Raw genomic sequence first — 54,061 nt, 5'->3', positions numbered from 1 at the left:
GACAATCGCAGCAAACGCCGCTTTTTCGTTCACTGCCAGATCAGCCAGAACCTTACGGTCGATCTCGATGGACGCTTTTTTCAGGCCAGCGATGAAACGGCTGTAGGACAGACCGTTAACACGAGCACCAGCGTTGATACGAGCGATCCACAGAGCGCGGAACTGACGTTTTTTCTGACGACGGTCACGGTAGGCGTATTGGCCTGCCTTGATTACCGCTTGCTTGGCAACACGGAATACGCGTGAGCGTGCGCCGTAGTAGCCTTTAGCAAGTTTCAGAATTTTTTTGTGACGTTTACGGGCAATGACGCCACGCTTTACACGAGCCATGAGTTACTTCCTCTATTCTTGATCCAAAAATTAACGAAGGCGCAGCATGCGCTCGACTTTTGCCACGTCAGACGGATGCAGCAAGCTGCTACCGCGCAGTTGACGCTTACGCTTGGTCGACATTTTGGTCAGGATGTGGCTCTTGAAAGCGTGCTTGTGCTTGATACCGTTAGCAGTTTTCAGAAACCGCTTAGCAGCACCACTTTTAGTCTTCATCTTTGGCATGTTCGGATACTCCGCATTCAGTTGATAAACATAATCAGAAGGCCTGCCGTGCCCTGTTGATTACTTCTTCTTTTTCGGGGCGATGACCATGATCAGCTGGCGTCCTTCCATCTTAGGATGCTGTTCGACCGAACCGTACTCGAGCAGGTCAGCTTCAACCCGCTTGAGGAGTTCCATCCCCAGCTCCTGGTGGGCCATCTCACGGCCGCGGAATCGCAAGGATACCTTGGCCCTGTCCCCATCACTCAGGAAACGTACCAGGTTGCGCAGTTTTACCTGGTAATCCCCTTCCTCCGTCCCTGGACGAAACTTGATTTCTTTTACTTGAATCTGCTTCTGGTTTTTCTTCGCCGCAGCAATCTGCTTCTTCTTCTCGAAGATCGACTTGCCGTAGTCCATCACCCGGCAAACAGGCGGGACTGCGTCGGCGGAGATTTCCACCAGGTCCAATTTGGACTCTTCAGCGATACGAAGCGCTTCATCAATCGAGACGATGCCAATCTGCTCGCCGTCAGCGCCAATTAACCGAACCTCGCGTGCCGAGATATTCTCGTTGATCGGGGCTTTCGGTGCAGCTCGTTTATCTTGTCTCATTTCACGCTTAATAATAATTACTCCGAATCTGGGCGACCACGCCGGGAAACCGCTTGCGCGAGGAACTCAGCGAACTGGGCGACGGGCATCGAGCCCAGGTCAGCACCTTCACGAGTACGCACAGCGACAGTCTGCATCTCGACTTCCCGATCTCCGATAACCAAAAGATAGGGAACCTTGAGCAAAGTATGCTCGCGGATTTTAAAGCCGATCTTTTCATTTCTCAAGTCGGACTTGGCACGAAATCCGCTTTCGTTGAGAGTTTTTTCAACTTCAGCGGCAAAATCGGCCTGTTTATCAGTGATATTCATGATCACTGCCTGGGTCGGAGCCAGCCACGCAGGGAATGCACCCTCGTAGTGCTCGATCAGGATCCCGACGAACCGTTCGAACGAGCCGAGGATCGCCCGGTGCAGCATAACCGGGTGTTTACGGCTGTTGTCTTCGGAGACGTATTCGGCTCCCAGACGGATCGGCAGGTTAAAATCGAGCTGCAAGGTACCACATTGCCAGACACGGCCAAGGCAATCTTTCAGCGAGAACTCGATCTTCGGCCCGTAGAAGGCGCCCTCGCCCGGCTGCAGGTCGTACGCAAGGCCCGCACTGTCTAGCGCTGCGGCCAGGGCAGCTTCGGCGCGATCCCACAGCTCGTCGGAACCGACGCGTTTTTCCGGACGAGTGGACAGCTTCATTTCGACTTCGGTAAAGCCGAAATCGCGATAGACATCCATGGTCAGCTTGATGAACGCGGCGGATTCGGCCTGCATCTGCTCTTCGGTGCAGAAGATATGGGCGTCGTCCTGGGTGAAGCCGCGCACACGCATGATGCCGTGCAGCGCACCCGAGGGCTCGTTACGGTGGCAGGCACCGAACTCGGCCAGGCGCATCGGCAACTCGCGGTAGCTCTTCAGGCCCTGGTTGAACACCTGCACGTGGCACGGGCAGTTCATCGGCTTGATGGCGTAGTCGCGGTTTTCCGACTGGGTGGTGAACATGTTGTCGGCGTAGTTGGCCCAGTGCCCGGATTTCTCCCACAGGCTGCGGTCAACGACTTGTGGAGTCTTGATCTCCAGGTAGCCGTTTTCGCGCTGAACCTTGCGCATGTATTGCTCGAGCACCTGGTACAGGGTCCAGCCGTTCGGGTGCCAGAACACCATGCCCGGCGCTTCTTCCTGGAGGTGGAACAGGTTCAGGCGCTTGCCGATCTTGCGGTGATCGCGTTTTTCAGCTTCTTCGATGCGCTGGATGTAGGCCGCCAGCTGCTTCTTGTCAGCCCAGGCAGTGCCGTAGATCCGCTGCAGTTGCTCGTTCTTCGCGTCGCCGCGCCAGTAGGCACCGGAGAGCTTGGTCAGCTTGAACGACTTGAGGAAGCGTGTATTCGGCACGTGCGGGCCACGGCACATGTCGACATATTCTTCGTGGTAATACAGGCCCATGGCCTGCTCGTCCGGCATGTCTTCCACCAGACGCAGCTTGTAGTCTTCGCCACGGGCGGTGAACACGTCGATCACTTCGGCGCGCGGCGTGACCTTCTTGATCACGTCGTAATCTTTTTCGATCAGCGCGTGCATGCGCTGCTCGATAGCCGCCAGGTCGTCCGGGGTGAAAGGACGCTCGTAGGCGATATCGTAATAGAAGCCTTCTTCGATGACCGGGCCGATCACCATCTTCGCGGTCGGGTACAGCTGCTTGACCGCATGGCCAATCAAGTGCGCGCAAGAGTGGCGAATGATCTCCAGCCCCTCTTGATCCTTGGGCGTGATGATTTGCAGGCTGGCGTCACGGGTGATCAGGTCGCTGGCATCAACCAGCTTGCCGTCGACCTTGCCGGCCACGGTGGCCTTGGCCAGGCCTGCACCAATGGATGCGGCGACCTCGGCTACGGAAACCGAATGATCGAATGAACGTTGACTGCCGTCGGGAAGAGTAATAGTTGGCATGGCGCCTCCTCTCCTAGTGGTGACCCCTACCAAAGGTCACGTGGGTTGGGATGAGCCAGTACAAGATCCAACACCAGGCCGTTCAGTGATGAACGCCTGCCTTACAGCGGCAGGAGCCTTTCGGCCAACCGATAATCGAACCAGAGTGACTGGAGTGAGCTAAAAAGAAACATGGCAAGGCGGCAATTGGCACGCCCGGAATTCGCCAAGCGCAAGATGCTAGCACAGATGAACGGTCATCGCGCCGACGGCATCCTGCGTAAACGCAAATTCCGGCCTTTATAGCTGCAAAAGTGAACTTGAGCTGTACGCCATGCCTCAAACCCACTGAGAATCGCCGTTCGTCCTCGACCCAAAGGAGCATCCCATGATGCGTTTCACCTCTACCCTCGCTCTCGCCGCTACCCTGAGCCTCCTTTCCCTCGGCGCGCAGGCTGCAGCCCCATCCAACTGGCCAGCCGGCGCCCGTGACAGCTTCGTCAAAGACTGCAGCGCAGCCGCCCAACAGAACGTGGACGCCAAAACTGCCAAAGACCATTGCGAATGTGGCGCCGACAAGATCAACGCAGAATTGAGCACTGCCGAGATCAAGGAGCTGATGACCAATCAGAACGCGGATCCTGCGCTCAAGAACAAGGCAGTCGCGGCGATTACGTCGTGCAAAGTCGTGAAGAAAAAGTAACTTCGACCCGAAATCAGACGGTCGTTTTGCTGAAAAAAAGGCCTGAAAACTGCCATTTCGCACAAATTACGCAGCTTTTACGGCTTTTTTTAACAGCTGATATTTCGTGCTAAAGCCCCGTAGATCGGGGCTTTCAGCCAAGCACAGCACCAAACGCAACGCTATTGATTAGCAAACAATGCCTTGGGGGGGCTCCCAAGTCGAACATTTCGACTATGATAGCCCAGTGTGCCCAGTTGGCCTGAGCAGCACAGCACTACTGAAAATATATGTTTCTTGGAGATACACCATGTCTAATCGCCAAACCGGCACCGTTAAATGGTTCAACGATGAAAAAGGCTTCGGCTTCATCACTCCTCAAGGTGGCGGTGACGACCTGTTCGTACACTTCAAAGCTATCGAAAGCGACGGTTTCAAAAGCCTGAAAGAAGGCCAAACCGTTTCCTTCGTGGCTGAGAAAGGCCAAAAGGGTATGCAAGCTGCACAGGTTCGCGGCGAGTAATTCTCCGCTGAGCTAAAAAAAACCCCGTCCATGTGACGGGGTTTTTTATGCGCGCTGCAAAAGCCGGCAGGCTCTCAGCCGCAGTTGACCCGCGTGATCACCAGGTTATCGTCGGTGTTGAGGTTCAAGCGGTCGGAGCGGTATTCCAGGGTGATCATATCGTTGGGCTTGAGGATGCGCGCGTTCTGCGCACCGGCACGGGTACGGGCCTGCTCCAGCAACTGGGGCGAAGCTTTCTGGCCGATCGTGAATTCGGCGGCCTTCGACTCACAGCGGCTATGACCGGCATCGGCCACGGCGGCGTCTTTGGTTGGCTCAGAGGCACCCTGGGTGCTGCAACCCGCCAACGCGAGTGCTGCCAACAAAGTACCGAATGATGCGAGCTTCCAAGGCATGAAGCCTCCTATGATAAAAAATGGACAGAGATCGTGCGACAGCAGTCGCGCGGATTGGTTTCAAGACGTAAACCGCCGCCGGGCAAGTCTGCCTGACTCTGCACCGGCATTCGCCCGGTCAATCGTGACCAGATATGAAAACAATCAGTAGATATCGATGTAGTCAAACGGCGGCTTCGGCCAGTTCTGCTTCAACGCATTGAAAATCTGCGTGACCCATACCTCATCGCTTGCCGCCACATTGCCTACGTAACCAGAGCCTTTGGCCCAGGTTTCCAGGCGAAACAGCAGCCCATCGATGTCCACGCCGCCCACAGCCTTCCCGGAAGAGATGTAGGCAATGCCGCCCTTGGTCACCCGCAACTGGGTATGTTCGTCGTCGCTGGCGCTGGCGATCAGTTGACGCACGGCAGCCAGGGTCAGGTTCTCGGGGTTGTTCAAATCGATCTGCACGCGGTGTTCCCCGGCAATTGGACAGGCCGACAGTGTCGCACAGGGCTGGGCATCTGCCGAAGCGCTTGATGCCTAAGTAGCAGTGTCAAACGCCGCGCAAAATGGTTAACTGCGCCCGTGAGAACCGCGTTCCAGCGCATTGCCCAGTACTTTCAGCCCCGTGAGATTTCCATGACCACCGTAACCCTCCAAGCCGACATCAAAGCCAAGTGGCCCCAAGGACAGAGCTCCTACAGCCCCGGAAGCCCGGAGGAATTGGCGATCATCGGCATCGACCTGCTGGTCAAGGAACTCGGCACTCAGGCGGCGCAAGCCTTCATCGGCCAGATATTCGAGAAATACCCGGCCGACCACATGGGCGCACACGACCCCGAGCGCGAATAAGAACCGGTCGGCGAGCGCCGACCGGCAGCAGCGTTACTTCAGGCGCGCGAGGCGCTCGGTGAGCAGGTCGAAGAAGCCCTGGGCGTCGCCGTTTTCAACCCAGAACGCGTTCTTCGGTTGTTTCAGGCCGTCGTACCAATCGACGATGGTCTGGCCGAAGGTCGGGCCTTCACGGCTGTCCACCACCACATTGACCTCACGGCCGCTGAACAGCGAAGGCTTGAGCAGGTAGGCAACCACGGTAGCGTCATGCACCGGGCCGCCGGGGATGCCGTAGTGCTCCATGTCGCCCTTGACGTATTCATTCAGGATATCGCCGACGATCTTGCTCGCGTTGTTCTTGATATCGGCGATCTGTTTCAGGCGCGCTTCACTGGTCAGGACCTTGTGGGTCACGTCCAGCGGCAGGTAAGTCAGCTTCACCCCGCTCTTGAGCACGATCTCGGCCGCTATCGGGTCCGCGAACAGGTTGAACTCGGCCACAGGCGTGATATTGCCGCCATTGAAGTGCGCACCGCCCATCACCACCACTTCCTTGATGCCCTGGGTGATTTCCGGCGCCTGGGTCAGCGCCAGTGCGAGGTTGGTCTGCGGACCGAGCATGGCGATGGTGATGCTGTGGGGCTTGGCGGTGCTCAGGGTCTTGATCAGGTAGTCGACGGCATTGCCGTCAGCCAGGCCCTTTTTCGGTTCATGCACGGTGACCCCGGAAATCCCCTCCTTGCCATGGATGTTCTCGGCGTAGATCGGCGTGCGCAGCAGTGGCTGTGGCGCACCGGCGTACACCGGAATGTCCTCGCGCCCTGCCCACTCGCGGGCCAGGCGTGCGTTGCGGGAAGTCTTGTCCAGGCGCACGTTGCCGGCGACGGTGGTCAGCGCACGAATGTTCAACTCATCCGGCGAGGCCATGGCGAACAGCAACGCCACCACATCATCGGCGCCAGGATCGGTGTCGATGATCAGGTCGATTTTTTCCGCCGCTTGGGCGCTTGCAGCAGTGAGCGCGGACAAAAGCAGAACACTCCGAAACAGATTTTTCAGGGTTGGGAGACCACGTTGCATAAAACACTCCTTGTCGTTGGGAACTCTAGAAGGTTACGCCGGACACCAGCGCGATATTGCAGTAAGGCTGGCATTCGCCGGTGCGCACCACGGCGCGCGCCTTGCGGCTGAGTTGTTTGAATTCGTCATGGTTGACCAGCCGCCGCTCACCCAGGGCCGCCTGTTCGGTGAGCGTATTGAGCTCGGCCAGCGCCGGCGGCTGCTTGAGCAGGATCTCTTCGGCCAGCACATGGCTTTCCACCTGCATCTCACTGAGCACGATGCGCAAGGTGCTGATGAAATCCGGGATGCCCTGGGTCAACGCCAGGTCGATCAACTCGACGCCGGGCGGTACCGGCAAGCCGGCATCGCCGATCACCAGGATGTCGCCGTGACCCAGGGAGGCGATCACGCGCGACAGGGCGATATTGAGCAAAGGGGTCTTTTTCATGAGGGCACAAAACCTTGTACGTCGTGCAGCGTGGGAATGGAGGGTTGCGCACCGGCACGGGTGACCGACAGCGCTGCCGCGACCTGGCCAAAACGAATGGCCTCGGCTTCGCGCTTGCCATTGGCCAGCGCGGCCGCGAAGCCACCGACAAACGTATCGCCGGCCGCAGTGGTGTCCACTGCCTTGACCTTGGGTGCCGGCAAATGCTCGAACACTTGGCCGTCAGTAAACAGCGCGCCCTCGGCCCCCAGGGTGATGATGACCTTACCGGCGCCCGCCTTGATCAGCTGCGTCGCAGCGACCTTGGCGCTGTCGAGGGAATCAACCGTCACGCCGCTCAGCGCACTGGCTTCGCTTTCGTTGGGGATCAGGTAGTCGATCGAGGCGTACCATTCGGCCGGCAAGGGCGCGCTGGCCGGGGCCGGGTTGAGGATCACCGTCTTGCCCAGTTCGCGACCGCGCTTGAGGGCATAACCCACGGTATCCATCGGCACTTCCAGTTGGCAGACGATCACGTCGGCCGCCTGCAGCACCGCGTCAAACGCCTGCAACGAGGCGGGCGTCAGCTGACCATTGCTGCCGGCGACGATCACGATGGCGTTCTGGCTGTTGTCATCGACCACAATCAGCGCCACGCCGCTGGAGCCATCTACGGTGCTGACGGCCTGGCAATCGATGCCTTCCACCAGCAACGCGTCACGCAGCTGAGTGCCATACGCATCGCTGCCGACGCAGCCGACCATCGCGACCTTCGCCCCGAGCCGCGCCGACGCCACAGCCTGGTTCGCACCCTTACCGCCGGGCACGGTGGAAAACGTCTGGCCAACCAAGGTTTCACCGGCACGCGGCAGCCGGCTGGCACGGGTGACCAGGTCCATGTTCAAGCTGCCTACTACCACTACTTTTGCTGGCATACATCAGTACTCATCAATTCGGTTCAGCGGTATTGCGCAAACGTACCGGCGATAGGCGCCGTCGACTCGCGCAACACGATGCTCGGCGTCACGATCCGTTGATCGATCGGCAGTTGGGGTGTTGCAATTCGTCGCAATAAAAGCTCGGCAGCGGTCTCGCCCAGTTGCACGATCGACTGCCCGACCGTGGTCAACGCCGGGTAGACATAGCGACCCATTTGAATGTCATCGAACCCGATCACCGACAGCTCGCCGGGTACACGGATATTACGCTCGGCAGCGGCGCGCAATACGCCGAAACCGATCATGTCGTTGCTGGCGAAAATCGCACTGGGCGGGTTTTCCGCCAGCAGCTTCACCGCCGCGGCATACCCGCCGGTGCTGGTGAAGTCACTTTCCTGCGCGCGATCAACCGCCACCTCGATGCCCGCCTCGCGCAGTGCGCGGTGATACCCCGCCAGGCGCATCTGCGCGACACGGGTATGGCCCGGGCCGCCGATGCAGGCGATGTCCCGATGGCCCAGCTCGAGCAAATGCCGGGTGGCCAGGTACGCGCCCTGCTCATGGTCGATGCGCACCAGGTCGACATCAATGCCGTCCAGCGCCCGGTCGACGATCACCATCGGCGTGCGCACCGCGCTCAAGCCGGCGGCGAGGCCACTGTCATCGCCGCCCACCGAGGTCACGATCAACCCGTCGACGCGCTTCTCCAGCAACACGCGCAAATAGCTGCGTTGCTTTTCGGCGTTGTCATCGGAGTTGCAGAGGATCACGCAGTAGCCGTTACGCTCGCAATAATCTTCGATGCCGCGCGCCAGTTCGGCAAAGTATGGGTTGAGGCTGTTGGGCACCAACAAACCAATGGTTGCCGTGGTCTTGGCCTTGAGCGAACGCGCGACGGCGCTGGGCACGTAGTCGAGCTGCTTGATCGCCGCTTCGACTTTGATCCGTACCGGCTCGCTGACCGGGCGCGTCTTGTTCACCACGTGGGACACCGTGGTGTAGGAAATGCCTGCAAGCGCTGCCACATCCTTGATCGTTGCCATGGTTCAGCCTCGACGACTGGCGCGCTGGCTGCGGTAGGTGTCGAGCACCACGGCAATCACGATCACGGCCCCGGTGATGATGCGCTTGGTCGGTTCCGTGGCACCGATCTGCGCCAGGCCGGCGGCCAATACCGAAATGATCAACACGCCGAAGAAGGTGCTGATCACCGAACCGCGTCCGCCCATCAGGCTGGTGCCGCCGATCACCACCGCTGCAATCACTTGCAGCTCCAGGCCGGAGCCGGCATTCGGATCCGCCGCTTCCAGGCGTGAAATCTGGAACAGGGCCGCCACACCGGCCAACAGGCCCATGAGGCTGAACACCAGGATTTTATACGGCTTGGGGTTGATCCCCGCCAGGCGCACGGCCTCTTCGTTGGTGCCGATGCCGATCAGGTAACGTCCGAAGACAGTGCGGGTCAACACCAGCTGGGCCGCTATGATCACCAGCAAGGCGATGATGAACGACGGCGAAATGCCAAAGGCAATCGGGTTGGACAGCCAGGCAAACGAGTCGCCGATGTAGGCGGTGCGCGAACCGGTCATCTGGTACGCCACGCCACGGGCCATTTCCAGCACGCCCAGGGACACGATAAACGAGGGGATCCGCCAGGCCACGGTGATCGAACCGGTGATAGTACCGGCCAATGCGGCGCAGCCCATGCCGAGCACGGCCGCCGGCAAGACGCTCCAGCCCCAGCCGAGAATCGCCACGCTGACCGCCGACGCCGCCAGTGCCAGCACAGAGCCCACCGACAGATCGATGCCACCGATGATCAGGATGAAGGTCATGCCGACCGCCAGCACCATCAAGTCTGGAATCTGGTTGGCCAGGGTGCTGAAGGTGTCATAAGACAGGAAGTGGTCGCTGAGCACCGAGAACAGCGCAATCATCGCCAGCAACGCGCCCGCCAGCCCCAGGTAGGTGCCCAGGCCGTAGAAGTTGCCGCCAGTTTTACCGGGGGAAGTTGTTGTTTTCATGGGGTATCCCTAAGCACTGCGTCATTGAGCAGCGCATCACGTTTCTGATAGCCGGCAAAGGCGGCGGCGAGCAATTCGTCCTGGGTCCAGCTGTCGCGCTCGAAGGTCTCGATCAGGCGGCCGGCAGACAGCACGCCGATGCGGTCGCAGATCAGCATGAGTTCGCGCAGGTCACTGGACACCACCACCAGCGCTTTGCCCTGGCGGGTCAATTCGCCGAGCAAGGCATAAATGTCGAACTTGGCACCCACGTCGATGCCACGCGTGGGCTCGTCGAACAGCATCACCGAGCAGTCGCGCTCCAGCCAGCGGCCAATCACGACTTTCTGCTGGTTGCCGCCCGACAGCTCCGACACCAACTGCGCCGGGCTGGAACTGCGGATACGCATGGCGTCGATCTGGCGCTTGGCCAAGGCGGTTTCGTCGCGGCTGTTGACCACGCCGCCGCCGGAGATTTCCGGCATGTTGCCCAAGGCGATATTGGCGCTGATGGACTGGGTCAACAGCAGGCCTTCGCCCTTGCGATCCTCGGTGATCAGCGCAATGCCATGGCCGACCGCGTCCACCGGCGAACGAATACTCACCACTTGGGCCGGCGAACCCAGGGCCACCGTGCCGCTGTCGGCCAGGTCGGCGCCGAAAATCAGGCGCAGCAACTCGGTGCGACCGGCGCCGATCAGGCCGGAGATGCCATAGATCTCGCCGGCACGCACTTCAAAGGAGACGTCGCGGACCTTGTCCGCGCGGGTCAGGCCTTTAACCGTCAAGGCCGGACCGCCGATGCTGCGCGGGCCCAGGTCAATGTGCTCGCCCAGCTCGCGACCGACCATCAAGGTGACCAGTTGCTCGCTGTTGTAGTTGGCCATCGGCTCGACGCACACCAGCTTGCCGTCACGCAGGACCGCAATGCGTTGGGCGACACGGGCGAGTTCTTCAAGCCGGTGTGAAATGTAGATGATCGCCACGCCCCGGGCCTGCAGGCGGGTGATTTGTTCAAACAGCATCTCGACTTCACGGGCAGTCAACATGGCCGTGGGTTCGTCGAGGATCAGTACATGGCAGTCGCCGATCAGGTTGCGGGCGATCTCGACCATTTGCTGGTGGCCGATACCGAGGCTGCCGACCAGGGTGTCCGGGTCGATGGCGTCCAGGCCGACCTGGGCCATGGCTTCGATGGCGGCTTTGCGCAACTGCTTGCGACTGATCCAGCCACAGTGGCTGGGCAGATTATCCAGGAACAGGTTTTCGGCCACGGTCAGCGTCGGCAGCAGGTTGAGCTCCTGCATGACCATGCGCACGCCCAGTTCTTCAGCCTGGGTGCGGCTGCCGGGACGGTAATCCTGGCCGTTGAACTGCATATGCCCGGTCGTCGGCGTGACCAGCCCGCCGATGATTTTCGACAACGTGCTTTTACCGGCGCCGTTCTCACCGGTCAGCGCCAGCACTTCCCCACGATTGAGCGTCAGGGTGATGTCGGACAGAACCGGTTGGGCATAGGTCTTGCCGATACCGCTGACCGAGAGGACAGCGTTCGGGGCGGAAGATGACATAGGAAAATCTCCAGGCGCCCGCTCAGGACGAGCGGGCGCTGTTGGGTGCTGCCAGGATTACTTCTTGAGGACGAGTTCGACCGGGGTTTCGATCACGCCATCTTTGGCATCGACTTTCTCACCCTTGACCAACTTGAGCGCGTTCTGGATACCGAACACAGCTTGCTGGGCAGCGGCCTGGTCAGCGGTCGCCAGGACGCGGCCGTCCTGCAGCATGGGCTTGATGGCTTCGATGTTGTCGTAGCCAACCACCAGGACCTTGCCAGCCTTGCCGGCCGCACGCACGGCGGAAACCGCGCCCAGCGCCATGTTGTCGTTACCGGCCAACAGGGCCTTGAGGTCCGGGTATTCGCTCAGCATGGCCGAGGCGACTTTCTGGCCCTGGTCGATTTCCCAGTTGCCGGATTGGGTCGAGACGATCTTCATGCCGGCAGCGTCCATCGCATCCTTGTAGCCTGCGGTGCGCTGCTGGGCGTTGGTGGTAGTCGGTACGCCTTCGATGATGCCGACCTTGTCACCCGCGGCCAGTTGCTTGGCCAGGTAGTCGCCGACCAGCTTGGAACCTTTGCGGTTGTCCGGGCCTACGAAGGGGATGTCGAGGTTTTTGCTTTTCAGCACGTCCGGGTCCAGGCGGTTGTCGATGTTGACCACCTTGATGCCGGCATCGGAGGCTTTCTTCAACACCGTCACGAGTGCCTTGGAATCGGCGGGCGCAATGACGATGGCGTTGACCTTGGCGAGGATCATCTGGTTGACGATATCGATCTGCGCGCTGGTATCGGTTTCGTTCTTGATACCGTTGGTGATCATGTCGAAATCGGCGGCGTGGTCTTTCTGATAAGCCTTGGCGCCGTCCTGCATGGTCACGAAGAATTCGTTGGCGAGGGATTTCATCACCAGGCCAACCTTGGGTTTGGCGGCGTCATCGGCGAATGCAGAGGAAAGAGGTAAAACGGCGGATGCGGCAGCAAGCACAGCGACAGCAAGAAGACGTCCAGCGAATGGCAGCTTCATGGGTTCACTCCGATCTTATGATTATTGTGAGCAACGCTTGCACCGAAGAGTGCTTCGGCAGCCCTCCCACCCGGGGTGACTGATACGAGCTGTCACGTTACTCCAGGAGTGCGCCGTGAAACATCTCGCAAACGTTTGCGTTAATCAAACTATGAGAACCTTGTCGAGATTTGTCAACGGTAGAAACCGGTCTTTCATCCAAGCCCTCTAGCGCCTGGCCTCGCAGTGTGCAAGGAGCGAGATTAAACATCGCGACCTGCCCTTCGTTCTCTAAAACGACAGGCTTTGCCAGATCATTCGCCACAGCCTTCATGGAACCAGTGCGCCTTTTCGGACAACCGAACGCAATCGCGGCCAATGTTCGGAAAGCCGGACGAAGGGCGTTCGAACGCACTCAAAACAAAAAAATAAGTTGTTTTAAATCAACAGCTTAATTTATATCCGCGAATACAATCGGTCTGGTACAGATCCTGCTCTCATCCTGCACCTCGTGGCATTCAGAACCGCCCGGGTGTTCTAGATGAACCTGCTACAGCACTCATCAAAAACCAGAGAGAAAAATAATGAAATCTGCACTGAAGAACATTGTCCCGGGCGCATTAGCCCTCCTGCTGCTGTTCCCTGTTGCCGCCCAGGCAAAGGAAGCCGAAACCAAGACCAAGCTGTCCAACGTGGTGATTCTCGCCACCGGCGGCACCATTGCCGGCGCCGGCGCCAGCGCGGCCAACAGTGCCACCTACCAGGCGGCGAAAGTCGGTATCGAGCAATTGATCGCTGGTGTTCCTGAGCTTAGCCAGATCGCCAATGTACGCGGCGAACAAGTGATGCAAATTGCATCCGAAAGCATCAACAACGAAAACCTGCTGCAACTGGGCCGTCGCGTCGCCGAACTGGCCGACAGCAAGGACGTGGATGGCATCGTGATCACCCACGGTACCGACACCCTGGAAGAGACCGCCTACTTCCTGAACCTGGTGGAAAAAACCGACAAGCCAATCGTCGTGGTCGGTTCCATGCGCCCAGGCACCGCCATGTCGGCGGACGGCATGCTCAACCTGTACAACGCCGTGGCCGTGGCCGGCAGCAAAGACGCGCGCGGTAAAGGCGTGCTGGTGACCATGAACGACGAGATCCAGTCGGGTCGTGACGTCAGCAAGATGATCAACATCAAGACCGAAGCGTTCAAGAGCCCATGGGGCCCGCTGGGCATGGTGGTTGAAGGCAAATCCTACTGGTTCCGCCTGCCTGCCAAGCGCCACACCATGGATTCGGAATTCGACATCAAGACCATCAAGAGCCTGCCGGACGTGGAAATCGCCTATGGCTATGGCAACGTGAGCGACACAGCGGTCAAGGCCCTGGCCCAGGCTGGCGCCAAAGCCATCATCCATGCCGGCACCGGCAATGGTTCGGTGTCTTCCAAGGTGGTCCCTGCCCTGCAGGAACTGCGCAAGCAGGGCGTACAGATCATCCGCTCTTCCCACGTGAATGCCGGCGGTTTCGTTCTGCGTAATGCTGAACAACCTGACGACAAGTACGACTGGGTCGCCGCACATGACCTGAACCCGCAAAAAGCCCGCATCTTGGCCATGGTCGCCCTGACCAAGACCCAGGACAGCAAAGAGCTGCAACGGATGTTCTGGGAATATTGATTCCTGGCCATACCTTGTAGGAGCTCGCCTCTCCAGGCGCGCTCCTACACATTTCACTCCCCCGCCTTACGCAAAACTACCTGAACAGCTGTCAGACGAACTTCTTGAAATTTAAGCAGTTGCGAAATCGCCCACAGTTAAATACTGTATGTGCGTACAGCTTATTAAGGAATACTCCGTGGCAAAGTCCTCTTCCGCAGCGCCAACCCCGCCTGATGCCTACGAACGCCTGGCCATTCGTGTGCAAAAGATCATCAACTCGACCAACGCCCAAAAAGCCAAGGCAGCCTTGATCTTCCGCCTGCCGGACGAGCCGGAGGATGAGTGGGAGCGGTTGCTGGAAGAAATTGCGGAGAACGACAACGTCACCCTCGCCTATCGGGACGACGGTGGCGTGCAGATTTTCTGGGTTGTACCGAAGGAAGATTGATTCAATGAGTGTCCGTTTTATCGCTGTGTGCTGCCTGTTCTTTGCTGTCGGTGCCCAGGCCCAGGCACCCCGCACCTTCAGCGAAGCCAAGAAAGTCGCCTGGAAACTCTATGCCCCCCAATCCACCGAGTTCTACTGCGGCTGCAAATACACCGGCAATCGCGTAGACCTGAAAGCCTGCGGCTACATCCCGCGCAAAAACGCCAACCGCGCCGCCCGTATCGAGTGGGAGCACATTGTTCCGGCGTGGCAGATCGGGCACCAGCGCCAGTGCTGGCAGAACGGCGGGCGCAAGAACTGCACGCGCCACGATGACGTGTTCAAGCGCGCCGAGGCAGACCTGCACAATCTGGTGCCGAGTATCGGCGAGGTCAACGGTGACCGTAACAACTTCAGCTTTGGCTGGCTGCCGGTGCAAAGCGGGCAGTACGGTTCATGCCTGACCCAGGTCGACTTCAAAGCCAAGAAGGTCATGCCCCGCCCGTCCATCCGCGGAATGATCGCGCGCACCTATTTCTATATGAGCAAGCAGTACGGCTTGCGCCTGTCGAAACAGGATCGCCAGCTCTACGAAGCCTGGAACAAGACCTACCCGGTGCAGACTTGGGAGCGCCAGCGCAACCAGACCGTGGCGTGTGTGATGGGACGTGGCAATGAGTTCGTCGGCCCGGTGAACCTGAAGGCCTGCGGTTGAAACTGGGCGGTACTCCCGCCCATCCAGCCGGTTATTGCGCAGCCGCGTGCTCGATGACTTGCGATTCGGTATCGGTCTTCTTGGCGCGGGCCAGCTTTTCAGTGAGTTGCACCTGCTTGGCCTCGGCTTCAGCCTTGGTGGCGAACGGCCCCAGCAGCACTTCGTCCTTGCCGTCGACCTTCACGATGTAAAAATTGAAACCATGTTCCAGCAACCAGGCCGTGAGGTCGGTGAGCGCCTGTAATTTGTGGTCGGGTGGCCCGACCCATACATCCCATTCCTGAGCGGCAATCGCGCCGGTTTGTGGCTGGCTTTCAGTCACGGCAGGCTTGGCCTTGGGCGCATCGACGCTTTTGCCTTCACCGCAACCGGCCAATGCCAACACCGCAATTGCCATCGCTACTTTACGCACTGCCCTGCTCCTTAAAGGATTAAAGAGGCGACTTTATCATTCACTGTCTATTCTGGCCGTCATAAACGTTGGCTTAAACAATGCGAATGATGTATCGCAGACCTGTATGATGCCGGCATGGGAATTAATGCCGCCTCTATGCGTCCTAAAAGAGGCAGCCACAGGGAAGCGCTTAGCAGTAAGCTACACACATCTGACATCTGCCCTGTCTGAAACACGTGTCCTTAAAAGTAATCAAGGAGAAGTCCATGCTTATACTCACCCGCAAAGTCGGTGAAAGCATAAACATCGGTGATGACATCACGATCACCATCCTGGGCGTCAGCGGCCAGCAAGTACGAATCGGCATCAACGCACCCAAGGATGTTGCCGTGCATCGCGAGGAGATCTACCAGCGCATCCAGGCCGGCCTGAGTGCCCCGGACAAAAACCAGACGCCTTGAAGAACCTTCAGTAGCCAGCCCTTTCGTTCACTGTAACGGCTGGCGAAAACCCCTTCGAACCGCTCTTGTGTCTATTGCGTGATTGACGCCTCCAATGCATTCATCTTCGCGCCAAGATGAAACTGTCTTCACGCTTTGAACTTGTCGTGTCATCCATAGCCGAATCATCTACTGATACCCTGCCATCCGTGTGCGCGAAGGAGCACGTCGATGAGGCTGACCCGTGCGCAACCATTTGCTCTACGAGCCTGGATCATCGCCCTCCTGATAGGGCTGGCATTCGTGGGGCTGGAATATGGCTTGAGGCTTGAAATCGCAGGCACCGACCGCGCCGATCCGCCGTCCTGGCTAGACCTCACACTGGTGCTGGGTGGCTACCTCTTCATGTTCTGCCTCAAGCCCATCCAGAGGGCCGTACAGCTTAAATTGTGTCAACAAACCGCTCAGAAAAATGCACGTTGATGCGCAGTGCTTCGCGATCAGATCGCCGGTATTTACAGCGACGCAGTACGACCTATGCTTTGCTCTGCACGCTCACTGAAAGGTGCTGAAACCGATGGACACTTTGAGCAAATCGCAAATCGAATCCGCGCTGGCCGCCCGTCTGCCGAGCTACACCGTCACCTGCACATTGCACGCCGACGGCACCCTTTCGGCGGTGCTCAGCGGCCCGGAAACCGACCATTTCGCAATTACCGGAATCGTGCGCGCGCATTATCGCGGGGCGGAGGCCATTGCCCGGCTGGCGAATGAAATTCTCAGGGAAATGGTGCTGTCCCGCCAGGCAATGAGAAATGACCGTATGCAGCCTCCCTCTGCCTCACCTGGCTGCGAACAAGGCCGAGACCGGTAACGGCCTCGGCCTTTTTGTATCAGCCCACTTCATTCTGCAAGGACAACAAGCCGTCAGCACCGCGCTGCACGCGCAGGTGGGCATAGCCGTCAATCCTGGCGTGTTCGGTCACCATGGGCTTGAGGTGCGTCGACGTTACGACCATCACGTCCGCCCCTGCCGCTTCTCCCGCACGAATTCCCACCGACGCATCTTCAAACACCAGGCAGTCCTGCACCGGCACGCCCAGGCGCTGCGCCCCCAACAGGTAACAGGCCGGGTCGGGCTTGCCAATGGCGACGTCTTCGGCCGTGACCAGCACCGCCGGCGGCGCAATCCCGGCCGCTCGCAGCCGACGCAACGCCAGCTCACGAGGCGCTGAGGTGACCAGCGCCCATTGATCGTCCGGCAGGCGGTTCAGAAACGCGACCGCGCCGGGGATCGCGACAATGCCTTCGACATCATTGATTTCCGCTTCGGTAATCCACTGCGCCTCGACTTCAGGATCAACTCCCGGCAACGCCTGGCGGGTGATGGTATCGATCGCGCGGGCGCCGTGAATGGTGGTCAGGAACGCCGCCACGTCCAGGCCGTGGCGTTCGGCCCAGGTACTCCACACCCGCTCGGCGGCGGCGATGGAGTTGAGCAGGGTGCCGTCCATATCGAACAGAAAGGCGCGGTAACGGCGGGCAAATACGGCTGAACCTCGGATGGACACTGCGTGGTTTCCTCGTGGGCGGTAACAAATAATCGGCCCGATGCAATCTACGGATCACCTCGGTGCTTGTAAACGCCGCCACCCCCTCGATCGCATTACAGCTTTGTAATGAAGCTGTAAGTCTTGTCAGCACCCTCACTTCATACAGTGGCGGCGTCAGTCACCCACACCGGTTGACGCCACCTTCCCACTGATGAAAAGGGTCACCCCATGAAACCTGCAAGCAAACTCTGCCTGATCGCCGCCAGCCTGCTGATGCTGGGTACCGGCACCGCCCTGGCCGGCACTGTCGCACCGGTCAAAGCCAACAACGTGGTGCTGGTGCACGGTTCCTGGGCAGATGGCTCGAGCTGGTCCGAAGTGATCACCCGCCTCCAGGCCGCCGGCCTGCACGTGACAGCCGTGCAAAACCCACTGACATCGGTGGCCGACGATGTCGCCGCCACCAACCGCGTACTGAATCAACAGGACGGTCCTACCGTGCTAGTCGGCCATTCCTACGCTGGCACCGTGGTAAGCGATGCCGGGATGAACCCCAACGTCAGCGCCCTGGTGTACGTGGCGGCCCGCGCCCCGGATGCCAATGAAGACTTTGTCGCGCTCTCCGCCAAATACCCGACCATGCCGGTGCGAGCCGGTGTGGAAGATCACGACGGCTACCTCACGCTGAGCCAGGACGCGTTTCTCAAGTACTTCGCCGCCGACGTGCCGCACGCCAAGGCCATGGAGCTGTACGCCGTGCAGCAACCCATCACCAAGAGCCTGTTCAGCGGCCGCACCGTGAACGCCGCCTGGCACACCAAGCCGTCCTGGTACGCGGTGTCGACCCAGGACCAGACCATCAACCCGGACCTGGAACGGTTCCTCGCCAAGCGCATGAACGCCAGCACGATCGAGCTGCCCTCGAGCCACTTGTCGCTGGTGTCCCACGCCAAGGAAATCACCGACCTGATCCTCGAAGCCTCCGGCCGCCAGCCTTGAGCCCTTGCATTACAAACTTGTCATGAACCTGTTGGTTGGCTGTTCGGAGCACTTGGTTACCGTGAACCCACTGCCACGCGCTGGCAGCCAACCTATTAAGAGAGAGATCGCCATGAAACTGTTTATCCTCGGCTTTGCCGCTTTGCTTGCCACTGGCACCGTGTTCGCCGCCGAACCCGTCATCCACGACAAGACCGGCTTTTTCGTGCACCTGGATGTCGACAAAGTCTTGTCGAGTACCGATACCTACGGCCAATGCGGCATCGTTCCCGCGCGTCTCGACTACCTGGACCACCAGGGCCGCGAACACGTGCTGGACTACCAGGTACAGGCCATCGGTTGCCCCAGTGACAATTGATCGGACTACACTTGCGCAACGCACAGAAGCAGGGCACTTCCCATGAACATTCTTGTAGTCGAAGACGAACCCAAGGCCGGCAATTACCTGCTTAACGGCCTGCAGGAGCTGGGCTACTCCGTCAGCCTCGCCCGCGACGGCGTGGACGGTTTGCACCAGGCCCTGGAAACCTCGTTCGACGTGATCGTGCTGGATGTGATGATGCCTAAGATGGACGGTTGGGAAGTCCTGCGCCGCTTGCGCAAGGAGGCCGATACACCGGTACTTTTTCTGACGGCCCGCGATGATATCGCCGACCGCATCAAGGGCCTGGAACTCGGCGCCGATGATTACCTGATCAAGCCCTTCTCCTTCGCCGAACTGGTGGCGCGCCTGCGCACCCTGACCCGCCGTGGCCCGAGCCGGGAAGAAGAACAACTGCAGGTCGCCGACCTGCAGATCGATGTGCTGAAACGCCGCGTGACCCGCGCCGGCACACGCATCACCCTGACCAACAAAGAGTTTGCCCTGCTGCATTTGTTTGCCACTCACCAGGATCAGGTGTTGTCGCGCTCGCTGATTGCCTCGCGGGTGTGGGACATGAACTTCGACAGCGACACCAACGTGGTGGACGTGGCCGTGCGGCGCCTGCGCCTGAAAATCGACGACCCGTTCCAGCTCAAGTTGATCCACAGCGTGCGGGGCATCGGCTACCGCTTCGATACCCAACCATGACCCGCCGTCGCCATTATTCACTGACCCTGCGCCTGGCGGTGATTTTCGCCCTGCTGGCCTTCGCGCTGCTGGCCACGCTGGGCGTTGCGCTGTACCGCGAACTGGAGCGTGAGTTGATCAAGCGTGACGACGCTGCGCTGATCTATCGCACCGATCAGTTACGCAACCTGCTCAACGACAGCAATACATTGGATCTGATCAGGACCAAGCCGGAGCTGTTCCAGAACATGCTGGGCAACAGCGAGTCAGTGCTGAGCATCGCGGCGCCGGGGCAGAAGCCCTTGCTGCTGGTCAACCCGGGCAATATCGAGATGCCGGTGGTGCCGGCCGTTGCCAAAGACCACGCGCTGGGCCTTGCCGATGTGCACCATCTGCCTGGGGTCAACGACGTCCCCTTTGCCGCCGTAGCGGCGTCGATCGATTCCGGGGACCTGGGCAGCCTGCAAGTCACCACCGGACGCTTGATGACCGAACGCACCGCCATGCTCGCCAGCTATCGCCTGAGCGTGTTTATCCTGGCGAGCATTGCCGCGATCATCCTTGCCCTGGTCGGGTACTTGCTGGTGCACCGTGGCCTGCTGCCGTTGCGACGCCTGGCCCGGCATGCCCAGGGCATCGGCGTCGGCAACCTGGCCGAGCGCCTCGACAGCCACGGCGCGCCAAAAGAGTTGCTGCCGATGATCGACGCGTTCAACACCATGCTCGAACGCCTGGCCAGAGGCTTTGTGCAACTGGGCCAGGTGTCCACAGACATGGCCCACGAACTGCGTACGCCGATCAACAACCTGCTGGGCGAAACCCAGGTCGCGCTGCAACAGAGTCGCAGCATCGAGAGTTATCAACAGTTGCTGGCGTCCAACGTCGAAGAGCTTGAACGCCTGGCGCGGATGCTCGACAACATGCTGTTTCTCGCCCGCACTGATCCGGCCAGCGCCCTGCGCCAACGCCAGGAACTCAGTGCAGCGGATGAAGTGGAACGTATCGCCGATTACTTCGAAGGCTTGGCCAGTGACGTGGAGGTCAGCATTCATGCCGAAGGTGAAGGCGTGATCTGGGCTGAACCGATGCTACTGCGCCGGGCCCTGGCGAACCTGTGCGCCAACGCGATCAAATATGGCGCGCCGCGTTCCGAGCTGCTGATCCAGGCGGTGCCACAGGCCGAAGGCATCACCCTGAGGGTCAGCAACCAGGGTGAAACCATTGCTGCCGAGCACCTGCCACGGCTGTTCGAGCGCTTTTACCGGGTGGATGAATCGCGCGAACGTTCGGCCCAGTCCAATGGCCTCGGCCTGTCGATTGTGGCGACCATCATGCAGTTGCATAACGGTCGATACAGCGTGAGCAGCGAGGCAGGACTGACGTGTTTTGAGTTGTTTTTTCCGAGGCGGAACGACTGAATCGCACGTCCCAGGCGCCTGGTGTTATTTTGCAAAAATTTGGCTGTCACCCCTGGCCGGAGTTCCCACTATTCTTTCCCCAAAGCGCACGCTCAGTATTGGAAACAGGTGAAGTGCAGTGGAAAGGAAACACTATCGATTCGGCGGGACAAACTCGCTGAACACCCCACCTCAAGGCAGAGGTGGTGGCGGTAACGACGGAGGTTCAGGCATGGAAAAACGATTGGGTCTACTGGAAAAGGGGCTGGCTGAAATGAAAGAAAGGCTGATCACCGTTTCGAGCAGGGCAGACTCCCTGGAAAAGCACTTCGCGACCAAGGCGGACCTCACGACCACCGAGGTGAATCTCATCAAATGGTACGTGGCCACCGCCTTCGCAATGACTGGCCTGGCGTGCGCCATCACCTTCGGGCTCACCCGCCTGTTTGCTACCTGACGATGACCCGCGCAGGTCAGCTAACCTGCCCGCCCGTCTCTGTCACATCCACTGATGTATGCCAAGCGGCCAGCAACGCCACCCGCAGTCCCTCGACCTGCGTCTCCAGTGCCATCGACGCCGCGCCCGAAGCCAACACTTGTTCGGGCAGATATGGCACGTGGATAAACCCACTGCGCACGGCGGTAGCAGCCAGTGCGTGCTGCAATAGGTAAAACACCTGGTTACACACGAAGGTACCGGCCGTGTGCGACACCGTCGCCGCAATCTCCGCTTCGCGCACTGCCTTGACCATCGCCTTGATCGGCAGCGTGGTGAAGTAGGCTGCGGGGCCGTCAGCCACCACGGCGGCATCAATCGGCTGCTCGCCGAGGTTGTCGGGAATACGCGCGTCATTCAGGTTGATCGCCACCCGCTCCATGGAAATAGCACTGCGCCCCGGCCCCAGCCCCGTGGCGATCACCATCGCCGGCTGCAATTGGTCGATCAACTGGATCAGGCACTCACCCGCCGTGGCAAACGCACAGGGCAGCCGACGCGCAACAACCTGCACATCGGCGCCCAGTTGCCAGCCATCCAGCAGGCGCACCACTTCCCAGGACGGGTTTATCGGGTCTTGATCAAAGGGCTCGAAACCCGTCAACAATAGAGTCTGCATCGTGGCCTCACATCAACAGGTAAAGCAGGACAATATTGACCACCAGCATCATCAGCGCGGTCGGCAGTTGAGCCTTGATCACCGCGTTTTTGTCGGGCAACTCCAGCAGTGCTGCCGGCACGATATTGAAGTTGGCCGCCATCGGTGTCATCAACGTACCGCAGTAACCCGAGAACATGCCAATCGCGGCCATCACTGCGGGGTTGCCGCCGTAGATCCCCACCAGCACCGGCACGCCGACGCCGCCGGTCATCACCGGGAATGCCGCGAAGCCGTTCCCCATGATCACCGTGAACAGTGCCATGCCCAGCACATACACCATGACTGCCACCAGCTTGAAATCCAGGTTGATGTAGGTGGTGGTGACATGCGCGACAGCCGTACCGACTCCGGCTTCATTGAACAACAGCCCCAGCATCGCCAGCATTTGCGGCAGCACCATGGCCCAGCCCAGGGCCTCGGTCAGTCGCCGCGATTCGCGCAAGGCCTGCACCGGGGTGTCGCGGGTCAGCCAGCACGCCAGGCCGAGGGCGATCAGGCACCCGATGCCGAGGGAAACGAAGGTGGTGTTTTTCGGGTCCAGCAGCGGTACGCCGCCGATCTCGGTGTGCTTGAGTAATACCGAGCCGATCACCGTCGTCAGGGGAATCGCCAACGCCGGGATAAACAGTTTGTGCCCCAGGCGACCGGCGCTGGCGCGGGACGCCTTGTCATGCAGCTCGGCGTGCGTGCCACGGCCGACGCCGCCCAGCCCGGCAATCAACGCCATGACCACCACGCCCACACCAATGACCACCGAGGGCAGGCGCTCGCCCACCAGGAACGGAACCGCGAACAGCAACCAGAACAAGGCGCTGGACCAGCGCTTGGGGTGGGTCCGATCCATCAGGATCATGCCCGCAGTGATCAGCAGCAGCACTCCGGCGAGCCAGTACAGGTATTGAATCGAGATGATCATTGCGCGGCCTCCACGGCAGTGGCGACAGGCGTCATCTCACGGGTCAGCCGCCGGTCGAACCGATGCAGGCGAATCGCGTGAATGATAAACGCGCAGATCGCCGTCGGGATGCCCCACACCGCGATGTGCAGCGGCTCGACATCAATCCCCGAGCCCAGCAGGAAGGTGTGCATCAGCGCAATCGCACCAAAGGCGACGAAGATGTCCTCACCGAAAAACAGGCCGACGTTGTCCGTCGCAGCGCACATGGCCAGCACCTTGTGGCGCAGCTTGTCCGGCAACTTGCCGTAGCGTTTTTCCGCTGCGCCCTCAGCCATCGGCGCCAGCAGTGGGCGCACCATCTGCGGGTGTCCGCCGAGGCTGGTCAAGCCCATGGCGGCGGTGGATTCGCGCACAAACAGATAGATGATCAACAGGCGCCCTACCGTGGCGCGCTCGAACCGCGCAATCCAGTTCTGCGCGTGCAGGCGCAACCCATGGCGCTCCAGCAGGCCGATGACCGCCAGGGGCAATAACAGAATCAATTGCAGGGCACGGGTCTGAAGGAAACCGTCGCCCATGGTCGCGAGGATTTTTTCCAGCGGGAAGTGGGCGGCAAGCCCGGTGGCGATGGCGGCGGCGGTCACCACCAACAGCGGATTGAAGCGCAAGACAAAGCCAACCACGATCACAAGTACGCCGATCAACGGCCATAAGTTCACAACAGTTTGCATGGCGGTGAGGTCCTTTAATGCGCGCTGCGGCGCCGTTACAGCAGGATGTGAACAAAGGGTTCACAGCAGGAAGTGGCGTGCAGTCGGCTCGGTTTTTTATTGTTGACCCGGAAGGTCGAGCGTCAGTGGCGGCAACTTTGCTGCCTGGGGGCGGGAGGTGTCCAACAAGAAAAATTGTTGCTGCAAACCAATAAATTTTGTCGGGGTTTGCTGCGCATACGTAACAAGATGTGGACAGGTAACCCGCGAGTCACGCATCTTAGCGCCGCCCGTTGATCGGGTGCGGCACCGGGTACCGGCGCACGCCTCTCTCACTATTGTTGTGGATATGGAAATTCGATGAAAACCCAAAAGGTCCTGATCGCCCTCTCGTGCGCCGTTGCCCTGTCCCTGCTGGGCGGTTGTGCAGCGAAAGTTAAAAGTGGCGGCAGCACAGCACTGGCCATCCCGGAAGCGGCCAAGCAGAACCTGGTGGTGAGCATCCAAGGCGAAAAACAGGTGGAGCAAAACCCTGACTGGAACTTGCTCAAGCGCGACTGGAATAACGCGCTCCAGGTCGAAGCACGCCAGGCTGGCTTCACGGTCACCGAAAGCCCTAAAGTCGCGGCCAATGGTGAAGACGGCGTGGGCATCAGCATCAACGTGAGCAAGTTTCGCTACATCGAACCGGGTTCGCGGTATGTCGCCGGTGCGCTGGTGGGTAATGCCTGGGTGTTCTCTCGCGCTGACTACTCCGACTTGAAATCCGGCGCGCCCATTGGCTCACGCACCTACGACACGTCATCCTCGGCCTGGGAAGGCGTGGCATCGGCAATGACGCAGAAGCAGGTCCAGGCAATCGTCAAGCAGATGATCAGCGACATCAAGAGCGCCAAGGCCCAGTAAGCCACCGCGCCTGCAAAAAGGGCCAACCGCTGGGTTGGCCCTGATACTGCAATCCCGCCTGGCTTGCTTCAGAGTTGCTTGAGGGTCTCACGCGACACTTCTTGCAGACCCGCCTCGGTGATTTTCTTCCAATCACTCTCCGTCACCGCCTGCATGCTTTCATTCTTGCGCGTCACCACATTCAGCGCAGTGGCGCCCGGAGTTTCGATACGCAGGTGGGCTTTGTTACTCACGTCGACAGAGAAGAAGCCCGGGGTAAACCAGGACCAGAATTCGACAATATGCACGTTCACTGGCGCGGCATCCGGAGTGCCTGGCTCGGTGACGACCTGGTAACCGGCCTGCTTGTAAGCCGCGGCTACCGACTCATTCACCAGTTGGGAAACGGTGCGGCCGGAGGGCAGCAACACGTCGCCCAACCCTTTGCCGTAACTGTTGCGCTTACGGGCAATGGCGCGCTCGGTAATCGACTTGTCATTGACCTCGTCATTTTTCAGCGATGGCGTATCCGGGCTTCGTGGAGCAATCTGGAAAACGCGATCATCCACGGTGCTGATCAGGACTTTCTTGCCATTGCTTGTAGCTGCGGCCTGGCTTGTGCTGAGCGGCGCAACATTGACATCCACTTCCGACCGACTCGTGGCGCATCCCGCCAGAACCATCAGTGCCGCAATCCCCACCACTAACCGAACGCTCATGACTACCGCTCCTTATCGCCATCATTGGCATGGCCGGATATCGGCCGGCGACGATTGTACATGCGCGATATCATTTAGACATCAGTCCGACTTTTTTGAAGTAACTGCATACCGGTGAGTGTGTACTCAAGCCCGACCCGGTATCGTCAACCCAGAACGACCGTCAATGAACAAGGGGCAGCACCGGTGACTTCTTCCGACACACCCACCGCCGAGAATGGCCTCAGCATCCAGACCCGCCTGATCGCCCTGGTGGTCGCCGTGACTTTCTTCATGGAAAACCTCGATGCCACGGTGATCGCCACGGCATTGCCGACCATGGCCACAGCGTTCGGGGTCACGCCGGTCGACATGAACATCGGCATCACCGCCTACATTCTCGCCGTGGCGATCTTCATACCGTTGTCCAGCTGGATCGCCGACCGATTGGGTGCGCGCCGGGTCTTTGCCGGCGCGATCATCGTCTTCACTCTCGCCTCGCTGCTGTGCGGGCTGAGCCAGAGCCTTGAAATGTTCGTCGTTGCACGCGTCCTGCAGGGCATCGGTGGCGCACTGATGGTGCCCGTGGGGCGGCTGGCGGTGCTGCGCAATACGGATAAAAAAGACCTGGTCAAAATGATCGCGATCATCACCTGGCCCGGCCTGGTGGCGCCGATCCTGGGGCCAGTGGCCGGCGGACTGATCGTCACCCATGCCTCCTGGCCCTGGATCTTCTACGTGAACCTGCCGCTGGGCGTATTGGCGTTGGCCGCCGCACTGTGGCTGGTACCGGAAGGTCGCGAAGCCAGCGTGCGCAAGTTTGATGCGAAGGGGTTCTTATTGCTCGCAGGCGCCTGTGTCGCCTTGCTGGGCGGACTGGAATGGTTGGGCAGCGAGGCCGGCGAAATGCTCATCCCAGGCGTGGCGCTGGTCGCAGCGGGCATTGCGTTGGCGGTGTGGGCCGTGCACCACTGTCAGCACCATACTGACCCGCTGTTGCCGCTGCAGACCCTGGCGATCAATACCTTTCGCGTGAGTATCTATGGTGGGTCGCTGTTTCGCCTGGCCATCAGCGCGCTGCCGTTCCTGCTGCCGCTGTTGTTTCAGGTGGCCTTTGGCTTATCCCCGGTGGACGCGGGCCTGTTGGTGCTGGCGGTTTTTGCCGGCAACCTGGCGATGAAACCCTTGACCACGGCCATCATGCAGCGCTTCGGCTTTCGCCAGGTGCTGCTGGTGAATGGCGTGATCGGGGTGGCGTCGATTGCGGCGTGCGCGCTTTTCACCGCGCAGACCCCGCTCGCGGTCATCGCAGTGGTGCTGTTTGTGGGCGGGTTGTCACGCTCGATGCAGTTCACCTGCTACAACTCAATTGGCTTTGCAGATGTGCCCAAGCCACGCATGAGCGAGGCATCGGCGTTGTTCAGCATGTCGTTCCAGCTGGCCATGGGGATGGGCGTGACGGCAGCGGCGCTGTTGTTGCGCGCGTCGATGAGCGTGCAGGGGCATGAGATTCACGCACAAGTGGGTGACTTCCGGGTGGCGTTCATCGGGGTGGCATTGCTGGGGGCGCTCGCGCTGGTAGATGTCTATCGACTGCCAGCGCACGCGGGAGAAAGTGTGTTGAAGCGCGGTTGAACGCCGCCTCGTCGAATTAGGCGGTGGTGCTGACGATTGATCCCGTCGCACTGCCGCCCTCAGCGGTGACAGCCTGCAACAGCGCGGCAGTCGCTGTCTGCAACGCAGCGGCAGTGGTTGCAATCTGCGCTTGTGCCGCCGCAACCGCAGCAGCCTTGGCCGCCTCGCTCTGGTTGCTGGACTGTGCCTGCTGCATGGCTTGTTGCTGCTCTTGAAGTTGCTTTTGCAACTGCTCGATCTGCTTCTTCAACTCCTTGACCGTGTCCGACTCCGTCGAGCTGGAAGACGCTTGGCCACCGCCGCCGGCACCCGCAGTCGCTTGCGTGCCCGCGTTCATATTGACGGTCAGGCCGCCGGTACGGTTGGTGCTCTCGGTTGCCTGGGGAACCGTTGAGGTTGCAACGCTTTGACTGCTGGCTACGGCAGGAGGATTGCTAATGTTGATGAGCATGCCAAATGTCCGATGATGAAGGCTTATCGACTGCATCGGCGTGTCGGTCGATTAATTGAGGGCGGCGTCAGGATTAAATCCGAGGCAACAAAAAAGGGCCCACCTTTCGGTGAGCCCTTCTAGACCGCCCAGCAGAGCGGATTTTGTTTGGTAGGCGCGATTGGACTCGAACCAACGCCCCCACCACGTCAAGGTGACCCAGAAGCACGTGCAACCGCATGATTTATAAAGGAAAAAACATACTTTCCGCACTGTCCTAAGACACCATTTCTGCCTATAAGAATCAATAACTTAGCGTTGTATATTGCTACGTTGATTCCCCTTCCACGGCGTCCTGCCGACGGAAACCACTCCCAAATCCGCGACGCCTCGATTACTGTATGCGCATACAGTATTTGAGTTTGCCCACCATGAACATCGACGAAGACACCTCAGCGTGGCTCGGCTGCCCTACGCCACTGGAAATGTACAAGCAACAGTGCGCGCTGCTCGAGGATGAGCTGACGACCACTCAGCAGCTTTTGAGCAAGGCGCGAGCAAACATCGCCTCACGATTGAACGTTTAGTAGACGACGCCCTGGTAGTTCTCGAAGCTGGCCTCGTATTCTTGCCGGAAGGTCCGAGGATCCATCTTGCGGCGGGCAGCTTCCAGTTCTTCGGCCGGATCGTTGCCACCGTCGAGCGAGGTGTACAGCCAACTCTTGTGATCAGGCTCATGGCCTGGACGGCCATCGAGGAACGTGTCGTAGCAGTGATTCAATCCCTTCGGCGTGCCGATACGTAACGCGTGACCACCCTTTCGCCTGCCGATGCCCGGTATCGAGTATTGGCAGGTCGAAAGCATCGGGCGCAGGACCTCTTCCCAGGCCTCCCACGGACAGTCAGCCCATTCATCCACTAGGACGAAGAACAGGCCAGAACCCCGCAAGTTGTCGTAGTTGTCGAGCCCCACCACCCGCATGACGTGGCCGGACTTGAGCGTGATCGAGCATTCCGTCTCGTTCGGGCGGTGTGCACGCCATGCTTCGGCGATAGCCTGCTTCAGGCGCCGCCAAAACACGCGCTTGGCCTGCTTGAAGGTTGGCGCGCCGTACCAGATTTCGTCCTCGACGCTTACGCCCCACTCCTCAGCCAGGCGGGCAGCACGACGCATCTCGGCCTTGCCCAGGAACGTCTTGCCAAACCGGCGACCACACACCGCATCACGGAAGCGAGCCTCGGGTTGAAAGCCCCAGCAGTAAATGTTCGCCTGCTTGGGCGTCAGCTTCACCGGCGGGTCAAAGGTACGGGGTAGCGGGGACATTCTCATCAGGCTCCAGGGTGTACTCAGCAACTGCGTGCTGCTGGTCAGCGTGGGAGCCCAAAGGCTTTTCAGGTTCAAGGCGGCGGTTCACGTAGACGTCGCCCACTTCTTTTGCGGCCTGCTCCAGTAGCTGGGCAGTCAGCGCCATGTTCTTCATGTTCTCGGCCTTCTCGGCCATGCGTCCAAGCGCGCGCAGTCGATAGGCACGGTTGGCGATCGGGATCTCAGCGGTTTGTTCGCGAAATCGGGCCCGGGTGTCTTCGAAAAGGGTTCTCCACTTCAGGTGAAGGTTTCGCCCGACGTATTTGGTTGGGTCGTATGCCTCACACTGCTGGCGGGTAACATCGAGGCCATATTCCACTTTGACAGCCGCCACCACCTGTGATGGCGTGTCGAAGCAGGCTAGAGCCTGTACTACAAAGGCTTTCACCTCGTCTCTGAGTGCGGCCATATGTGGGCATCCGTCAAAGTACTGTCAAAGTCAGGCCGACTTGAGCAGACAGGTTCCGCAGGCCCTCGCAATGTTTAATTTCCCTACCTCGGCAGGACTGTTTGCAGCATCCACCAACGCTTGAACGTCAGGGCTCGCACCATAGCGGCGGACCACCCCGACGAACTCTTCAACGTCGTGGCCCTGCAGCTTGATCTTTGGTGCGCCGTCTTGGGTGAATGCTGGTTGACCGTACTTGTCGGTCGCGTGAGCCAGGTGATACAGCTCGTGCTCCAGGAGCGCGCAGAACTCAAGGTCGCTGCACTGGGCGCAGTAGTCAGCCGCCAGGGTGATGATGAAGTCCGGCACATCGCCGAACCAATCACGCATCTGTTGCTCCATCCGAGCTTTCTGCCAACCACCGGCGCGCAACGCTACTTGTTCGGCCTGGCCCAGGACTGTGCGACCCTGCTTCTCGAAGCTCGACGACGCCCACATGACCCGGATGTCTGCATCCAGTAGGTGGGCATGGTCTTCGTTGTGAATGCTTCGGGTGTCGGCGAGGATCTCGGTTTGGAGCCATTCCCATACTTCAGGTGCTGGGGTCAGGCGGAGGCCGAAGTCGGACAGGGCAGACAGTTCGAGCAATTCCACTGGAGGGTGAGGCCTTTGCATTCGCTCCTCCATTCGGGGAAATACAGCTGCGTGAGCCCATGCAAAACGCACTTAAAGAAATGGTGGCACAATGAGCACATCGAACTCACAGGGATACACTTTTTTATGCTTCCGAAAGAAATGAACTACCAGCTGAAATTTACACAACATGGAATCGACAAGCAGATGCCCGGACAAGCCTACGAGTCCAGCGCTACAGACCTACTCTGGAATATTTTGTCTTGCAGCAATAAGCTTCCTGTAGTTGTTGCTATGCCAGATAGATTCCCAAGCAAGCACCGCACCCTCCAAGATGAAGGCTATTCAGAGCTCGTGGTAACTTGGTCCGACATTGACGATTCGACTTCGCCCGCAGTCCTGAGCGCGTAGCAATGCCAACTGTATCCCGTGCCGCACTCACCTGCGGCACACCTCCCCCCCTCGCCAATCGACAGAACATCGACTAGCTATAAGTCGCCCAGTCGAAACAACAAAAAGGAGGCGCCATGTTAAGGGAACTCTTAGGAACGCTGTTCGGCCCCAAACGGTCTAGTCGACCCGCTATTAATCGTCAGATCGCTACCGAAGCTCCGAACCAGCTCAGTGAGTATTTTAGGAAAGAGATCGCCGCTTCTCCGCACATCAAGGAGTCAGGGAGGCTCGCAGTCCTGAACGACTTTCTTCACACAAAAAAACTTGCAGATGAAGAGGCACTTACTACCGAACAGAAACGTGCACTGGGCCTCAATGCCCGAATGAAAATTACTAAAGGGCATCTGGCCACCCTTACAGATGAAGGGCTTGCAATCGGGCCAAAACCTGTACTGCATCGTCTCTACCTAAGAGCTACTCACAAACATTTGCGCCGGGAAGGCATCGCACGTATCAAATCTGCTGGTTTCAACAGCTATTCAGTCCTTAGCTGTGGGGATGAGCGCGATTGTGCGTGGTGCAAGTCTATGGATGGAAAGTCGGTGTCCGTGACACAAGATTTTGATGACCTGGCTGATCAGAGCTGCAGGTGTGAATACTGCCGCTGCACATTGATCGCAAAGATGAAGCGTTAACTCATACGGCACCCCCTGAGTTACGAGTTCACCATCCTAGCCGTCTCAGTATGTGCCTGTCCGTGGAGGATAGCCACGAGGATGCCCTGAGGAAGGCCTGCAGATTTCGCGGCGTCCACAGCCTTAGCTATAGCGCTATCCAGATCAGCCAGGGCCTTGTTGATGTCCTGGTTCATGGGCAACGCGTGACGCAGCCGGGTGATATTGCTCATCTGCAAACCCTCGCGCCACGATTTGGCGCATTCGAAAACGTGGCGCGGATTACTGCTTCCGACGGTCGATGCCTTCAGGCGCCTTCGGGCAGCTCATGCAGTGCTCGCAGTTCAGCGTCCGGCATAGCCAGGCATTCACCCGCTGCCAGTATGTGACCATGAAGATGTGGCGGGCACCGGCCAGGGCCAGAGATACATGCAGCGTCAGGCCCGCGGTGGTCGGGCCAAAAAAGATGTTTTGACTACGCGTCATCACGACATAGCCACTGATGGCAATGGCCGAGTAGATCAGCTTCCCGAGAATGCCGTCCCTCACCTTCCCGCTCAGTACGCACCAGGCTGCCCACAGCGCGATAAGGCCGCAGGCGACGGAGTTGATCAGTTCAAGATTCATGGTGGATTGCCTCCCCCTAACCGCTGGCGAATGAGCGCCCAGAGGTCAGCGGATTTGATGGCTCGATTGATGGCCGCCAGGAGCGAGCCGCCGAAGGCACCCAACAGGAAGCCGATGCCGGCGACGATCTTCGGCTCGGTCACGCCCAAATAGGTGCTTACCATGCTCGTCAGGTAGATCGAGCAGGCCATGCCGGTGATGAGGAAGATCATCCAGGCGCGCCAGTCGTTCAAGTCGCCCTTGTGCCACCAACTGGCGATCACGGCACCAACGAGGCCCGCAATCAGCAATTCGAACCTGTCGATCTTGTCGAGCAGGCGCTGTAGATACTCCATGCGCTCGACTCCGTGGGGCATGTTTTAAGAGAATGGTTGTCGCGAATTACTTGGGCGCTTGGGTGATCTTCACCAGGCCATCAGGCAGGATTTCCATGTGGGATGCCTTCACGATGATGTCGGGCTTGAACTCGTCCGCCGTGCCAATGCCAATTCCGAATCCAGCAGCATACGGCTGGCCGGTCGGAGACAGCTCAACCCGGACCGACCATGCATTCGCGACCTTGGCTTTGGCTATCGATGCCTCCTTCACCAGGTCATCGCGAAAATACACCTTGCCGTCGGCGACAACGAAAGGGCTTGGCCCTTCAAGACTTCCAAGTCGAACGCGAAGCTGGCCGTTATGGAAGAGGCTGAGGCCGCCGCCAACCAAGCCCGACATCTGAGCAGATAAAGAGCTCTTTTCGATGCGATCCGCGACCTCTTCGCAAGTCTCCCGGCGCTCATAGGTCATCGTGGTGCGCACATCCGAGCCGTCACGATCAAACGAGATATCCTCGGCTGTGATCTCGACGCTAGCCCGGCAGTCGGCAGGAATCTTATCCAGCTCCGCGCCGATGAAGGCGTGGTACTCCACGGCATTGGGCGGCAGATCGAAATCCGACCAAGAGCCCGCAGTCACGCGAATAAGCCGAGGCCCGGCGCTGTTCGACGCGTCAGAACTATGAATCTCGAACTCGCCGGTGGACTCGTTAAATTTCCAGCCGGAAACGCCCGGCACGTGTTGTCGGATTGGATCGTGCGGGACATTTGCTGTGCCTCATAACGAGAAAAGCCCCGGCAAATGCCGAGGCTCAAGGAAGTGTAGAAAGCAAAAAGCCCAACTCTAGGGTCGGGCTCTTATGATCAAGGTGAAGCGATCACTGCCGGGGCACCCTCACAAGGATGTCCTTACCTTTTTTCTCGATAGTTATGTCAATTTCATTGCCATTATCGAGTAAAGCGCTAGCACGATAAAATCCGCTCTTGACTTCGTCGTCAATCGTTACTGCGATGCAGGAGGTCTTTTGATAAAACTGCTTTTGGATAATCTCAGAAACAATTGGGCATGCGGCCTTCTCAACGGCTGAATCGCCGCCAATTGATGCCAGCAAAATGGACACTACAAACGCGGCCATCCAGCCATAAAAGTAGTGCTTCTTCTGGTTCAGAATTTCCGCTCGCTTCCAGAGATAAACCGGAACGATGAGCGCCCAGAAGCTTTGCGGAGCTAAATGCCCGGCAGCCTTCAAACGTCTCTCATCAGCGAAACAAAGGCCAATATTCAAGCCAAGCACTGCCCACCAGATACTAACACCAGATAGGTATTCGATAAGGCCGCCAACCAATTGAGCCGCGACCAACGCCCATACGAATCGGTTATCGACTTCTGATGCGGCAAGAGGCGGAGGACCCGATGGGCGTGAAATGCTTTTGCCGAGCTCCGTATTCTTTAAGCTGACCCAGTCGCCTTCTCCGGGCCAAACCTGCGTATCCGCATTGATGGTGTTGGCACTTAAAAAACCTTGCATCTGCTCAAGAGTAAACGGTCCATTTCTCGATCCGTTCAGTGCGTAATACCACGATGAATCCGACATCCTGTTGCTCCCTATCCCGTAATACCCATCAAGAAAGATGGCACTATGACACATCGGCAATGCTTGGAAATACTTTAGACCGGCCTGGTGAGGAGCGTGAAATCACGTGCCTCAGAAGCAGAAAAGGCCCGCCGATATGGCGAGCCTTGAAATAGGTGTGAGAGTCTTTCCCCTCCGTCCGCTTGAGCCAGCCCGAGAAGCACAGGTATGGACTGCTCAAGCTGCCGGTGTTCTTTCGTGACGCGTGACTTCCGGCGATACCGCGTCCAGGGGTTCCCGAGGGCTGTCCTTGCTACAGGTGAAACTGGTTGCGAGGGATGGATTCGAACCATTGACCGTCGGGATAGGCGCCCGTCGAGCTGACCGCTGCTCTACCACGCAAAAACGAAAAAGGCCCCGCACGATGGCGAGGCCTAGATAGATAGACGAAAATGAATTGAGCTTATGTGAGCAATGAGCGAGCGGCGAGCTGCACCTTCAGAGCTTCGAATATCTGTTGATACAACGCTTCATAACTCGAAGGTTGATCTTTAACAATATCCGCCTTCACGTTTGCGACATCAGACCATACGCGAAGCAGCCCATTTGCAGACCCTATATGCATTGCAATACGGAACAAGCTCTTTGGGTAGGTGCCTCGATCACGCTCGAGAGTGATAACAATGTCGAAGTCAATCGCTCCGCGAGAACCTTCGAGCTCAGTAAAGTTTCTGATCTCGTCCTTGCTTCCTGGCTTCGTTATGTAAACGTATCGGTGATTTTTACCACCATCTAAATCTTCATAGTCGGGTTTCGGGTATTCAAGAAACTCGGTCAAGTCCTTCGCGAAGAGCACAGCTCTGCGCTGAAGATCATGCCAATACTCGAACTCATCCTCTTCCTGCTTGATGAAAGCTGCTCGCAAATCTTCGTATCTGCTCATTGAATCCCTCCACAAGATGAAGGGCCAGATTGGCACACAAAGCAAATCGCCATCAACAAAAAGCCCCGCACAGTGGCGAGGCTTCTCAGTGACAATCCCTAATGCGCAAGATCGACAGGATGGGTAAATACTCTCACTTCCTCACTCATTGCAATGGCTAATTGCTACGCCGCGCAACTTTCGATAAGCCCCTCTGCGTCGAGCAGCTCCTGAGCGGCAGTGAGCGCCTCATTCACCTGGTCATCCAGCGTCTTGCGGATCCCTGAACGCCACCGGTACCGAGTAGATTCTGGCTTGCCGTCGTTATCCCAATTTGTGATGTCGTACCAGGCGGCCGGCAGCACGGCGGCGGAACGCTTGCCCTCCGCCCCGGCAACCTGCGGAATGGCCCAGGTCAGAACGGCACACTCCCGGAAGCGTTTCGGCGCCGGCGTTCGCACCGAGTTCAGCAACTCCAGAATCGCGCCGTGCTTGCGCTCTTCGTGGGTCGAGTATTTCGCTACCAAGGCACGCCAGTGCGCTGGGCTCGCATCGCCGTACTTGATCCACTACAAACCCAAAGCCCGCCGGCGCGAACAGATCGACGCCAAGGACCACTGGACATCCGTGACGCCGGACTACCTGACCAAGGCGTTCAGCAAGGCCAGGGACGCCGCGCACGCCTACGACCATGTGCCAGCCGGCGAGCGCCCCACTTTTCACGAGATCCGCGCATTGGGCGCCTGGCTGTATGAGCAACAGTAATTCCCACAGGAATACATCCAGGCGCTCATGGGCCACGCGGACGAGAAGATGACGAAGCACTATCAGGAGGGGCACGACGAAAAGAAGATCGAGTACCTGGAGGTGGGCGCCGAATTGGCGTTCTGAGGTGGGAGTTTTGCAAAAGTTTTGCAAAAGTTTTGCAAATCGCAGGCAACAAAAAAGGGCCCACCTTTCGGTGAGCCCTTCTAGACCGCCCAGCAGAGCGGATTTTGTTTGGTAGGCGCGATTGGACTCGAACCAACGACCCCCACCATGTCAAGGTGGTGCTCTAACCAACTGAGCTACGTGCCTGCTGTGAGGCGGCATTCTACGGAATTCCGGAGGGGTGTCAACATCTTTTTTGCAGCTAACCCTATGAATATGCGAATTTTTTATTTGCGGCCGGCACATCGGTATTTTTTCGGTGGCTGGCAGGCAATTTTCAACTCAGGTAGGATCGGGACACTCGTAAAAAATATAAAACAGAGGTTCCAGGATGGCGAACACCCCCTACCCCCAGTCGTATTACGCCGCTTCCGCGAATGCCGTACCGCCACGCCCAAGCCTGCAAGGCGAGGTCGAAACCGACGTGTGCGTGATCGGTGCTGGCTACACCGGCCTTTCCAGCGCGCTGTTCCTGCTGGAGAACGGTTTTCGCGTGACCGTGCTGGAAGCCGCCAAGGTCGGCTTTGGTGCCTCTGGTCGCAATGGCGGGCAGATCGTCAACAGTTATAGCCGTGACATCGACGTGATCGAGCGCAGCGTCGGCCCCAAGCAGGCACAGTTGCTCGGACAGATGGCGTTCGAAGGCGGCAAGATCATTCGCGAGCGGGTGGCCAAGTACCAGATCCAGTGCGACCTGAAGGACGGCGGCGTGTTCGCTGCACTCAACAGCAAGCACATGGGCCACCTGGAGTCGCAGAAGCGCCTGTGGGAGCGTTACGGCCATACGCAGCTGGAGTTGCTGGACGAACGTCGCATCCGCGAGGTCGTGGCGTGTGACAACTATGTCGGCGGCCTGCTCGACATGAGCGGCGGGCACATCCATCCGCTCAACCTGGCGCTGGGCGAAGCAGCGGCGGTGGAGTCCCTGGGCGGCAGCATCTATGAGCAGTCCGCGGCAGTGCGCATCGAGCGCGGCGCCAATCCGGTGGTGCACACCGCCGAGGGCAAGGTCAGGGCCAAGTTCATCATCGTCGCGGGCAATGCCTACCTGGGCAACCTGGTGCCGGAGCTGGCAGCCAAGTCGATGCCCTGCGGCACGCAAGTCATCACCACTGCACCGCTGGGTGAGGAACTGGCCAAGTCGCTGCTGCCGCAGGATTACTGCGTCGAAGACTGCAACTACCTGCTCGACTACTACCGCCTCACCAGCGACAAGCGCCTGATCTTCGGCGGCGGCGTGGTATATGGCGCACGTGACCCGGCGAACATCGAGGCGATTATCCGTCCGAAGATGCTCAAGGCCTTCCCGCAGCTCAAGGACGTGAAAATCGACTACGCCTGGACCGGCAATTTCCTGCTGACCCTGTCGCGCTTGCCACAGGTCGGCCGCCTGGGCGACAACATCTACTACTCGCAGGGCTGCAGCGGCCATGGCGTGACGTACACACACTTGGCCGGCAAGGTACTGGCAGAAGCCCTTCGAGGCCAGGCAGAGCGTTTTGATGCGTTTGCCGACCTGCCCCACTACCCATTCCCGGGCGGCCAACTGCTGCGCACGCCGTTTGCCGCACTGGGCGCCTGGTACTACGGCTTGCGCGACAAACTAGGCTTTTGAGGCAAAACCTGTAGGAGCCCGCTCGCGGGCGATGGCGTCCGTAGATTCACCATCGCCCATGAGCGGGCTCGCACATTTCATAAATCGCAGACACAAAAAACCCCGGTCTTTCGACCAGGGTCTTTGCTATCGGATCAAAGTAGCCAGAGGCTTTCTTTGTGCTTCAAGGCGTTCAGTGGGCCTTGAGGCAGATATGGCGCAGCGGACGGGACTCGAACCCGCGACCCCCGGCGTGACAGGCCGGTATTCTAACCGACTGAACTACCGCTGCGTATCGCTTGACCAGCTACGGGTAAACCCCACAACCGTCTTGAAACATCTGATCGACCAGCCTTGGCTGTTCAACCTCAAGCCCGACGAATCGAACCTGGAAAATATGGCGCAGCGGACGGGACTCGAACCCGCGACCCCCGGCGTGACAGGCCGGTATTCTAACCGACTGAACTACCGCTGCGCGTCGGTGCAACCTTTAACGTTGCGTCTTGCCCGAAGGCAAAACTCTCAAGAAGTGGTGGGTGATGACGGGATCGAACCGCCGACCCTCTGCTTGTAAGGCAGATGCTCTCCCAGCTGAGCTAATCACCCTTTGCTTCGTTGAGGCCGCGAAATTTACGCAGGTAGCGGACCTAAGTCAATAGCCTGCTTGAAGTTTTTCTGAAAAAGACAAAATGGCTTCAAGAGCGCCTACTCGCTGTAAATCATCTTCTTGCTCATGCCACCGTCGACCACGAACTCCTGCCCGGTGACAAACCCGGCCTGACGCGACAACAACCACGCCACCATCGCCGCCACGTCCTCCACCGTCCCCACCCTGCCCGCCGGATGCTGGGCATGGTCGGCGTCCGTCAACGGCTCGGCACGGCGCGCCGCAGGATCACGCGCATCGATCCAGCCGGGGCTGACGGCGTTCACCCGCACCTCCGGACCCAGGCTGATCGCCAATGCGTGAGTCAGCGCCAGCAAGCCGCCCTTGCTCGCCGCGTAGGCCTCGGTGTCCGGTTCCGACTGACGGGCCCGGGTCGACGCCAAGTTGACGATCGCCCCGCCATGGGCGCGCAGGTACGGCGCACAGTGCTTGGCCAGCAACATCGGCCCACTGAGGTTCACCGCCAGCACACGATTCCAGTAAGCCAGGTCGAGGCTTTCCAGGGTGATATTGCGCGGGTCGGCCACTGCCGCGTTGCACACCAACGCATCCAGGCGACCAAACTGCCCCAGCACTTCGGCGACACCCTGAGCCACCTGCTTCTCGTCCGCCACATCCATGGTGATAAACCAGGCGTTGTCGCCCAGCACCTTGGACACCTTGGAACCGCGCTCGCGGTCCAGGTCCGTCAATACCACCTGCCAACCTTCACTGATCAGCCACGCGGCAATCCCGAGGCCAATGCCCCGGGCCGCCCCAGTGACCAATGCGACGCGGCCATTACTGGCCGCTGCAGCTTCCATGGACCACTCGATCACAAGGCTGCCAGCCCGCGAGCCAGGTCAGCTTGCAGGTCGGCTACATCTTCCAGGCCTACCGCAATACGGATCAGGCTGTCACGGATACCGGCGGCTTCGCGCTCCTGCGGCGCCAGGCGGCCGTGGGAGGTGGTGCTTGGGTGGGTGATGGTGGTCTTGCTGTCACCCAGGTTGGCGGTGATAGAGATCAGTCGAGTCGCGTCGATAAAGCGCCATGCGCCCTCCTTGCCCCCCTTGACCTCGAAACTCACCACGGCACCGAAACCGCGCTGCTGGCGCTGGGCCAACTCATGCTGCGGATGGCTCTTGAGACCGGCGTAATGCACCTTCTCGATACCGTCCTGCTGTTCCAGCCATTCGGCCAGGGCCTGGGCGTTGGCGCAGTGGGCCTTCATCCGCAGGCTGAGGGTTTCCAGGCCTTTGAGGAAAATCCACGCGTTGAACGGGCTCAGGGTCGGGCCAGCCGTGCGCAAAAACCCGACGATTTCCTTCATCTGCTCGCTGCGACCGGCCACCACGCCGCCCATGCAACGGCCCTGGCCGTCGATGAACTTGGTCGCCGAGTGCACCACGACGTCCGCGCCCAACTTCAGCGGCTGCTGCAACGCCGGGGTGCAGAAGCAGTTGTCGACCACCAGCATCGCGCCCTTGGCGTGAGCCACTTCGGACAACGCGGCGATGTCCACCAGCTCGGCCAGCGGGTTGGACGGCGATTCGACGAACAGCAACTTGGTGTTGGCCTTGATTGCCGCGTCCCAGCCGGAAAGATCCGCCAGGGGCACGTAGTCCACTTCGATGCCGAAGCGCTTGAAGTACTTCTCGAACAGGCTGATGGTCGAACCGAACACGCTACGCGAAACCAGCACATGGTCGCCAGCGCTGCACAGGCTCATCACCACCGCCAGGATCGCCGCCATGCCAGTGGCGGTAGCCACGGCCTGCTCCGCGCCTTCCAGGGCCGCGATACGCTCTTCGAACGCACGCACGGTCGGGTTGGTGTAGCGCGAATACACGTTGCCCGGCACTTCACCGGCGAAGCGCGCAGCGGCGTCGGCGGCAGTGCGGAACACGTAGCTGGAAGTGAAGAACATCGGGTCACCGTGTTCGCCTTCCGGCGTGCGGTGCTGGCCAGCGCGCACAGCCAGGGTATCGAAAGCTACGCCATCGAGGTCGCTGTCCAACCGACCGGCATCCCATTCCTGACTCATGCTGTGACTCCTTACTCAATTCTTTATTTAAGATACAAAACCGGCCCCTCAGGGCCGGTGTCTACTCAGTTGTTGTACAGATCAATGATCGCGCTGACCGCCTGGGTCTTGATCTTCGAGGAGTCGTTGCGCGCCTGCTCGATCTTGTTCAGGTAGGCCTCGTCGACATCACCGGTCACGTACTTGCCGTCGAACACGGCGCAGTCGAACTGGTCGATCTTGATCTTGCCACCGCCGACCGCTTCGATCAGGTCCGGCAGGTCCTGGTAGATCAGCCAATCGGCGCCGATGAGGTCGGCCACGTCCTGAGTCGTACGGTTGTGAGCGATCAGTTCGTGGGCGCTCGGCATGTCGATACCGTAGACGTTCGGGTAGCGCACGGCAGGCGCTGCGGAACAGAAGTACACGTTCTTGGCGCCGGCTTCACGGGCCATCTGGATGATCTGCTTGCACGTGGTGCCACGCACGATGGAGTCGTCCACCAGCATCACGTTCTTGCCGCGGAATTCCAGCTCGATGGCGTTGAGCTTCTGGCGTACCGACTTCTTGCGCGCCGCCTGACCCGGCATGATGAAGGTACGGCCGATGTAGCGGTTCTTCACGAAGCCTTCGCGGAACTTGACGCCCAGGTGGTTGGCCAATTCCAGCGCAGCAGTACGGCTGGTGTCCGGGATCGGGATGACCACGTCGATGTCGTGCTCAGGACGCTCGCGCAGGATCTTCTCGGCCAGCTTCTCGCCCATGCGCAGGCGCGCCTTGTACACCGAAACACCGTCGATGATCGAATCCGGACGCGCCAGGTAGACGTGTTCGAAGATGCACGGGGTGAGTTTCGGCGCCACGGCGCACTGACGGGTGTGCAGCTTGCCATCTTCGGTGATGTACACCGCTTCGCCCGGCGCCAGGTCGCGGATCAGGGTGAAGCCCAGCACGTCCAGGGACACGCTTTCGGAGGCGATCATGTACTCGACGCCCTCGTCGGTGTGACGCTGGCCGAACACGATCGGACGGATGCCGTGCGGGTCACGGAAGCCGACGATGCCGTAGCCGGTAACCATCGCCACCACCGCGTAGCCACCGACGCAACGGTTGTGCACGTCGGTCACGGCGGCGAACACGTCCTCTTCGGTCGGCTGCAGCTTGCCGCGCTGGGCCAGCTCGTGGGCGAACACGTTGAGCAGTACTTCCGAGTCGGAGCTGGTGTTGACGTGGCGCAGGTCAGATTCGTAAATCTCCTTGGCCAGCTGTTCAACGTTGGTCAGGTTTCCGTTGTGCGCCAGGGTGATGCCGTAAGGCGAGTTGACGTAAAACGGTTGAGCTTCGGCCGACGTGGAGCTACCGGCAGTCGGGTAACGCACATGGCCAATGCCCATGTGCCCGACGAGGCGCTGCATGTGACGCTGATGGAACACGTCACGCACCAGGCCATTGTCCTTGCGCAGGAATAACCGGCCGTCGTGGCTGGTCACAATACCGGCAGCGTCCTGGCCGCGGTGCTGGAGGACGGTTAGCGCGTCATACAGCGCCTGATTGACGTTCGACTTACCGACGATACCGACGATGCCACACATGCGACGCAACCCCTACTTAATGAATCTTGACTGAACACAGCTTACTGAGGCGTTTTGGCCGGCAAGAGGTGTTCCTTGAACGGAAGATCAGCGGGTACGCTGATTCCGCTGGCCAGCCACTGACTGCTCCACCCCAATATGAGGTTCTTGGACCAATCTGCAACCAATAGAAATTTTGGCACGAGTACCGACTCCTGCCACCACGAATCCTGCTGTACCGGCCCCAGGCTCAACAGCCCGACCGCCACGACCACCAGCAACGCGCCACGCGCGGCGCCGAAGGCCATGCCGAGAAATCGATCGGTCCCGGAGAGGCCGGTGACACGTATCAACTCGCCAATAAGATAATTGACCATTGCCCCCACCAGCAGCGTGGCGATGAACATGATGGCGCAGCCCGCGATGACGCGAGCCGAAGGTGTCTCGATGTATCCGGCCAGGTAAACCGACAATGAACCGCCGAACATCCAGGCTACGACTCCTGCGATGATCCAGGTCAGCAACGACAGTGCTTCTTTTACGAAGCCGCGGCTTAGACTGATCAAAGCGGAGATGGCGACGATTGCAACGATCGCCCAGTCAACCCAGGTAAATGGCACGTTTGAGCCTACGGACGGATGAGGCGGCGCATTTTAGCAGAGCGTCGGGCTGTCGGTAAGCTGTGATTGCGGGTGCTTTGCAAATCAATGGTTTGGAGACCCCGTCCAACTTCAACCCAGCCCCAAAACCAATGTGGGAGCAGGCTTGCCTGCAATGAGGGCGGCGCATTCAACATCACTGTCGACTGCAACCACCGCCATCGCAGGCAAGCCCGCTCCCACATTTGGCCAGCATTCCAACCAGAGAGTGACAGTGATCAACCGCGCTCAGGCTGGAAACGGGTGACGAACCCCTTCAAGTTCTGCTGGCGATCCAGCAAGTCCCGCAGGCGGTCGGCCTCGGCACGCTCGATCAATGGCCCGATAAATACCCGGTTCTTGCCGTCGGCACTGCGGATATAGGCGTTATACCCCTGGCTACGCAGCTTTTTCTGCAGCGCATCGGCGCCGTCGCGATTGCCCAGGCTGGCGACTTGAATCGACCAACTGATCGACAGGCCATTCGGGTCGATACGGCTCTGCCCCACGTCCGGCTTACCCGGTGCGGCAGGCTGCGGCGCGACCGGCTTGGGCGCAGGTGCCGGCGCTGCGGGCTTGGCAGCGGCGACAGGCGCGGCCGGAGCCGGCTTGACCACCGGCACGCTTGGCTGCACAGGCATCGACGGCGCCTGTTGCGCGGCCACTTCATCATCGGTCGGCACCGGCTCTTCTTCCGGCAGGGCCTGCGGCTCGGGAACCACCACTGGCTCAACCTGCACCTGCGGCACCGCCGGTGCCTGCGGCGCGGCTGGCGCCTCCACCACCACCTGGCGCTGTTCGTCCTGCCGGGAAAACAGCATCGGCAGGAAGATCACCGCCAATGCCACCAGAACCAGGGCTCCGACCATTCGCTGCTTGTATGCGCTATCCAGTAATGCCATGTGCAGCTTCCTCCGTGGAGCGCCGGGCCAACCACTCAAGCGCCTCGGCAACACAATAAAATGATCCGAACAACAGAATTTCGTCCTCGGCCGTCGCCACCGCACACTGCGCCTCAAGGGCTGCGGTCAGGCTTGCATACGACGCCACCGGCGCACCAAGGTTCTGCAACGCCTTTTCCAACTCAACCGCGGGACGGCTGCGCGGCGTATCCAGCGGCGCGACCGCCCAAGCCTGGACGCTCGCCAGCAGCGGCGCAACCACGCCATCCAGGTCCTTGTCCGCCAACAACCCGAAGACCGCCAGGCGACGCCCGACCGGTGGCGTGCGTGACAGGCGCTGCGCCAGGTACTCGGCCGCATGCGGGTTATGCCCCACATCCAGCAGCAGGTTCAGGCGCTTGCCTTGCCATTCGAATTCACGACGATCCAGGCGTCCCACCACGCGAGTCGCCAGCAACGTCGCCGCAATCTGCGCGGCATCCCACGACAGATCCAGCAGCAGATAGGCTTGCAGCGCGAGCGCGGCATTTTCCATCGGCAGGTTCAACAGCGGCAGGTCGTGCAGCTCCACCACCTGGCCACGCGCATCACGCCCGCGCCACTGCCAGTGCTGGTCACCGATTTCGAGATTGAATTCACGACCGCGAAGGAAGAACGGGCAATCCAGCTCACGCACCTTGTCGAGCAAGGTAGCCGGCGGATCCACGTCCCCACACAGCGCAGGCTTGCCCTGGCGAAAGATCCCGGCCTTTTCATAAGCCACCGACTCACGGGTATTGCCCAGGTAGTCGGCATGGTCCACACCAATGCTGGTGACCAGGGCCATGTCGGCATCCACCACGTTGACCGTGTCCAGGCGCCCGCCCAGGCCGACTTCCAGCACCACCACATCGAGTTGCGCGCGCTCGAACAGCCAGAACGCCGCCAGGGTGCCCATTTCGAAGTAAGTCAGGGAGATCTCGCCACGGCCGGCATCAAGTGCCGCGAAGGCTTCGCAGAGTTGCTCATCCGTGGCTTCGACGCCATTGAGCTGCACCCGCTCGTTGTAGCGCAGCAGGTGCGGAGAGTTGTAGACGCCGACTTTCAGTCCTTGGGCCTGCAGCAGCGCCGCGACAAAGGCACACGTAGAGCCTTTGCCGTTGGTGCCGGTCACCGTGATCACTCGCGGCGCCGGCCGACCCAACCCAAGGCGGGCCGCTACCTGTTGCGAGCGCTCCAGGCCCATGTCGATGGCGGACGGATGCAACTGCTCAAGGTAGGCGAGCCATTCGCCGAGGGCACGTTGGGTCATAGGTTTGCAGGCACCGGTGGGACGACGATTGGCTCGACTTTAGGCGCGACGTACACAGGGGTCGGCAGGCCCATCATTTGTGCCAGCAGGTTACCCAGGCGTGGACGCAGTTCGCCGCGCGGGATGATCAGGTCGATGGCGCCATGCTCCAGCAGGAACTCGCTGCGCTGGAAGCCTTCCGGCAGTTTTTCGCGCACGGTCTGCTCGATTACGCGCGGGCCGGCGAAGCCGATCAGGGCTTTTGGCTCACCGACGATCACGTCACCAAGCATCGCCAGGCTGGCGGAAACGCCGCCGTAGACCGGGTCGGTCAGTACGGAGATGAATGGAATGCCTTCCTCGCGCAGACGCGCCAGTACCGCAGAGGTCTTGGCCATTTGCATCAGGGAGATCAGGGCTTCCTGCATACGCGCACCACCAGAGGCGGCGAAGCAGATCATCGGGCAACGGTTTTCCAGGGCGTAGTTGGCAGCGCGAACAAAGCGCTCGCCGACGATGGCCCCCATGGAACCGCCCATGAAGGAAAACTCGAACGCCGACACTACCACCGGCATGCCCAGCAGCTTGCCGCTGACGGAAATCAGTGCGTCCTTCTCACCGGTCTGCTTTTGCGCAGCGGTCAGGCGGTCCTTGTACTTCTTGCCGTCGCGAAACTTCAGGCGGTCAACCGGCTCCAGGTCCGCACCCAGCTCGTTACGGCCTTCGGCGTCGAGGAAGATATCGATGCGGGCGCGGGCGCCGATACGCATGTGGTGATTGCACTTGGGGCAAACGTCCAGGGTCTTTTCCAGCTCGGGGCGGTACAACACCGCGTCGCAGGATGGGCACTTGTGCCACAGACCTTCAGGAACCGAGCTTTTCTTCACCTCGGAACGCATGATCGAAGGGATCAGTTTGTCTACTAACCAGTTGCTCATGCTTTCTTTCTCCAGTACCGGTGGCTTGAACACAGCCCCGCGTATGCCCTTGAGCTAAATTCATATGTGGCGATGACGCAGGTTGGACGGGGTCAGGTGTTCGACCAGCCATTTCCCGCCTGCATCCTCAGCCTTCCAGACAACCTGCCAGCGCAGGCTTGCCACTTTATTGCCGGGCCACCCACAGGCGGCGCCGGGCTGTTTTACACAGTGGTAGTTATGGACGGCGGCAGACTGCCAGCCGTCACATCCCACCACTGCTGTTGCGCACAGCCTGCATGAATGCGCGAATCTTGCTGTGATCCTTGATGCCCTTGCCCTGCTCTACCCCACCGCTGACGTCCACCGCATACGGGCGCACCTGCGCGATCGCCGCGCCGACGTTGTCGGGGTTGAGCCCCCCGGCGAGGATGATCGGCTTGCTCAGCCCCGGAGGAATCAGCGACCAGTCGAACGCTTCACCGGTGCCACCGGGCACGCCTTCGACATACGTATCCAGCAGGATCCCGCGTGCACCGGTATAGGCGGCGCAGGCACGGGCGATATCGTCACCGGCCTTGACCCGCAACGCCTTGATATACGGGCGCTGGTAGCTTTCGCACTCATCAGGGGTTTCGTCGCCGTGAAACTGCAGCATATCCAGCGGCACGGCATCCAGGGTTTCGTTGAGTTCGCAGCGGCTGGCATTGACGAAGAGGCCCACGGTGGTCACGAACGGCGGCAAGGCATTGATGATCGCCCGCGCCTGCAACACATTCACCGCCCTCGGGCTGCGCGCATAAAACACGAAACCGATGGCATCCGCCCCCGCCTCGACTGCCGCCAGCGCGTCTTCTATGCGGGTAATCCCGCAAATCTTGCTGCGAACGGCAGACATATCGTAGAAACCTCAGGGGTTGAACCGAGAAAGTCCCGGATGGTAACAAAAGCTTTTCCGGGCGTCAGCCGCCAAGTTCACTGAAACCTGTGAGGAAGTGTGGCCCGATGAAACGCTCCGGCAGCTCGAACTCGTCACGGTACTCCACTTGCACCAGGTACAGGCCGAACGGATGCGCCGTCACCCCGCCGGTGCGGCGTATGCGGCTTTCCAGCACTTCCTTGGCCCATTCAACCGGACGCTCGCCGGTACCGATGGTCATCAGTACACCAGCAATATTTCGTACCATATGGTGCAGGAACGCCCCGGCACGGATATCCAGCACGATCATCTTGCCGTGACGGGTCACGCGCAGGTGGTGGACTTCCTTGATCGGCGACTTGGCCTGGCACTGCCCCGCGCGAAAGGCGCTGAAATCATGCACGCCGACCAAGTGCTGCGCGGCCTCGGCCATGCGCTCGGCGTCCAGCGGGCGGTGGTTCCAGGTAATTTCCTGGTTGAGATGCGCCGGGCGGATCTGGTCGTTGTAGATCACGTAGCGATAACGCCGGGCAATCGCCTTGAAACGCGCATGAAAGTGCGCCGGCATGACCTTGGCCCAGCTGACGCTGACGTCATGCGGCAAATTGATATTGGCGCCCATCACCCACGCCTTCATCGAACGCTCGGCCTGGGTGTCAAAGTGCACCACCTGGCCGCACGCATGCACGCCGGCATCGGTGCGTCCGGCGCACATCAGCGATACGGGGGAGTCGGCGACTTTCGCCAGGGCATTCTCGAGGGTTTCCTGCACCGTCAACACACCCGAGGCCTGACGCTGCCAGCCGCGATAGCGCGAACCTTTGTATTCCACGCCCAAGGCGATACGGTAAAAGCCATCAGCCGCCATTTCGGCGGCCGGATTATCTATATTTGCCAAGAACTGAGAGCCTGATGAGTTGCGCAAAGGCCGCCATTATGCCGATTTGTGCCGGAGCTGGCTTGCCTGCGATGCAAGCGACTCGATCTTTCAGTAAAACCGAGTGAAAGGTACCGCCGGCAAACCAGCGCCGACAAAAGCAAAACGGCGACCCGAAGGTCGCCGCTGCATCAACTATTGACTGTTACGCCAGCCGGCCGAGCATTTCCTTGGCCTCGCCGCGCTGCACTTCATCACCTTCGGTGAGCACTTCGGAAAGGATATCCCGCGCACCGTCGGCGTCGCCCATGTCGATATAGGCTTGGGCCAGGTCGAGCTTGGTGGCGACTTCGTCAGTGCCGGAGAGGAAGTCGAACTCCGGCTCATCACCGCCCAGCGCCGCGTCTTCAGCGGTGAAGGACGGCTCGATGGAGGGGTGCTCCAGGCTCTGCGACAGGCGATCCAGCTCGGCGTTGACGTCATCCAGCTCCGAGGCGAAGGCATCAGGCTTGGCGGTGGCCTCCGGTTCGTCGGCCAGGGACAGGTCGAAATCTTCCGGCAGGTCGAAGTCATCCAGCGCCGCAGGCGTCAGGGTCGGCGGCTCGACTGCCGGCACATCCTTCATCTGGTCTTCAAGGCCGGAGAGGAAGTCGTCGTCGGACTGCGCCGAAACCGGGGCATCCAACTGCAGGTCGAGGTCGAAGTCCGACAGATCATCCGGGCTCGCCTTGGCTTCGGTCTGCTGCTGCAGGAGCGATTCAAACGTGTGCTGATCACCCTTGACCTCGGCCGGAGAAGCCGCTTCGAGATCGTCCAGGCTCAGGTCGAAATCGGTGTCGAACGCCTCTGGCTCAGGGGTCGCGGGTTTGTCTTCAAGCAAATCCTTGACGTACTGGGCATCCAGCGCGGCCGCGGCGACGGCGGCACTGACGCCTGCCGCCAGCACCGCCATGGCCGGGAAGCGGCTCTTGAGCTGCTCGACCTGGGCATGGTTTTCACCGTTGGCGACCAGTTGGCGCTCCTGGGTGACAAAACCATCCTTGTCGTTTTGCAGGCCGTAGACTTCCATCAGCTTCAAGCGCAGGTCGCTGCGCTTGGGCTCGTGCTTGATCGCTTGCTCCAACACGTCAGCGGCCTGGTTCAGATGGCCACGGTCTATATGCGACTGCGCTTGTACCAATGCGTCGTTGGCATTTCCCGGGGCCACGGCAACGGCCAGCGGGGCGAGCACCGAAGCAACCGTCGGCGCCACCACCGCCGGCTCAACCACGGGGGCCGGCGCGGGAGCGGCCGCCAGCTTGACGTTCGGCGGCGGTACTTCCAGGCCTTCGAAGCTGTCGGGCGGCAGGTCGTGGTCAATATTGGAGGTGAAGGCCGGCTCTTCAGCCAGTGCCCGCGCCATGCGCAGGTGCTTTTCCTCTTCCAGGCGCGCATTGCGATGACGCGCCCACAACAACAGGAGCAGCAGCACCAGCAAGCCCGCCGCACCACCGATCACCCCCAGGACGATCGGGTTGGTCAGCAGGTCATTGAATTTACCTTCGGTGGTGGCGGGCGCAGCGTCCGGCTTGATCGGCTCGGGTGCGGGCGCTGCTGGCGTAGCGGCAGCCGCCGGGGCTGCAGGCGCCGTTGAAGCGGCGGCCGGGTCGCTGGCCAACTGCGCGGGCATCGCCGTCGTGGCCTGCGCGCTCGGATCACCCTTCTCCGCCTGCAAGCGCGCGAGTTGATCGTTCTTCAGCTGAATCAGCTTTTGCAGCTTGTCCAACTGGCTCTGCAAGTCGGCCGCACGGCTTTTCAGCTCTTCGTTGTCGCGGCGAGTGGTGTCGAGTTGTTCCTGGGTCATCGCCAGCTTGTCGCTCAGCGCCTGGCCGTCGCCGGCCTTGCCCTTGCCGCCCTTGCGCGCGGCTTCGGCCGAGACCAGGCTCAGGTTGTCCTTGGCGTTGGTGCTTGCCGGTGCATTGCCGGCCTGGGTACGCCGGGTGGCGTCCAGCTGTTGCTTGCCTGCCGCTTGATTCGTGCCCGAACGGCGCCCCTCACGCCAGGCGGCGTTCTGTGCGCTGACTTCGGCAATCGCCTGTGGTTGCGCAAGTGCGGTGCTTTGCACCGTGTCGGGCAGGCGCAGGACCTGGCCGGTTTTCAGCCGGTTGATATTGCCGTCGATAAACGCATCGGGGTTGAGCGCCTGGATAGCCAGCATGGTCTGCTGTACCGAGCCGCCGTTGCGGTTCTTCGCGGCAATTTCCCACAAGGTATCGCGGGAGGTGGTTGTGTGTTGCGCAGGCTTGGTCGCTGCAGGCGCGGTAGTGGCCGCAGCCCCAGCACGCGGTGCGGGGGCTGCTGCCGTCGGCGCTGGCTGGTCGAATTTTGCCGGGTCAAGCAACACGCTGTAGTCGCGCATCAGGCGGCCGTTGGGCCATTGCACCTGCAGCAGGAAGCGTACGTAGGAATCGGGCAACGGCTTGCTGGAAGTGACACGCACCACGCTGCGGCCGTTGGGATTGACCACCGGTGTAAAGGTCAGGTCATTGAGAAAGGCCTGGCGGTCAACCCCGGCATCCACAAATGCCTGGTCGGAAGCCAGGCTCGGGGTGATCTCGGAAGCCGTGAGGCCACCGACATCGAGCAATTCGATTTCCACCGACAATGGCTGGTTCAACTTCGACTTGAGGGTCATCTCCCCCAGCTGCAGCGCCTGCGCCATACCGGAGGACAGCGCCGAGGCGGCCGCTATTGCTAACACCAGTTTGCGAACTTGAACCATAGCCTCATCCTTTGTTTGAACACTCCCCGGCCTGCGAGAAGGTTGGTAACCGCTGCCATAAGGCATGGCGAGCCGATAGGTCACCGACACGCTTCTGTTCCGCTTCCGGCCAAGCATAGTGCCTGGCTAGAATCAATCTACAAATTGCCGCCAAGTATCTTTTACGCAAGGCCTTTTATCAACAACTGCGCCAGCTGTACGGCGTTAAGCGCTGCGCCTTTGCGTACGTTATCTGACGCCAGCCACAAATTTAGTTCCGCCGGGTCATCCACACCGGCGCGCACTCGGCCCACATAGACCACATCCTGGCCCACCGCGTCGCCCACGGCGGTGGGGTAATCGCCCTCCTCGACCAGCTCGATGCCGGGCGCTGCGTCCAGCGCGCGATTGACGGCAGCCAGATCCACCGCTGCCCCCAATTGCAACGACACTGTCAGGCTATCGCCAAAAAACACCGGTGCTTGAACGCAAGTGGCGGAAATCTTCAGGGAAGGCAAGCCCAGCACCGCGCGCAGTTCGTGGACGAGGCGTTTTTCCAGCGCGGTGTGGCCCTGGGCGTCTGGCGTGCCGACTTGCGCCAGCAGGTTGAACGCCATCTGCCGATCAAAGAACTGCGGCTCCAGCGGACGCACGTTCAGCAGCTCGGCGGTTTGCCGGGCCAGCTCGCTGACGGCCTCACGGCCCTGGGCGGAGACTGCCAGGCAGGCGGTGACATTCACTCGCTGGATATCCAGCAGGCCGCGCAATGGCGCCAGGACCACAGCCAGGTTGGTGACAGAGGGGCTGGGGCTGGCGAGCTGGAATGGCTTTTTCAGCCCCTTCAGCACCTCAGCATTGGCCTCCGGCACCACGTGGGGCGCCTGCTCTGCGGGCAAGGCGCCCGACAGGTCGATCACCGAGCATCCGGCGGCCGTGGCCCGCGGCGCGAAGCTCAGGGTCACTGCCGGCCCCGCCGCGAAGAACGCCAATTGCGCCTTGCTGAAATCGAACTCGTCGACTTCCTTGACCCGCACATTCTTGCCGCGAAACGGCACCGATGCCCCGGCGGAGTTGCTGCCCGCCAGCAGATACAGGGTGCCCACCGGGAAATCCAGTTCTTCGAGGATCTGCACCAGGGTTTCACCAACGGTGCCGGTGGCGCCGATCACGGCGATTTCAAAGGTCTGGGTCATGGGGCTGCCTCGGGCATTGCGGGGGGAGCGGCACTTTACCGGGTGGCTGGGGGTGAGGCAATTAGCCTGGGGTTTGTGGTGTGGCTGATGGCCTCTTCGCGGGCAAGCCCGCTCCCACATTCGACCGAGTTTCTTCAGTTGAAATGCGATCAAATGTGGGAGCCGGCTTGCCTGCGATGAGGCCCTCCAGGGCAATAAAAAACCCGCGCCTGTCACCAGAACGCGGGTTTCCAATTACCAGCAGCGATCAACGCTCCAGCAGAATCCGCAACATGCGACGCAGCGGCTCGGCCGCGCCCCACAGCAGCTGGTCGCCCACGGTGAATGCGCCGAGGAACTGGCTGCCCATGTTCAACTTGCGCAGACGGCCCACCGGTACATTCAGGGTGCCAGTGACCTTGGTCGGGCTCAGCTCCTGCATGCTGATGTCGCGGTTGTTCGGCACCAGCTTGACCCACGGGTTGTGCTGGCTGATCAGCCCTTCGATATCGGCGATCGGCACGTCTTTGTTCAGCTTGATGGTCAGCGCCTGGCTGTGGCAGCGCATGGCGCCGATGCGCACGCAGATGCCGTCCACCGGGATCGGGTTCTTGAAGCGCCCGAGGATCTTGTTGGTTTCGGCCTGGGCCTTCCACTCTTCACGGCTCTGACCGTTCGGCAGTTCCTTGTCGATCCACGGGATCAGGCTGCCGGCCAGCGGCACGCCGAAGTTCTCGGTCGGGTAGGCATCGCTGCGCATGGCTTCGGCCACACGGCGGTCGATGTCGAGGATCGCGCTGGCCGGGTCGGCCAGTTGATCGGCGACGGCCGCGTGGGTCGCGCCCATCTGCTTGATCAGCTCACGCATGTTCTGCGCGCCGGCACCGGAGGCCGCCTGATACGTCATCGCGCTCATCCACTCGACCAGGCCGGCTTCGAACAAGCCGCCCAGGCCCATCAGCATCAGGCTGACGGTGCAGTTGCCGCCGACGTAGTTCTTGGTGCCGGCATCCAGCTGCTGGTCGATGACCTTGCGGTTGACCGGGTCGAGGATGATCACCGCGTCGTCCTGCATGCGCAGGCTCGAGGCGGCGTCGATCCAGTAACCCTGCCAGCCGGCTTCACGCAGCTTGGGGAAGACTTCGCTGGTGTAGTCGCCACCCTGGCAGGTCAGAATCACGTCGAGGGTTTTCAGCTCTTCAATGCTGTAGGCGTCCTTGAGCGGGGCAATATCCTTGCCCACGGACGGCCCTTGGCCACCGACATTCGAAGTGGTGAAAAACACCGGCTCAATAAGATCGAAATCCTGCTCTTCCAGCATCCGCTGCATGAGCACGGAACCGACCATACCGCGCCAACCGATCAGACCTACACGTTTCATCGCAACTACACCTTGTTAAAAAGTGGGCCGCCTTGCAGCAACAACTGCAAGCGGGCCCGAGAGATTACAGATTCCGCAGCGCGGCGACTACTGCGTCGCCCATTTCTTGTGTGCCGACCTTGGTGCAACCCTGCGACCAGATGTCGCCGGTACGCAAACCTTGATCCAGCACCAGGCTCACGGCCTTCTCGATTGCATCCGCCGCTTCGCCCAGGTTGAAGCTGTAGCGCAGCATCATCGACACCGACAGGATGGTCGCCAGCGGGTTGGCAATGCCCTGGCCCGCGATGTCCGGCGCCGAACCATGGCAAGGCTCGTACATGCCCTTGTTGTTGGTGTCCAGGGACGCCGACGGCAGCATGCCGATGGAGCCGGTGAGCATCGACGCCTGGTCGGACAGGATGTCGCCGAACAGGTTGTCGGTGACGATCACGTCGAACTGCTTCGGCGCACGCACCAGTTGCATGGCGGCGTTATCGACGTACATGTGGCTCAGCTCGACGTCCGGGTAGTCCTTGGCGACTTCTTCGACGATTTCACGCCACAGCTGGCTGGACGCCAGCACGTTGGCCTTGTCCACCGAGCAGACTTTCTTGCCACGCACGCGCGCCATGTCGAAGCCGACACGGGCGATCCGGCGGATTTCACTCTCGCTGTACGGCAGGGTGTCGTAGGCCTGGCGCTCACCATTTTCCAACTCGCGCACGCCGCGTGGCGAGCCGAAATAGATACCGCCGGTCAGTTCGCGCACGATCAGGATATCCAGGCCCGCGACCACTTCCGGCTTGAGGCTCGAGGCATCGGCCAGTTGCGGGTAGAGGATCGCCGGGCGCAGGTTGCCGAACAGGCCCAGTTGCGCACGGATTTTCAGCAGGCCGCGCTCGGGACGGATGTCACGCTCGATCTTGTCCCACTTCGGGCCACCCACGGCGCCGAGCAGCACGGCGTCGGCCGCGCGGGCGCGGTCCAGGGTTTCGTCAGCCAGCGGCACGCCATGCTTGTCGATGGCGGCGCCGCCGATCACGTCGTGGCTCAATTCGAAGCCCAGGCTGTACTTGCTGTTGGCGAGTTCCAGGACTTTGACCGCTTCGGCCATGATTTCCGGACCAATACCGTCGCCAGGGAGAATCAGAATCTGCTTGCTCATGCGTTCCTCATTTCATCAAGCGACCTGCCCGTGGGCAGGTCGGAAAAAGTTAATCAGCGCTCGGCGAAGACCACCAGCACGTCGGTGCTGAAGGTGCCGTCGGCTTGAATCTCGTAATAATCGCGCACTTCCTGGCCCATCGCCTGCTGCAGCTCAAGGATCGCGGCGCGCAGCGCCTGCGGCGTACGCATGCGTTCGACCCACGAGGTGTATTCCAGGCGCAGGCGCTGGCGACTGCTGGTGCGCACATGCAGGCCGGCCTCGCTGAGCTGGCGCAGCCATTCGGCGGCGGAGTAATCACGCACGTGGCTGGTGTCGCGCAGCACCTCGACGGTTTGCAGGTAAGTGTCCAACAGTGGGCTGCCCGGTGACAACACATCGACGAACGCCGCCACGCCACCGGGCTTGAGCACCCGGCGCACTTCACGCAGGGCCAGGCCGAGGTCGCTCCAGTGATGGGCCGAGTAGCGGCTGAACACAAAGTCAAACTCGCCGTCGGCAAACGGCAGGCGTTCGGCGGCACCGTGGACAGTGCGGATATTGCCCAGGCCACGGTCCTTGGCGGCGCCGGCCACCACGTCGAGCATCTGCTGCGACAGGTCGTAGGCCACGACTTCCTTGACCAGTGGTGCCACCTGGAAACTCACATGCCCGGCGCCGCAGCCCAGGTCCAGCAGTCGTGCATTGCCCTGCCCGGCCAGCTCGGCCTGGAGCAGCGCGAACTCGGTGCCCTGGGCGTGCACGGCACTGCTCAGGTAGGCCGAGGCTTGCTCGCCGAATTGTTTTTGCACGACTTGGGTGTGGGCGCTACTGGTCATGATGGTTTTCCTCGAGTTTTTGGGGTGGTTGTACGGGCGCTATCGCGGGCAAGCCAGCTCCCACACTCGCCCGCGTTGACACGTCAGAATGTGG

At 60.2% G+C, this 54,061-nt stretch carries 63 protein-coding genes, 5 tRNA genes and 1 pseudogene (1 of these 69 cut by a window edge); 20 read left to right on the top strand and 49 right to left on the bottom strand.

Annotation, left to right across the window (positions count from 1 at the left end; translation table 11 throughout):
* The 4 genes in view from rplT to thrS are tightly spaced (at most 60 nt apart) and all read right to left on the bottom strand, a layout consistent with a single transcriptional unit that may run on beyond the window.
* On the bottom strand, positions 1-330 hold the 5' portion of the coding sequence (gene rplT, locus NTD80_RS09095) for a 50S ribosomal protein L20 (protein WP_002553161.1). Its footprint begins 27 nt before the window's first position; 330 of the gene's 357 nt are visible here — the first part of the coding sequence; it begins with the start codon at positions 328-330; its stop codon lies beyond the left edge, outside the window.
* A gap of 30 nt (positions 331-360) precedes the next feature.
* Complete coding sequence (gene rpmI / locus NTD80_RS09090) at positions 361-555, bottom strand: 50S ribosomal protein L35 (RefSeq protein WP_002553160.1); 195 nt, start codon at positions 553-555, stop codon at positions 361-363.
* 60 nt (positions 556-615) lie between these two features.
* Positions 616-1,167 (bottom strand): translation initiation factor IF-3, encoded by a 552-nt coding sequence (gene infC / locus NTD80_RS09085; RefSeq protein WP_169850653.1) that lies wholly within the window; start codon positions 1,165-1,167, stop codon positions 616-618.
* A complete protein-coding gene (gene thrS, locus NTD80_RS09080; protein ID WP_065903656.1) occupies positions 1,167-3,089 on the bottom strand; it encodes a threonine--tRNA ligase in 1,923 nt (640 codons plus the stop codon). Before thrS ends, infC begins: the two co-directional genes overlap by 1 nt.
* Before the next feature lie 367 nt (positions 3,090-3,456).
* Here thrS and NTD80_RS09075 point away from each other — a divergent pair, with 367 nt between their 5' ends.
* On the top strand, positions 3,457-3,771 hold the full coding sequence (locus tag NTD80_RS09075; RefSeq protein WP_083221367.1) for a hypothetical protein: 315 nt from the start codon (positions 3,457-3,459) through the stop codon (positions 3,769-3,771).
* 289 nt (positions 3,772-4,060) lie between these two features.
* Positions 4,061-4,273: a cold-shock protein gene (locus tag NTD80_RS09070; protein WP_003234260.1), complete on the top strand. Its 213-nt coding sequence runs from the start codon at positions 4,061-4,063 to the stop codon at positions 4,271-4,273.
* Between the two features lie 74 nt (positions 4,274-4,347).
* On the opposite strand, the gene NTD80_RS09065 is transcribed toward NTD80_RS09070, so the two are convergent.
* Both NTD80_RS09065 and NTD80_RS09060 read right to left on the bottom strand, forming a co-directional pair.
* Positions 4,348-4,668: an I78 family peptidase inhibitor gene (locus NTD80_RS09065; protein ID WP_262133243.1), complete on the bottom strand. Its 321-nt coding sequence runs from the start codon at positions 4,666-4,668 to the stop codon at positions 4,348-4,350.
* 144 nt (positions 4,669-4,812) lie between these two features.
* The gene (locus tag NTD80_RS09060; protein ID WP_065903662.1) at positions 4,813-5,121 is read right to left on the bottom strand and encodes a hypothetical protein; all 309 of its coding nucleotides are present in this window, start codon (positions 5,119-5,121) and stop codon (positions 4,813-4,815) included.
* 171 nt (positions 5,122-5,292) lie between these two features.
* On the opposite strand from NTD80_RS09060, the gene NTD80_RS09055 reads away from it, so the two are divergent.
* Positions 5,293-5,505, top strand: a complete 213-nt coding sequence (locus NTD80_RS09055; protein ID WP_010209115.1) for a hypothetical protein — start codon at positions 5,293-5,295, stop codon at positions 5,503-5,505.
* Between the two features lie 33 nt (positions 5,506-5,538).
* Here the strand turns inward: NTD80_RS09055 and NTD80_RS09050 are convergent, their stop codons facing one another.
* The 7 genes from NTD80_RS09050 to NTD80_RS09020 are packed head-to-tail and all read right to left on the bottom strand — an operon-like array spanning position 5,539 to position 12,502.
* Positions 5,539-6,567 (bottom strand): nucleoside hydrolase, encoded by a 1,029-nt coding sequence (locus tag NTD80_RS09050; protein WP_262133242.1) that lies wholly within the window; start codon positions 6,565-6,567, stop codon positions 5,539-5,541.
* Positions 6,568-6,592: 25 nt separating this feature from the next.
* Complete coding sequence (gene rbsD, locus NTD80_RS09045) at positions 6,593-6,997, bottom strand: D-ribose pyranase (RefSeq protein WP_065903671.1); 405 nt, start codon at positions 6,995-6,997, stop codon at positions 6,593-6,595.
* Positions 6,994-7,911: a ribokinase gene (rbsK, locus tag NTD80_RS09040; RefSeq protein ID WP_262133241.1), complete on the bottom strand. Its 918-nt coding sequence runs from the start codon at positions 7,909-7,911 to the stop codon at positions 6,994-6,996. Before rbsK ends, rbsD begins: the two co-directional genes overlap by 4 nt.
* 23 nt (positions 7,912-7,934) lie before the next feature.
* A complete protein-coding gene (locus tag NTD80_RS09035) occupies positions 7,935-8,957 on the bottom strand; it encodes a LacI family DNA-binding transcriptional regulator (RefSeq protein WP_262133240.1) in 1,023 nt (340 codons plus the stop codon).
* 3 nt (positions 8,958-8,960) lie between these two features.
* Positions 8,961-9,938 carry an ABC transporter permease gene (locus tag NTD80_RS09030; RefSeq protein WP_010209107.1) on the bottom strand — a complete coding sequence of 326 codons (978 nt, stop codon included), beginning with the start codon at positions 9,936-9,938 and terminating at the stop codon, positions 8,961-8,963.
* On the bottom strand, positions 9,935-11,488 hold the full coding sequence (locus tag NTD80_RS09025) for a sugar ABC transporter ATP-binding protein (RefSeq protein WP_065903699.1): 1,554 nt from the start codon (positions 11,486-11,488) through the stop codon (positions 9,935-9,937). Before NTD80_RS09025 ends, NTD80_RS09030 begins: the two co-directional genes overlap by 4 nt.
* 57 nt (positions 11,489-11,545) lie before the next feature.
* Positions 11,546-12,502: a sugar ABC transporter substrate-binding protein gene (locus tag NTD80_RS09020; RefSeq protein ID WP_065903701.1), complete on the bottom strand. Its 957-nt coding sequence runs from the start codon at positions 12,500-12,502 to the stop codon at positions 11,546-11,548.
* Between the two features lie 563 nt (positions 12,503-13,065).
* Between NTD80_RS09020 and NTD80_RS09015 the strand changes: the two genes are divergently transcribed.
* The 3 genes from NTD80_RS09015 to NTD80_RS09005 all read left to right on the top strand — a co-directional run bounded on the left by NTD80_RS09015 (position 13,066) and on the right by NTD80_RS09005 (position 15,278).
* Positions 13,066-14,154, top strand: coding sequence for an asparaginase (locus tag NTD80_RS09015; RefSeq protein WP_065903702.1), 1,089 nt, complete (start codon positions 13,066-13,068; stop codon positions 14,152-14,154).
* Between the two features lie 178 nt (positions 14,155-14,332).
* On the top strand, positions 14,333-14,584 hold the full coding sequence (locus NTD80_RS09010) for a DUF1654 domain-containing protein (protein ID WP_177343942.1): 252 nt from the start codon (positions 14,333-14,335) through the stop codon (positions 14,582-14,584).
* A 4-nt stretch (positions 14,585-14,588) separates the two neighbouring features.
* Positions 14,589-15,278: an endonuclease gene (locus NTD80_RS09005; protein WP_120449181.1), complete on the top strand. Its 690-nt coding sequence runs from the start codon at positions 14,589-14,591 to the stop codon at positions 15,276-15,278.
* A 31-nt stretch (positions 15,279-15,309) separates the two neighbouring features.
* Here NTD80_RS09005 and NTD80_RS09000 read toward each other — a convergent pair whose 3' ends face one another.
* The gene (locus NTD80_RS09000) at positions 15,310-15,675 is read right to left on the bottom strand and encodes a penicillin-binding protein activator LpoB (protein ID WP_065903706.1); all 366 of its coding nucleotides are present in this window, start codon (positions 15,673-15,675) and stop codon (positions 15,310-15,312) included.
* 263 nt (positions 15,676-15,938) lie between these two features.
* Here NTD80_RS09000 and csrA point away from each other — a divergent pair, with 263 nt between their 5' ends.
* The 3 genes from csrA (at position 15,939) to NTD80_RS08985 (ending at position 16,986) form a co-directional block, all read left to right on the top strand.
* The gene (gene csrA / locus NTD80_RS08995) at positions 15,939-16,133 is read left to right on the top strand and encodes a carbon storage regulator CsrA (protein ID WP_027604095.1); all 195 of its coding nucleotides are present in this window, start codon (positions 15,939-15,941) and stop codon (positions 16,131-16,133) included.
* 210 nt (positions 16,134-16,343) lie between these two features.
* Positions 16,344-16,595 carry a hypothetical protein gene (locus NTD80_RS08990; protein WP_262133239.1) on the top strand — a complete coding sequence of 84 codons (252 nt, stop codon included), beginning with the start codon at positions 16,344-16,346 and terminating at the stop codon, positions 16,593-16,595.
* Between the two features lie 94 nt (positions 16,596-16,689).
* Positions 16,690-16,986, top strand: coding sequence for a hypothetical protein (locus tag NTD80_RS08985; protein WP_262133238.1), 297 nt, complete (start codon positions 16,690-16,692; stop codon positions 16,984-16,986).
* 19 nt (positions 16,987-17,005) lie between these two features.
* Here NTD80_RS08985 and NTD80_RS08980 read toward each other — a convergent pair whose 3' ends face one another.
* Entirely contained in the window at positions 17,006-17,683 is a 678-nt protein-coding gene (locus tag NTD80_RS08980) for an HAD family hydrolase (protein WP_262133237.1), read from the bottom strand.
* Between the two features lie 210 nt (positions 17,684-17,893).
* Here NTD80_RS08980 and NTD80_RS08975 point away from each other — a divergent pair, with 210 nt between their 5' ends.
* The 5 genes from NTD80_RS08975 to NTD80_RS08955 all read left to right on the top strand — a co-directional run bounded on the left by NTD80_RS08975 (position 17,894) and on the right by NTD80_RS08955 (position 21,569).
* Positions 17,894-18,664: an alpha/beta hydrolase gene (locus tag NTD80_RS08975; protein ID WP_262133235.1), complete on the top strand. Its 771-nt coding sequence runs from the start codon at positions 17,894-17,896 to the stop codon at positions 18,662-18,664.
* Positions 18,665-18,776: 112 nt separating this feature from the next.
* Positions 18,777-19,022 carry a DUF2790 domain-containing protein gene (locus tag NTD80_RS08970; RefSeq protein ID WP_065903723.1) on the top strand — a complete coding sequence of 82 codons (246 nt, stop codon included), beginning with the start codon at positions 18,777-18,779 and terminating at the stop codon, positions 19,020-19,022.
* A 42-nt stretch (positions 19,023-19,064) separates the two neighbouring features.
* The gene (locus NTD80_RS08965; RefSeq protein ID WP_065903725.1) at positions 19,065-19,736 is read left to right on the top strand and encodes a heavy metal response regulator transcription factor; all 672 of its coding nucleotides are present in this window, start codon (positions 19,065-19,067) and stop codon (positions 19,734-19,736) included.
* The gene (locus tag NTD80_RS08960) at positions 19,733-21,133 is read left to right on the top strand and encodes a heavy metal sensor histidine kinase (RefSeq protein WP_262133234.1); all 1,401 of its coding nucleotides are present in this window, start codon (positions 19,733-19,735) and stop codon (positions 21,131-21,133) included. The genes NTD80_RS08965 and NTD80_RS08960 overlap by 4 nt, the downstream gene beginning before the upstream one ends.
* Positions 21,134-21,344: 211 nt before the next feature.
* Positions 21,345-21,569, top strand: coding sequence for a hypothetical protein (locus tag NTD80_RS08955; RefSeq protein WP_065903730.1), 225 nt, complete (start codon positions 21,345-21,347; stop codon positions 21,567-21,569).
* A 16-nt stretch (positions 21,570-21,585) separates the two neighbouring features.
* Here NTD80_RS08955 and pcp read toward each other — a convergent pair whose 3' ends face one another.
* From pcp to NTD80_RS08940, 3 genes are read right to left on the bottom strand one after another with little or no spacing between them, the layout of a single operon-like run.
* A complete protein-coding gene (gene pcp / locus NTD80_RS08950; RefSeq protein WP_262133233.1) occupies positions 21,586-22,227 on the bottom strand; it encodes a pyroglutamyl-peptidase I in 642 nt (213 codons plus the stop codon).
* A gap of 7 nt (positions 22,228-22,234) precedes the next feature.
* Entirely contained in the window at positions 22,235-23,185 is a 951-nt protein-coding gene (locus tag NTD80_RS08945) for a DUF979 domain-containing protein (protein ID WP_065903735.1), read from the bottom strand.
* On the bottom strand, positions 23,182-23,898 hold the full coding sequence (locus NTD80_RS08940) for a DUF969 domain-containing protein (RefSeq protein WP_065903737.1): 717 nt from the start codon (positions 23,896-23,898) through the stop codon (positions 23,182-23,184). The genes NTD80_RS08945 and NTD80_RS08940 overlap by 4 nt, the downstream gene beginning before the upstream one ends.
* A gap of 339 nt (positions 23,899-24,237) precedes the next feature.
* Here NTD80_RS08940 and NTD80_RS08935 point away from each other — a divergent pair, with 339 nt between their 5' ends.
* Positions 24,238-24,783, top strand: a complete 546-nt coding sequence (locus NTD80_RS08935) for a hypothetical protein (RefSeq protein ID WP_262133232.1) — start codon at positions 24,238-24,240, stop codon at positions 24,781-24,783.
* Between the two features lie 68 nt (positions 24,784-24,851).
* Here the strand turns inward: NTD80_RS08935 and NTD80_RS08930 are convergent, their stop codons facing one another.
* Positions 24,852-25,481: a flagellar biosynthesis protein gene (locus tag NTD80_RS08930; RefSeq protein WP_262133230.1), complete on the bottom strand. Its 630-nt coding sequence runs from the start codon at positions 25,479-25,481 to the stop codon at positions 24,852-24,854.
* 186 nt (positions 25,482-25,667) lie between these two features.
* On the opposite strand from NTD80_RS08930, the gene NTD80_RS08925 reads away from it, so the two are divergent.
* A complete protein-coding gene (locus tag NTD80_RS08925) occupies positions 25,668-27,095 on the top strand; it encodes a DHA2 family efflux MFS transporter permease subunit (RefSeq protein WP_262133228.1) in 1,428 nt (475 codons plus the stop codon).
* A 16-nt stretch (positions 27,096-27,111) separates the two neighbouring features.
* On the opposite strand, the gene NTD80_RS08920 is transcribed toward NTD80_RS08925, so the two are convergent.
* The gene (locus NTD80_RS08920) at positions 27,112-27,546 is read right to left on the bottom strand and encodes a hypothetical protein (protein ID WP_120449185.1); all 435 of its coding nucleotides are present in this window, start codon (positions 27,544-27,546) and stop codon (positions 27,112-27,114) included.
* Between the two features lie 410 nt (positions 27,547-27,956).
* Between NTD80_RS08920 and NTD80_RS08915 the strand changes: the two genes are divergently transcribed.
* Complete coding sequence (locus tag NTD80_RS08915) at positions 27,957-28,112, top strand: hypothetical protein (RefSeq protein ID WP_262133316.1); 156 nt, start codon at positions 27,957-27,959, stop codon at positions 28,110-28,112.
* Here the strand turns inward: NTD80_RS08915 and NTD80_RS08910 are convergent.
* From NTD80_RS08910 to NTD80_RS08900, 3 genes are read right to left on the bottom strand one after another with little or no spacing between them, the layout of a single operon-like run.
* Positions 28,109-28,849: a terminase large subunit domain-containing protein gene (locus NTD80_RS08910; protein WP_262133224.1), complete on the bottom strand. Its 741-nt coding sequence runs from the start codon at positions 28,847-28,849 to the stop codon at positions 28,109-28,111. The two genes, NTD80_RS08915 and NTD80_RS08910, sit on opposite strands and share 4 nt — an antisense overlap.
* Positions 28,824-29,300, bottom strand: a complete 477-nt coding sequence (locus NTD80_RS08905) for a DUF2280 domain-containing protein (protein ID WP_262133223.1) — start codon at positions 29,298-29,300, stop codon at positions 28,824-28,826. Before NTD80_RS08905 ends, NTD80_RS08910 begins: the two co-directional genes overlap by 26 nt.
* A 30-nt stretch (positions 29,301-29,330) precedes the next feature.
* Positions 29,331-29,954: a putative metallopeptidase gene (locus NTD80_RS08900; protein ID WP_262133221.1), complete on the bottom strand. Its 624-nt coding sequence runs from the start codon at positions 29,952-29,954 to the stop codon at positions 29,331-29,333.
* 485 nt (positions 29,955-30,439) lie between these two features.
* Between NTD80_RS08900 and NTD80_RS08895 the strand changes: the two genes are divergently transcribed.
* Positions 30,440-31,000: a hypothetical protein gene (locus NTD80_RS08895; RefSeq protein WP_262133219.1), complete on the top strand. Its 561-nt coding sequence runs from the start codon at positions 30,440-30,442 to the stop codon at positions 30,998-31,000.
* Positions 31,001-31,020: 20 nt separating this feature from the next.
* Here the strand turns inward: NTD80_RS08895 and NTD80_RS08890 are convergent, their stop codons facing one another.
* From NTD80_RS08890 to NTD80_RS08855, 8 genes and pseudogenes are all read right to left on the bottom strand, one after another.
* A complete protein-coding gene (locus NTD80_RS08890) occupies positions 31,021-31,212 on the bottom strand; it encodes a hypothetical protein (protein ID WP_262133217.1) in 192 nt (63 codons plus the stop codon).
* Positions 31,213-31,261: 49 nt separating this feature from the next.
* Positions 31,262-31,606: a hypothetical protein gene (locus tag NTD80_RS08885; RefSeq protein WP_262133215.1), complete on the bottom strand. Its 345-nt coding sequence runs from the start codon at positions 31,604-31,606 to the stop codon at positions 31,262-31,264.
* Positions 31,603-31,941: an MFS transporter gene (locus NTD80_RS08880; RefSeq protein ID WP_262133214.1), complete on the bottom strand. Its 339-nt coding sequence runs from the start codon at positions 31,939-31,941 to the stop codon at positions 31,603-31,605. Before NTD80_RS08880 ends, NTD80_RS08885 begins: the two co-directional genes overlap by 4 nt.
* Positions 31,942-31,987: 46 nt before the next feature.
* Positions 31,988-32,662: a DUF1983 domain-containing protein gene (locus NTD80_RS08875; RefSeq protein ID WP_262133212.1), complete on the bottom strand. Its 675-nt coding sequence runs from the start codon at positions 32,660-32,662 to the stop codon at positions 31,988-31,990.
* Positions 32,663-32,801: 139 nt separating this feature from the next.
* Positions 32,802-33,518, bottom strand: a complete 717-nt coding sequence (locus tag NTD80_RS08870; RefSeq protein WP_262133210.1) for a DUF4339 domain-containing protein — start codon at positions 33,516-33,518, stop codon at positions 32,802-32,804.
* Between the two features lie 305 nt (positions 33,519-33,823).
* Positions 33,824-33,899: transfer RNA gene (locus NTD80_RS08865), tRNA-Arg, on the bottom strand.
* A gap of 61 nt (positions 33,900-33,960) precedes the next feature.
* Complete coding sequence (locus NTD80_RS08860; protein WP_262133209.1) at positions 33,961-34,440, bottom strand: hypothetical protein; 480 nt, start codon at positions 34,438-34,440, stop codon at positions 33,961-33,963.
* Positions 34,441-34,604: 164 nt separating this feature from the next.
* Positions 34,605-34,967 (bottom strand): annotated as a pseudogene (locus NTD80_RS08855) (hypothetical protein); the annotation flags it as partial.
* Positions 34,968-34,980: 13 nt separating this feature from the next.
* Here NTD80_RS08855 and NTD80_RS08850 point away from each other — a divergent pair.
* Positions 34,981-35,184 (top strand): hypothetical protein, encoded by a 204-nt coding sequence (locus NTD80_RS08850; protein WP_262133208.1) that lies wholly within the window; start codon positions 34,981-34,983, stop codon positions 35,182-35,184.
* Positions 35,185-35,419: 235 nt separating this feature from the next.
* Here NTD80_RS08850 and NTD80_RS08845 read toward each other — a convergent pair.
* A tRNA-Val gene (locus NTD80_RS08845) sits at positions 35,420-35,496 on the bottom strand.
* Positions 35,497-35,680: 184 nt separating this feature from the next.
* Between NTD80_RS08845 and NTD80_RS08840 the strand changes: the two genes are divergently transcribed.
* The gene (locus NTD80_RS08840; RefSeq protein WP_262133206.1) at positions 35,681-36,964 is read left to right on the top strand and encodes an NAD(P)/FAD-dependent oxidoreductase; all 1,284 of its coding nucleotides are present in this window, start codon (positions 35,681-35,683) and stop codon (positions 36,962-36,964) included.
* Between the two features lie 194 nt (positions 36,965-37,158).
* Here the strand turns inward: NTD80_RS08840 and NTD80_RS08835 are convergent.
* The 17 genes from NTD80_RS08835 to NTD80_RS08755 all read right to left on the bottom strand — a co-directional run bounded on the left by NTD80_RS08835 (position 37,159) and on the right by NTD80_RS08755 (position 53,967).
* Positions 37,159-37,235, bottom strand: a tRNA-Asp gene (locus NTD80_RS08835).
* A gap of 106 nt (positions 37,236-37,341) precedes the next feature.
* A tRNA-Asp gene (locus NTD80_RS08830) sits at positions 37,342-37,418 on the bottom strand.
* 55 nt (positions 37,419-37,473) lie between these two features.
* A tRNA-Val gene (locus tag NTD80_RS08825) sits at positions 37,474-37,549 on the bottom strand.
* Between the two features lie 99 nt (positions 37,550-37,648).
* Positions 37,649-38,413, bottom strand: coding sequence for an SDR family oxidoreductase (locus NTD80_RS08820; protein WP_065904573.1), 765 nt, complete (start codon positions 38,411-38,413; stop codon positions 37,649-37,651).
* An 11-nt stretch (positions 38,414-38,424) separates the two neighbouring features.
* Entirely contained in the window at positions 38,425-39,636 is a 1,212-nt protein-coding gene (locus tag NTD80_RS08815) for an O-succinylhomoserine sulfhydrylase (protein WP_106803185.1), read from the bottom strand.
* Between the two features lie 65 nt (positions 39,637-39,701).
* Positions 39,702-41,207, bottom strand: a complete 1,506-nt coding sequence (gene purF, locus NTD80_RS08810; RefSeq protein ID WP_065904549.1) for an amidophosphoribosyltransferase — start codon at positions 41,205-41,207, stop codon at positions 39,702-39,704.
* Between the two features lie 41 nt (positions 41,208-41,248).
* Complete coding sequence (locus tag NTD80_RS08805) at positions 41,249-41,806, bottom strand: CvpA family protein (RefSeq protein WP_003192538.1); 558 nt, start codon at positions 41,804-41,806, stop codon at positions 41,249-41,251.
* Between the two features lie 257 nt (positions 41,807-42,063).
* Complete coding sequence (locus NTD80_RS08800; protein WP_262133202.1) at positions 42,064-42,726, bottom strand: SPOR domain-containing protein; 663 nt, start codon at positions 42,724-42,726, stop codon at positions 42,064-42,066.
* Positions 42,710-44,017 carry a bifunctional tetrahydrofolate synthase/dihydrofolate synthase gene (gene folC / locus NTD80_RS08795; protein ID WP_262133201.1) on the bottom strand — a complete coding sequence of 436 codons (1,308 nt, stop codon included), beginning with the start codon at positions 44,015-44,017 and terminating at the stop codon, positions 42,710-42,712. The genes NTD80_RS08800 and folC overlap by 17 nt, the downstream gene beginning before the upstream one ends.
* On the bottom strand, positions 44,014-44,934 hold the full coding sequence (gene accD / locus NTD80_RS08790) for an acetyl-CoA carboxylase, carboxyltransferase subunit beta (protein WP_025856447.1): 921 nt from the start codon (positions 44,932-44,934) through the stop codon (positions 44,014-44,016). The genes folC and accD overlap by 4 nt, the downstream gene beginning before the upstream one ends.
* A 244-nt stretch (positions 44,935-45,178) precedes the next feature.
* Entirely contained in the window at positions 45,179-45,811 is a 633-nt protein-coding gene (locus tag NTD80_RS08785) for a phosphoribosylanthranilate isomerase (RefSeq protein ID WP_065904545.1), read from the bottom strand.
* 64 nt (positions 45,812-45,875) lie between these two features.
* On the bottom strand, positions 45,876-46,700 hold the full coding sequence (gene truA / locus NTD80_RS08780; RefSeq protein WP_106803181.1) for a tRNA pseudouridine(38-40) synthase TruA: 825 nt from the start codon (positions 46,698-46,700) through the stop codon (positions 45,876-45,878).
* A 214-nt stretch (positions 46,701-46,914) separates the two neighbouring features.
* On the bottom strand, positions 46,915-49,470 hold the full coding sequence (locus tag NTD80_RS08775; protein ID WP_262133198.1) for a FimV/HubP family polar landmark protein: 2,556 nt from the start codon (positions 49,468-49,470) through the stop codon (positions 46,915-46,917).
* A gap of 161 nt (positions 49,471-49,631) precedes the next feature.
* Entirely contained in the window at positions 49,632-50,642 is a 1,011-nt protein-coding gene (locus NTD80_RS08770) for an aspartate-semialdehyde dehydrogenase (protein WP_262133196.1), read from the bottom strand.
* 247 nt (positions 50,643-50,889) lie between these two features.
* Positions 50,890-52,002: an aspartate-semialdehyde dehydrogenase gene (asd, locus tag NTD80_RS08765; protein WP_005789767.1), complete on the bottom strand. Its 1,113-nt coding sequence runs from the start codon at positions 52,000-52,002 to the stop codon at positions 50,890-50,892.
* Between the two features lie 64 nt (positions 52,003-52,066).
* Positions 52,067-53,149 (bottom strand): 3-isopropylmalate dehydrogenase, encoded by a 1,083-nt coding sequence (leuB, locus tag NTD80_RS08760; protein ID WP_065904535.1) that lies wholly within the window; start codon positions 53,147-53,149, stop codon positions 52,067-52,069.
* Between the two features lie 53 nt (positions 53,150-53,202).
* Positions 53,203-53,967, bottom strand: coding sequence for a class I SAM-dependent methyltransferase (locus NTD80_RS08755; RefSeq protein WP_262133193.1), 765 nt, complete (start codon positions 53,965-53,967; stop codon positions 53,203-53,205).
* Positions 53,968-54,061: the final 94 nt, after the last annotated feature.

Source organism: Pseudomonas sp. 13B_2.1_Bac1 (assembly GCF_025466155.1).
GTDB classification, from domain to species: Bacteria; Pseudomonadota; Gammaproteobacteria; order Pseudomonadales; family Pseudomonadaceae; genus Aquipseudomonas; species Aquipseudomonas aylmerensis.
The sequence above is the reverse complement of the archived record's forward strand: the minus strand, read 5'-3'. Positions and strand labels throughout refer to the sequence as shown.

Coding starts and splice junctions, on each gene's coding strand:
- rpmI (WP_002553160.1), bottom strand. CDS start 555: ATGCCAAAGATGAAGACTAAAAGTGGTGCTGCTAAGCGGTTTCTGAAA.
- thrS (WP_065903656.1), bottom strand. CDS start 3,089: ATGCCAACTATTACTCTTCCCGACGGCAGTCAACGTTCATTCGATCAT.
- NTD80_RS09075 (WP_083221367.1), top strand. CDS start 3,457: ATGATGCGTTTCACCTCTACCCTCGCTCTCGCCGCTACCCTGAGCCTC.
- NTD80_RS09070 (WP_003234260.1), top strand. CDS start 4,061: ATGTCTAATCGCCAAACCGGCACCGTTAAATGGTTCAACGATGAAAAA.
- NTD80_RS09065 (WP_262133243.1), bottom strand. CDS start 4,668: ATGCCTTGGAAGCTCGCATCATTCGGTACTTTGTTGGCAGCACTCGCG.
- NTD80_RS09055 (WP_010209115.1), top strand. CDS start 5,293: ATGACCACCGTAACCCTCCAAGCCGACATCAAAGCCAAGTGGCCCCAA.
- NTD80_RS09050 (WP_262133242.1), bottom strand. CDS start 6,567: ATGCAACGTGGTCTCCCAACCCTGAAAAATCTGTTTCGGAGTGTTCTG.
- rbsD (WP_065903671.1), bottom strand. CDS start 6,997: ATGAAAAAGACCCCTTTGCTCAATATCGCCCTGTCGCGCGTGATCGCC.
- rbsK (WP_262133241.1), bottom strand. CDS start 7,911: ATGCCAGCAAAAGTAGTGGTAGTAGGCAGCTTGAACATGGACCTGGTC.
- NTD80_RS09035 (WP_262133240.1), bottom strand. CDS start 8,957: ATGGCAACGATCAAGGATGTGGCAGCGCTTGCAGGCATTTCCTACACC.
- NTD80_RS09030 (WP_010209107.1), bottom strand. CDS start 9,938: ATGAAAACAACAACTTCCCCCGGTAAAACTGGCGGCAACTTCTACGGC.
- NTD80_RS09025 (WP_065903699.1), bottom strand. CDS start 11,488: ATGTCATCTTCCGCCCCGAACGCTGTCCTCTCGGTCAGCGGTATCGGC.
- NTD80_RS09020 (WP_065903701.1), bottom strand. CDS start 12,502: ATGAAGCTGCCATTCGCTGGACGTCTTCTTGCTGTCGCTGTGCTTGCT.
- NTD80_RS09015 (WP_065903702.1), top strand. CDS start 13,066: ATGAAATCTGCACTGAAGAACATTGTCCCGGGCGCATTAGCCCTCCTG.
- NTD80_RS09005 (WP_120449181.1), top strand. CDS start 14,589: ATGAGTGTCCGTTTTATCGCTGTGTGCTGCCTGTTCTTTGCTGTCGGT.
- NTD80_RS09000 (WP_065903706.1), bottom strand. CDS start 15,675: ATGGCAATTGCGGTGTTGGCATTGGCCGGTTGCGGTGAAGGCAAAAGC.
- csrA (WP_027604095.1), top strand. CDS start 15,939: ATGCTTATACTCACCCGCAAAGTCGGTGAAAGCATAAACATCGGTGAT.
- NTD80_RS08990 (WP_262133239.1), top strand. CDS start 16,344: ATGAGGCTGACCCGTGCGCAACCATTTGCTCTACGAGCCTGGATCATC.
- NTD80_RS08985 (WP_262133238.1), top strand. CDS start 16,690: ATGGACACTTTGAGCAAATCGCAAATCGAATCCGCGCTGGCCGCCCGT.
- NTD80_RS08975 (WP_262133235.1), top strand. CDS start 17,894: ATGAAACCTGCAAGCAAACTCTGCCTGATCGCCGCCAGCCTGCTGATG.
- NTD80_RS08970 (WP_065903723.1), top strand. CDS start 18,777: ATGAAACTGTTTATCCTCGGCTTTGCCGCTTTGCTTGCCACTGGCACC.
- NTD80_RS08965 (WP_065903725.1), top strand. CDS start 19,065: ATGAACATTCTTGTAGTCGAAGACGAACCCAAGGCCGGCAATTACCTG.
- NTD80_RS08960 (WP_262133234.1), top strand. CDS start 19,733: ATGACCCGCCGTCGCCATTATTCACTGACCCTGCGCCTGGCGGTGATT.
- NTD80_RS08955 (WP_065903730.1), top strand. CDS start 21,345: ATGGAAAAACGATTGGGTCTACTGGAAAAGGGGCTGGCTGAAATGAAA.
- pcp (WP_262133233.1), bottom strand. CDS start 22,227: ATGCAGACTCTATTGTTGACGGGTTTCGAGCCCTTTGATCAAGACCCG.
- NTD80_RS08945 (WP_065903735.1), bottom strand. CDS start 23,185: ATGATCATCTCGATTCAATACCTGTACTGGCTCGCCGGAGTGCTGCTG.
- NTD80_RS08940 (WP_065903737.1), bottom strand. CDS start 23,898: ATGCAAACTGTTGTGAACTTATGGCCGTTGATCGGCGTACTTGTGATC.
- NTD80_RS08935 (WP_262133232.1), top strand. CDS start 24,238: ATGAAAACCCAAAAGGTCCTGATCGCCCTCTCGTGCGCCGTTGCCCTG.
- NTD80_RS08930 (WP_262133230.1), bottom strand. CDS start 25,481: ATGAGCGTTCGGTTAGTGGTGGGGATTGCGGCACTGATGGTTCTGGCG.
- NTD80_RS08920 (WP_120449185.1), bottom strand. CDS start 27,546: ATGCTCATCAACATTAGCAATCCTCCTGCCGTAGCCAGCAGTCAAAGC.
- NTD80_RS08915 (WP_262133316.1), top strand. CDS start 27,957: ATGAACATCGACGAAGACACCTCAGCGTGGCTCGGCTGCCCTACGCCA.
- NTD80_RS08910 (WP_262133224.1), bottom strand. CDS start 28,849: ATGTCCCCGCTACCCCGTACCTTTGACCCGCCGGTGAAGCTGACGCCC.
- NTD80_RS08905 (WP_262133223.1), bottom strand. CDS start 29,300: ATGGCCGCACTCAGAGACGAGGTGAAAGCCTTTGTAGTACAGGCTCTA.
- NTD80_RS08900 (WP_262133221.1), bottom strand. CDS start 29,954: ATGCAAAGGCCTCACCCTCCAGTGGAATTGCTCGAACTGTCTGCCCTG.
- NTD80_RS08895 (WP_262133219.1), top strand. CDS start 30,440: ATGTTAAGGGAACTCTTAGGAACGCTGTTCGGCCCCAAACGGTCTAGT.
- NTD80_RS08890 (WP_262133217.1), bottom strand. CDS start 31,212: ATGAGCAATATCACCCGGCTGCGTCACGCGTTGCCCATGAACCAGGAC.
- NTD80_RS08885 (WP_262133215.1), bottom strand. CDS start 31,606: ATGAATCTTGAACTGATCAACTCCGTCGCCTGCGGCCTTATCGCGCTG.
- NTD80_RS08880 (WP_262133214.1), bottom strand. CDS start 31,941: ATGGAGTATCTACAGCGCCTGCTCGACAAGATCGACAGGTTCGAATTG.
- NTD80_RS08870 (WP_262133210.1), bottom strand. CDS start 33,518: ATGTCGGATTCATCGTGGTATTACGCACTGAACGGATCGAGAAATGGA.
- NTD80_RS08860 (WP_262133209.1), bottom strand. CDS start 34,440: ATGAGCAGATACGAAGATTTGCGAGCAGCTTTCATCAAGCAGGAAGAG.
- NTD80_RS08840 (WP_262133206.1), top strand. CDS start 35,681: ATGGCGAACACCCCCTACCCCCAGTCGTATTACGCCGCTTCCGCGAAT.
- NTD80_RS08820 (WP_065904573.1), bottom strand. CDS start 38,413: ATGGAAGCTGCAGCGGCCAGTAATGGCCGCGTCGCATTGGTCACTGGG.
- NTD80_RS08815 (WP_106803185.1), bottom strand. CDS start 39,636: ATGAGTCAGGAATGGGATGCCGGTCGGTTGGACAGCGACCTCGATGGC.
- purF (WP_065904549.1), bottom strand. CDS start 41,207: ATGTGTGGCATCGTCGGTATCGTCGGTAAGTCGAACGTCAATCAGGCG.
- NTD80_RS08800 (WP_262133202.1), bottom strand. CDS start 42,726: ATGGCATTACTGGATAGCGCATACAAGCAGCGAATGGTCGGAGCCCTG.
- folC (WP_262133201.1), bottom strand. CDS start 44,017: ATGACCCAACGTGCCCTCGGCGAATGGCTCGCCTACCTTGAGCAGTTG.
- accD (WP_025856447.1), bottom strand. CDS start 44,934: ATGAGCAACTGGTTAGTAGACAAACTGATCCCTTCGATCATGCGTTCC.
- NTD80_RS08785 (WP_065904545.1), bottom strand. CDS start 45,811: ATGTCTGCCGTTCGCAGCAAGATTTGCGGGATTACCCGCATAGAAGAC.
- truA (WP_106803181.1), bottom strand. CDS start 46,700: ATGGCGGCTGATGGCTTTTACCGTATCGCCTTGGGCGTGGAATACAAA.
- NTD80_RS08775 (WP_262133198.1), bottom strand. CDS start 49,470: ATGGTTCAAGTTCGCAAACTGGTGTTAGCAATAGCGGCCGCCTCGGCG.
- NTD80_RS08770 (WP_262133196.1), bottom strand. CDS start 50,642: ATGACCCAGACCTTTGAAATCGCCGTGATCGGCGCCACCGGCACCGTT.
- asd (WP_005789767.1), bottom strand. CDS start 52,002: ATGAAACGTGTAGGTCTGATCGGTTGGCGCGGTATGGTCGGTTCCGTG.
- leuB (WP_065904535.1), bottom strand. CDS start 53,149: ATGAGCAAGCAGATTCTGATTCTCCCTGGCGACGGTATTGGTCCGGAA.
- NTD80_RS08755 (WP_262133193.1), bottom strand. CDS start 53,967: ATGACCAGTAGCGCCCACACCCAAGTCGTGCAAAAACAATTCGGCGAG.